38 protein-coding genes (2 of these 38 cut by a window edge) are annotated in these 57671 nt (G+C 55.4%); 18 read left to right on the top strand and 20 right to left on the bottom strand.

The window, feature by feature from the left end:
* The 9 genes from ABEA92_RS06385 to ABEA92_RS06345 all read right to left on the bottom strand — a co-directional run.
* Nucleotides 1-417, bottom strand: the start of a protein-coding gene (locus ABEA92_RS06385; protein ID WP_345682972.1) for a hypothetical protein. It extends 1371 nt beyond the left edge of the window; only the first 417 of its 1788 coding nucleotides appear in the window; its start codon is at nt 415-417; its stop codon lies off the left edge, out of view.
* Nucleotides 418-465: 48 nt separating this feature from the next.
* Entirely contained in the window at nt 466-3774 is a 3309-nt protein-coding gene (locus ABEA92_RS06380; protein ID WP_345682971.1) for a PVC-type heme-binding CxxCH protein, read from the bottom strand.
* A gap of 10 nt (nt 3775-3784) precedes the next feature.
* Nucleotides 3785-5209, bottom strand: coding sequence for a hypothetical protein (locus tag ABEA92_RS06375; RefSeq protein ID WP_345682970.1), 1425 nt, complete (start codon nt 5207-5209; stop codon nt 3785-3787).
* 408 nt (nt 5210-5617) lie between these two features.
* Complete coding sequence (locus tag ABEA92_RS06370) at nt 5618-7276, bottom strand: proprotein convertase P-domain-containing protein (protein WP_345682969.1); 1659 nt, start codon at nt 7274-7276, stop codon at nt 5618-5620.
* Between the two features lie 113 nt (nt 7277-7389).
* The gene (locus tag ABEA92_RS06365; RefSeq protein ID WP_345682968.1) at nt 7390-10086 is read right to left on the bottom strand and encodes a secretin N-terminal domain-containing protein; all 2697 of its coding nucleotides are present in this window, start codon (nt 10084-10086) and stop codon (nt 7390-7392) included.
* Between the two features lie 354 nt (nt 10087-10440).
* On the bottom strand, nt 10441-11064 hold the full coding sequence (locus ABEA92_RS06360; protein ID WP_345682967.1) for a 5-formyltetrahydrofolate cyclo-ligase: 624 nt from the start codon (nt 11062-11064) through the stop codon (nt 10441-10443).
* Between the two features lie 103 nt (nt 11065-11167).
* A complete protein-coding gene (locus ABEA92_RS06355; RefSeq protein WP_345682966.1) occupies nt 11168-12652 on the bottom strand; it encodes a rhamnulokinase in 1485 nt (494 codons plus the stop codon).
* A gap of 1318 nt (nt 12653-13970) precedes the next feature.
* A complete protein-coding gene (locus tag ABEA92_RS06350; protein ID WP_345682965.1) occupies nt 13971-15299 on the bottom strand; it encodes a hypothetical protein in 1329 nt (442 codons plus the stop codon).
* A gap of 241 nt (nt 15300-15540) precedes the next feature.
* On the bottom strand, nt 15541-15675 hold the full coding sequence (locus ABEA92_RS06345) for a hypothetical protein (RefSeq protein WP_345682964.1): 135 nt from the start codon (nt 15673-15675) through the stop codon (nt 15541-15543).
* Between the two features lie 113 nt (nt 15676-15788).
* On the opposite strand from ABEA92_RS06345, the gene alaS reads away from it, so the two are divergent.
* The gene (alaS, locus tag ABEA92_RS06340) at nt 15789-18614 is read left to right on the top strand and encodes an alanine--tRNA ligase (protein ID WP_345682963.1); all 2826 of its coding nucleotides are present in this window, start codon (nt 15789-15791) and stop codon (nt 18612-18614) included.
* A gap of 429 nt (nt 18615-19043) precedes the next feature.
* On the opposite strand, the gene ABEA92_RS06335 is transcribed toward alaS, so the two are convergent.
* Nucleotides 19044-19811 (bottom strand): 7-carboxy-7-deazaguanine synthase QueE, encoded by a 768-nt coding sequence (locus ABEA92_RS06335; RefSeq protein ID WP_345682962.1) that lies wholly within the window; start codon nt 19809-19811, stop codon nt 19044-19046.
* 1 nt (nt 19812) lies between these two features.
* On the opposite strand from ABEA92_RS06335, the gene queF reads away from it, so the two are divergent.
* The 10 genes from queF to ABEA92_RS06285 all read left to right on the top strand — a co-directional run bounded on the left by queF (nt 19813) and on the right by ABEA92_RS06285 (nt 35578).
* Nucleotides 19813-20184, top strand: a complete 372-nt coding sequence (queF, locus tag ABEA92_RS06330) for a preQ(1) synthase (protein ID WP_345682961.1) — start codon at nt 19813-19815, stop codon at nt 20182-20184.
* A gap of 76 nt (nt 20185-20260) precedes the next feature.
* Nucleotides 20261-21259 (top strand): sugar phosphate isomerase/epimerase family protein, encoded by a 999-nt coding sequence (locus tag ABEA92_RS06325; RefSeq protein WP_345682960.1) that lies wholly within the window; start codon nt 20261-20263, stop codon nt 21257-21259.
* Between the two features lie 1371 nt (nt 21260-22630).
* Nucleotides 22631-23899, top strand: a complete 1269-nt coding sequence (locus tag ABEA92_RS06320; RefSeq protein ID WP_345682959.1) for a tetratricopeptide repeat protein — start codon at nt 22631-22633, stop codon at nt 23897-23899.
* Between the two features lie 469 nt (nt 23900-24368).
* On the top strand, nt 24369-26126 hold the full coding sequence (locus ABEA92_RS06315; protein WP_345682958.1) for an AMP-binding protein: 1758 nt from the start codon (nt 24369-24371) through the stop codon (nt 26124-26126).
* 79 nt (nt 26127-26205) lie between these two features.
* On the top strand, nt 26206-27495 hold the full coding sequence (locus ABEA92_RS06310) for a thiolase family protein (protein ID WP_345682957.1): 1290 nt from the start codon (nt 26206-26208) through the stop codon (nt 27493-27495).
* Between the two features lies 1 nt (nt 27496).
* Entirely contained in the window at nt 27497-29713 is a 2217-nt protein-coding gene (locus ABEA92_RS06305; RefSeq protein WP_345682956.1) for a 3-hydroxyacyl-CoA dehydrogenase NAD-binding domain-containing protein, read from the top strand.
* A 62-nt stretch (nt 29714-29775) separates the two neighbouring features.
* A complete protein-coding gene (locus ABEA92_RS06300) occupies nt 29776-31761 on the top strand; it encodes an acyl-CoA dehydrogenase family protein (protein ID WP_345682955.1) in 1986 nt (661 codons plus the stop codon).
* A gap of 37 nt (nt 31762-31798) precedes the next feature.
* On the top strand, nt 31799-32761 hold the full coding sequence (locus ABEA92_RS06295; protein ID WP_345682954.1) for a patatin-like phospholipase family protein: 963 nt from the start codon (nt 31799-31801) through the stop codon (nt 32759-32761).
* A 219-nt stretch (nt 32762-32980) separates the two neighbouring features.
* Nucleotides 32981-33490, top strand: coding sequence for a hypothetical protein (locus tag ABEA92_RS06290; RefSeq protein ID WP_345682953.1), 510 nt, complete (start codon nt 32981-32983; stop codon nt 33488-33490).
* 213 nt (nt 33491-33703) lie between these two features.
* Nucleotides 33704-35578, top strand: coding sequence for a DEAD/DEAH box helicase (locus ABEA92_RS06285; RefSeq protein ID WP_345682952.1), 1875 nt, complete (start codon nt 33704-33706; stop codon nt 35576-35578).
* A 609-nt stretch (nt 35579-36187) separates the two neighbouring features.
* Here the strand turns inward: ABEA92_RS06285 and ABEA92_RS06280 are convergent.
* Nucleotides 36188-36640: an FKBP-type peptidyl-prolyl cis-trans isomerase gene (locus ABEA92_RS06280; protein WP_345682951.1), complete on the bottom strand. Its 453-nt coding sequence runs from the start codon at nt 36638-36640 to the stop codon at nt 36188-36190.
* 158 nt (nt 36641-36798) lie between these two features.
* Between ABEA92_RS06280 and ABEA92_RS06275 the strand changes: the two genes are divergently transcribed.
* The 4 genes from ABEA92_RS06275 to ABEA92_RS06260 are packed head-to-tail and all read left to right on the top strand — an operon-like array spanning nt 36799 to nt 40395.
* Nucleotides 36799-37716 carry an ABC transporter ATP-binding protein gene (locus ABEA92_RS06275; RefSeq protein ID WP_345682950.1) on the top strand — a complete coding sequence of 306 codons (918 nt, stop codon included), beginning with the start codon at nt 36799-36801 and terminating at the stop codon, nt 37714-37716.
* Entirely contained in the window at nt 37703-38695 is a 993-nt protein-coding gene (locus ABEA92_RS06270; RefSeq protein ID WP_345682949.1) for an ABC transporter permease subunit, read from the top strand. Before ABEA92_RS06275 ends, ABEA92_RS06270 begins: the two co-directional genes overlap by 14 nt.
* A 3-nt stretch (nt 38696-38698) precedes the next feature.
* Nucleotides 38699-39634: an ABC transporter ATP-binding protein gene (locus tag ABEA92_RS06265; protein ID WP_345682948.1), complete on the top strand. Its 936-nt coding sequence runs from the start codon at nt 38699-38701 to the stop codon at nt 39632-39634.
* On the top strand, nt 39631-40395 hold the full coding sequence (locus ABEA92_RS06260; protein WP_345682947.1) for a hypothetical protein: 765 nt from the start codon (nt 39631-39633) through the stop codon (nt 40393-40395). The genes ABEA92_RS06265 and ABEA92_RS06260 overlap by 4 nt, the downstream gene beginning before the upstream one ends.
* A 333-nt stretch (nt 40396-40728) precedes the next feature.
* On the opposite strand, the gene ABEA92_RS06255 is transcribed toward ABEA92_RS06260, so the two are convergent.
* The 4 genes from ABEA92_RS06255 to ABEA92_RS06240 form a co-directional block, all read right to left on the bottom strand.
* On the bottom strand, nt 40729-41349 hold the full coding sequence (locus ABEA92_RS06255; protein WP_345682946.1) for a hypothetical protein: 621 nt from the start codon (nt 41347-41349) through the stop codon (nt 40729-40731).
* A gap of 357 nt (nt 41350-41706) precedes the next feature.
* Entirely contained in the window at nt 41707-42078 is a 372-nt protein-coding gene (locus ABEA92_RS06250) for a response regulator transcription factor (RefSeq protein ID WP_345682945.1), read from the bottom strand.
* Nucleotides 42079-42493: 415 nt separating this feature from the next.
* The gene (locus ABEA92_RS06245; protein WP_345682944.1) at nt 42494-43120 is read right to left on the bottom strand and encodes a response regulator transcription factor; all 627 of its coding nucleotides are present in this window, start codon (nt 43118-43120) and stop codon (nt 42494-42496) included.
* Nucleotides 43117-46293 carry a two-component regulator propeller domain-containing protein gene (locus ABEA92_RS06240; protein WP_345682943.1) on the bottom strand — a complete coding sequence of 1059 codons (3177 nt, stop codon included), beginning with the start codon at nt 46291-46293 and terminating at the stop codon, nt 43117-43119. The genes ABEA92_RS06245 and ABEA92_RS06240 overlap by 4 nt, the downstream gene beginning before the upstream one ends.
* 654 nt (nt 46294-46947) lie before the next feature.
* On the opposite strand from ABEA92_RS06240, the gene ABEA92_RS06235 reads away from it, so the two are divergent.
* Nucleotides 46948-47364, top strand: coding sequence for a hypothetical protein (locus tag ABEA92_RS06235; RefSeq protein WP_345682942.1), 417 nt, complete (start codon nt 46948-46950; stop codon nt 47362-47364).
* 249 nt (nt 47365-47613) lie between these two features.
* On the top strand, nt 47614-49239 hold the full coding sequence (locus ABEA92_RS06230; RefSeq protein ID WP_345682941.1) for an arylsulfatase: 1626 nt from the start codon (nt 47614-47616) through the stop codon (nt 49237-49239).
* Nucleotides 49240-49372: 133 nt separating this feature from the next.
* Here ABEA92_RS06230 and ABEA92_RS06225 read toward each other — a convergent pair whose 3' ends face one another.
* The 5 genes from ABEA92_RS06225 to mnmL form a co-directional block, all read right to left on the bottom strand.
* Nucleotides 49373-50203, bottom strand: a complete 831-nt coding sequence (locus ABEA92_RS06225; protein ID WP_345682940.1) for a hypothetical protein — start codon at nt 50201-50203, stop codon at nt 49373-49375.
* A gap of 116 nt (nt 50204-50319) precedes the next feature.
* Entirely contained in the window at nt 50320-53412 is a 3093-nt protein-coding gene (locus tag ABEA92_RS06220; protein WP_345682939.1) for a valine--tRNA ligase, read from the bottom strand.
* Between the two features lie 13 nt (nt 53413-53425).
* Entirely contained in the window at nt 53426-55015 is a 1590-nt protein-coding gene (gene cimA / locus ABEA92_RS06215) for a citramalate synthase (RefSeq protein ID WP_345682938.1), read from the bottom strand.
* A 376-nt stretch (nt 55016-55391) separates the two neighbouring features.
* Entirely contained in the window at nt 55392-55769 is a 378-nt protein-coding gene (locus ABEA92_RS06210) for a hypothetical protein (RefSeq protein ID WP_345682937.1), read from the bottom strand.
* A 508-nt stretch (nt 55770-56277) separates the two neighbouring features.
* Entirely contained in the window at nt 56278-57387 is a 1110-nt protein-coding gene (mnmL, locus tag ABEA92_RS06205) for a tRNA modification radical SAM protein MnmL/YtqA (protein ID WP_345683201.1), read from the bottom strand.
* Nucleotides 57388-57596: 209 nt separating this feature from the next.
* Between mnmL and ABEA92_RS06200 the strand changes: the two genes are divergently transcribed.
* Nucleotides 57597-57671, top strand: the 5' end (the start) of a protein-coding gene (locus ABEA92_RS06200; protein WP_345682936.1) for an FHA domain-containing protein. The gene runs 381 nt beyond the window's last position; the window shows 75 of its 456 coding nt (coding positions 1-75); the start codon lies at nt 57597-57599; its stop codon lies off the right edge, out of view.

Here is a 57671-nt window from a genome sequence, read left to right as displayed (position 1 = left end):
ACTAAAATAAGTGATCGGTGATTCGATGTGAAAATCACCAACTCGCCCTAGATAGCTCATTGAATGAGTTCCCGAACCAAGCGTGACGCTCATTTGCATCTTGGTCGTTCCAAGCGGTTCGCCCTGGTCGCTGAGTCGCAGCTCGCTGTGAAACATCTGTCCATCCGCGATCTCCACACGATACCGATGACCACTCGCTTGGTGTTTAAATTCACCAGCGTCTGGTTCGAGCGTCACGTCGGTAAAACGTGCCGTTTTGCTATGCAGCGTTTGCAGGAAGCTGGCGTGTTGATTTTCGTGACAGGAAATGCACTGATCGGATCCGATGTACTTGACCGAATCGTCGGCGTGCAGCCACATCAAGCCGTGTTGCAGCAGAAAACATGAAACAATGGCGGCCAGTCGAAGTACGTTCATGGTCTAGTGTTCTGCCGAATCATGTGTTCGATTCCCCGAGCCCACACGTTATTTGGATTTCAGGGTCGACAGATAGGCTACCACGTCGCGAACCTCTTTGCGTGTCAAAACGTCGGTCATGTCAGGCATGATGGAAACCTCGTTTTTGGACACGTCTTCGATCTCGTCATTGCTAAGCCGGATCTCTTTGCCTTGGCTATCCGAGATAATGGTCTCGTCATCACCCTCGGATTTCACCAACCCCATCACAATCTGTCCCGAATCCATCAAAAACGATTGGGTCTGGTATTTCTTGTCGATGTCCTTGCTGGGGGCGATGACGCTTTGCAGCAGATAATCACGATCCTTGCTCGCCGCGATCCCAAGCAAATTGGGGCCGACATCGCTTCCTTCTTTTCCGACCTTATGACATCGGATGCACTGGGCGCCGAGATGGGTGTCGAAGATCACTTTTCCTCTGGCGGCATCGCCCCCGTCACGGCTGACCAAAAACGGTCGCGACTTTTCAGGCGTGTTCGCGAAACGTTGATTGATTGCCGCGTTGGCTTTGTCAAACGCGGCCTGAATCGCGGGAGATTTCGTTGCCCGTTGCTCGGCTGTTTCTAGCACATCCAAAATGATCTCGCCCGGCAATGTGTCGTTGGCGATTTGCTCAAGCATCTCAATCAATCGCTGTTCCGATGCTTCACCTCGCTGTTTGCTGAGTGCCGCGATCGCATACTGTTTGATCGCAAGTTTTTTGCTGTCGGAAACCAATCCCGTTAAAAAGGTATCGGCTTGATCGGCGTGATGTTTTGCATAGAAGTGGATGGCACTTAACTGCAGGCTCGTTTCACGATCTTGCATCGCGGCGGGCAGCACCTGACTGAGTGCTTCGGGGTCTTGTTTGTCCAGTGTTTTAAGCGAGGCGATGCGAAGCTGAACATCTTGGTCGGTCGTGCGAACAATCTCACTCAGCGACGCGGCGGACAACCGGCTGCCGGTTCGGGCAGCCGCGTCGATCGCTGCAGCTTGTAGTTTGGGGTTGTTCTCGCTTGCTAATTTCGACAGCGCGATACTCATACGCGGAGCGTCCACTTCGCGTGGCTGGGTTGCATTGCGTCGACGGCCATCGACTCGGTCGAGTGGATCAGGTTTCAGCCAAGATCCCAACATCTTGATCGCTTCGATTCGCAGCGGCACCGAGTGGGTTTCTTGGCTCGCGTATTGGACGACGGATTCAAATTGGTCACGGCCTCCTAGACGATAATTGGCATTGAGCAGCCGGCGGATGAACGATTCGCCATTGTGCTGCGCCGTGGGCAATGTAGCGGCGAGCACCTGTAATTGGTCGTCACTCGAAAAATCATCATGCAGCGCGCGAGCGGCTTCGGTAGCGACCTGTTCACTGGGGTCGCGAAGAAACGGTTCAAGTGAACGCGGTGATCCGTTACCACGAAGCGCCACGACGAGGTTTAGCCGGCCCACCATGGTGGCAGCGGCTTGGGCAGCGACGAGTTGTTCTGCGGTCGCACAGCTTCGCAGCGCTCGCGAGACCGCAAATCGCAGATAACGTTTCGACTCGGCAAGCGAGTTCGAGATCCGTAGCAGGGAGTCGACTGCATCGTCCGATGGATGCTTACTGAGCGCGATCATTGCCATAAAGCGAACGCGGTCACTGTCATCATCAAGCAATGGCAGGAAGATCCCGCCATCGACACCCTTGATATCGGTCAAGGTTCTTGCCGCTTGGGCTCGCATCTCCGGATCCTCGGATCGGAGCAGCGAGATCAAGGCGTGCGTGGCTGCGGATTCGCCACCGCGTGCAAGTTGTCCAAGTCCCCAGACTGCATGAACACGCGTCATTTCCGATTCCGACATCAACGCGCTGCTTAGTGTATCGGTGTCGTGCTGTTTGACTAATTCAAACTGAGCACCCATGCGAATGCGTTGATCATCGTGCCCAAGAAGTCGTCGGAGGTCTGCGGAGGGCAGCTTGGAAAAGCCCTTTTTGAGTTGTTGCGAGACCTCGCGGCGTATCTCGGTGAGATCCGAATCAGGAGCATCAATCTTCCAAACGGCCCCCGATTGATTCAGTGGATAACCGCCGCCCCAATCGACACCGTAAAGCGCCCCGTCGGGACCAAAGTTGATACCGACCAGCGGGATGCCACTGCCGATCGAGTGCTCGTTTTCCATCGTAAACGAAGCACCGTCCGGTTTAGCTTGAAACGCAAACTGGAATCCACCGGGAGCTCCGGTCAAGAAAAAGTAGTCGCGATAGGCAGACGAAAGGGCGGTTCCAGGATTGAAAGTGAACCCGGCCGGACCGTCGATGTAATTCTTTAACGTGGGCAGAATATAGGAGGGTTGTCCATCGAAATGAGGAACCCACAATCGTTCGTCCGTCCAAGGGTTAAAACCGCTGCCGCGGTACTGGTAATTGCACCGCCATCCGGCATCCATATCACGAACGATATAGACAAACCGTTCTTTTTCACTGGGTTGATCGGCATCGTTGTCGACGCCAAACAGGTTGCCGTATTGATCAAACGCCAACTCTTGGACGTTTCGCAAACCGTGCGCAAACACTTCGAAATTGCTGCCGTCCGGATCGCAGCGCATCACACCACCTTGATTGGGATAGTGAAATCGCTTGCCTTCGCGTGAGGTCAACGAGATTCCCTTGTCACCGATTGACCAATAAATCTTTCCATCGGGGCCGACGGTCAATCCGTGCATGTCATGACCGGCATAGGCGATATGGATCGCAAACCCCGATGCAATCGATTCGCGATGGTCGGCGACTAGGTCGTTATCGGTGTCTCGCAGTCGCCACAAATCGGGGGCAATCGTGGTGTACACATCGCCATTGAACCACAGCACGCCCGCGGCGATTCCGGTGACTTCGGTTTGAAAGTTCTCTGCGAACAACTTGAACGTATCGGCAATGCCATCGCCATCGCGATCACGCAGCGTATGGATCTTTTCACTGATGACGGTCAAGTCTCGCCAATCATGCGATCCATCACCGTTTAGATCGTCGACACGTTTGCGGTTTTTGTCTTGGTTTTGGTTCGGGGCCAATCGCTGATGATAAAAGTTGCGGCGGTCTTCGACGCTTTGAAACCCAACATCGTTCGTGATCCAGTCGCGGTTGTTGCGGATGTCAAGATCCTGAGCCTTTCGCCGCTGCGTTTGCGTTACATACGCCGTGCCTTCGTTGTCAAAACTGATCGCCACGGGGTCGGGCACATTGATCTTGCCGCTCCATTTGGTGTAACGCAGCGGCGTGGGGTTTTGCGGTGGTTCGGCGATTGCGAATGAGAACTCGCCAATAACAATCATCGCGGCGATCAAGCGAAGGTAAGGATGCATGATGGAAATCTTAAGGGTGCAAAGAATGGACGGATGATTGAGCCGGTTGCAGCGCCGGATCATCAAGATCGAGTCGATACAAGATTTGGTTGTAGTCGTAATACGGCGTGGGTTCGGCGTGATTGGCGAATTCGGCCGTATACGTCCCTTCGAATAACAGTGTCGAACCAGATTGCGGCGTCACGTTGGGATGTAATCGTGGATTATAAAACGTGTAGTTGTCGTGGGAAAGAATTTCGACGGCGGTGCCCCACGGTCCCATCGGCGAGTCGGCTTCGGCGTACCACAGCGTTCCAAAGGCGGACGGTTTACCAAACTTTTGCATGAAAACCGTGACCCAGCGTTTGCGAAACGCATTCCAGACGATCGAGCCAGAGTGAGGCACGATCTGAGTGTCATCATCGGCCGAGCGAAGTGTTTTTTGAGGCGTCAGCGTTTTCCAGTTCTCGTAGTCCTTCCAAGCTTCATAGTTGGCTTGGACTTGAATCCGAGGCAGCGGGTTGCCGAACAACAGCCAGCGTGTTCCTTCCGCATCGGTCCAGAACGCGGGATGGCCTTCCTCGGCAAGCGACGGTGGCGACCCGCCCTCGGATGCTTTCCAGACCGTTCGCACGATTTCAAATTCGGAGGTCGAATCATTCCACTCGCACAGCCCCGCTTCGTACGTTTGCAAATGTCCTTTGATCTTCCGATAGAATGCGACGAGATGCGGTTTGCCATCTTGGTCGCTCAGACTGACGTAGCCGGTTAACCAAGTGGGGCCATCACCGGGAAATGCAGCGACGCCTTTCGGTCGTCCGCGTGGATCGAGGAACAGATCGAATTTTGGTTTCAGCGGCGGTTGCAGGGAACGGAATGGGGTGGTCGAAGTCGTTCCGCTCGTCATCGCAAAGATGCCCAGCGGATACGATGCGATCCGCGTATCCCCCCAAGCCCAATACATTTTGCCGCGGTGAACGGCGTTTTGCACGGTGTCGCACCCGAAGATCGGGGCGTCGTGCCAATCGAGATGATCACCGAGTTTTTGGCTTTCGACAAACAAACCTGCGCCGGTCAGTCGTCCAACCCGTTTGGCGATCGCGGTGCGGTGGACCTTGACGGTCCGTGTTTCGCCGCGGCGGGGTGTCAGCCGAACGCCGCGGAAACCAAATCCATCCGCTGGGACTTCGTAACCGTGTCCGACCACGCTGAAATAGACTTCGCGATCCAGCAGCGACGGATCATCGATCGCAATCACTCCGGCATTGTCGCTGACAAAGCGGACATGATTGGTCGTTCTCAATTCGACCAACGGGACCGGCCATCCCGATTGGTCGTCGACGACGCGAATTCGACACGCGGTTTGTGCTACCGTTGCATCGTCTTGAGCCAAGCTGAATGACGCGACCGTGAATCCACTCAGAATGATCGGCAAGATACGCGTAAGGAAATTCAACTTGGATGCTTTTGAAAAATGTCTCGGCGCCGTTGCGATTGCAGCCAAACCGTTCGGCATGTTTTATTCAGTGAGCCGCGCACGCGTCAGCGACGGGACGGCTGATCTTGATTCGGTCCCTCGCTGACGCGTTTTGAAGTTGCGCGATTAGAGGTTCTTCGGGCCAACGGCCCAGCAATTTGCCTAGCCTGGCCCAACGGGCCAGGTTTTCGATGCAAAGAAACCTAAGGGCCAAAGGTCCGGCCATTTGCTAGCCGCCCTCATTAAGTCCTGGCAAACGGCCGGACCGTTGGCCCTACAATTCATTGGTTTTCTTAGTCCCAGCCCGTTGGGCTGGGCTAGGTAAACGTCCGGGGCTTTGCCCCTAAATACAAGAGCGTAACTTCAATACTTCACCCTTCAAATCGGCTATTGTCGCAGCTCGCCAACCCGCTGATATGCTTCGCCGGTCGCCTGAGCCGCAGCTGCGGGTGCTGTCACCGTCTCCATGTCGGATGCCGGTTCGTCCAACGTTTCGATTTCGCTTGTCGGATTTCTTGATTCGCCGGGGAAGTTTGGTTGTGGACGGACGGTCAATCCCCAGCCGTGTAGGATGCCAAAACGATCGCTCTGGGTTCCGCTAATGACCAATTGCCACGGACCCTGGACGCTTTTGCCATTGAACGCACTCAAACTGGGTTGGCGTTTGGCGAGCGCCTCGGGCTGGTAACTGCCTTCGAACGGAGGTCGTCCTTTGGTGATCGAATAGCGAGCTGAGTCGTCAAAAATGGTTTGGTCAAAGTGGTCGTCGTGCGCCCCGACGCCGCTGAACAACTCGATTCGCGTCCCATCCGGACCGATCAAGTAGGCATCCAGAAACGAGGTATAGGTGTGCGTGATCGACAACTGGACATCTAGATCCGCGATCAAGTAATTTTCGTCGATGTAGATTTCCGAGACGACGGTTTTTCGCGGCGGCAACGGTTCGACGCTATCGCTGCGGTAGCTACCGCCGACAAGCGATTTGGCCGCGATGGCTTCCGATGCGGTCAGCAGCCCGTCGCCGTTGGTGTCGTAGGACCGAAATTCTTCGATCAGTTCATCAGTCCACTCATCGGTGTACTCATCCATCGCGACTTGGTTGTCACGATTCAAGTCGCGTTCGTAGAACCATCCGGGCAATCCCGCGGTCAAGTCGCCTGCCTCGGCTTGCATTTCATTTAGGTAAACTTGCAGTTCGCTGCGTTGGATTTCGCCGTCGCGGTCCACATCCAAACGGCCAAACGGCACACCGAGGCGGACGGCTTCGTCGGCGCTGAGTCGGCCATCGCGATCCGAATCAAATCGCCCCAGCACCGTCGACGTCAAGTAATCGCGGCCGCCTGGACCGCGGCGATATCGGTCTCGTGAACTTGATTCCTCGCGACGCGACGACGACGTACCAACGCTGTTTCCAGTCCGCTCGGCTTTCTTGGTCAATTCGCTGGCGGCTCCGGACAGCATCCGGCGACGCGCGTAACGCTGGGCAAGTTCAAGCCGGCTAAGCTTGTTATCGTTGTTAAAATCCTCGGCAAAAGGATCGCGGTATCTCCATTCGGCTCGCTGCGCTTCGGCGCGATCAATGTATCCATCACGGTTGCGGTCCGATCGACGCAGCGTCCGCTCGGCGTCGTCAATATCCTCTTGCGTGTACGGGTATTTGACTTCGGGTAAACCGAACTCGGGAACAAGCGGTTGATCCGGTGCGGTTCCAAAGTCCATCGGATTGACGTAGTCGTCCACGTCGACTTCGCGTCGCGAGACACCGTTGTTCATCGCGTAATAGATCCTTGCCGCTTCTTGCCATTTCTCGACACTATAGGCACGCTCGAGCGACATCCGTCGTGCTTCAGCCACTCGTTCAAGGTAAGGGCGAGCCAAGGGAGTGATTTCGGACGGATCGATATCGCCGTCGGCGTCGGTGTCGAGTCGCTCGAGCGATTCACGCAATCCAGATTGCGCGGACGCCGTGTCGACGCCAACCATCATGCCCATGGCGAACATGACCGCAACCATCAAACATCGCGGAAAGTTTGGGTGAAGTTTCATCGGAATCGGCACAAGGATAGGAAATGGACGACGCGGTGATGGAAGCCGACGGGTGGGTAACGGCGATCGCAGGGGGGCGGGCGAGATCGCCGATGGTTCAGCAACGATTCGGTCTAGCGAGAACTTCGGCTGCGTGAGGAACTGCTGCGCGAATTGCCTTCGCCCAAAATGACTTGGTGCAACAGTTCGCCAAAGACTTCGCTGTTCATCGGCGTGATGACCTCGATCGTCTGTTCGCCACGGGCGTCAATCTGTTTGGCAAGTTTCTCGACTTCGTTAAACAGGTCGCGAGGCGCGGTGACAATCAGCGAATTGCTTGCCTCGTGAACGGCGACGGTCATTTTAGGTTCGAGGTCGCGTTCGGGCTTGCTGTCAGGCGTCTTCAATCCTTTCTTGGCAGCCGCCGCCTGCTTTGCTTCGGCGGCACGTTGTGCTGCTACCGATGCGGCGCTACCGCCGGCGTCCCCTTTGGATTTGTCGCTCATGATGCGTCCGGCGTACGCTTCGCGAATCGCCTCGGCAACCTCGGACGCTTTGGTATTGACCAACTCGATCACGTTCGAAGTCCCGTAGGTTTCGATCGACGTGATGCTTTGGTCCTTGTCGATGATCTTTAAATAGTCTTCGATGATGTCGATGTCGCTAGCGGTGCCTTGCGCGATCAAACGATTCAAACGCGAATCCGCAACGATCGTAATCGTGCCCGACATCATCGTGGTCGTGCCGTCGTTGGAAGTGACAAAGCTGCTTGCCAATCCGCCCGAGTATCCGCCCGAAACATAGCCGTTGACCAACGTGCCCGCTTGAGCCTCTTTGGCAGCGTCGCCTCCATCGAGCAGTTCGCCCAGCATTCGCAACGCATCGTCGGGTTTGGTGTGTTTTAGATAGAACACAATCGGAGTCACCGGCGGTGTATCGATGACCCCGGCAATGCTACGCAGGTGCGATTCGAATTCGTTGAGCGCTTCGGGATCGTCGGACTGCATCAACACACCCCGCGGAGTCAATTGGCAACGAATCGCGTTCGCTTGATTGGACGTCGTCGCAGTCAAAACACGAGCAGAGTGGGTTCGAGGCGAGCTGACCCGAGCATTGGCAGCAGGAGCCGACGCAAACGATTGCTCGTTCAACTCGGGCTGCGTCGTCCGCTCTTCGTGAGATTCCTCGTCGTGTAAAACTCGCTCGGTTTTGGTTTTCTCGTTTGGAGCGATTGCTGGGTACATGATGATCGGGTTCGATCGGCGCCAAAACTTGGTCGCGGTTTCGAGCAGCTGTTCCGCACGAGAGCCTCGCAGCGGAAACACGCGGGTTTGTTCGCTGTGAGTCACATCGCCGTTGACTTCGAGCCCCGAGACGATCTTTTTGATCTGATCGATTTGCGGTCGTTTGGCTCGCACAAACAAACGCATGTTGCCTGGGTCGGCGTCGATTTTCGGCGCGTCTGGATCGATGGTTTTCGGATCATCCAACGGATCGGGAAGGTCGAGCATTTGCTCAAGCAAGCTAATCGCGAAATAGGGATCAACGGTCTTCAGTTGAATGACTTCGAAGTCGGCTTCTGATGCTTGCAGCTGAGCCACGGTGGCTGCAATTTCGGTTTGCACCGCAGGCGATGCCAGAGCGACGACACTGCGAGCGGTTTCGTCGACCGACAGCCGGACTTGTTTTCCCGCCAGCAGCGTTTGCAGGACATTGTAGACCGTTTCCACATTTCCACCTTCGACCAGATGCGATTTCAGCACCATGTCGCCGGTTTCGGTGGTCATGCTGGCTTTGGGTTTATCGATCGCATTGACCAGCCCTTCGATCAATTTGACTTTGTCTTCCAAACCGGTCACGAACAGGTTTTTGCCTTCCAGGTCGGCAGAGATACTGACGTCAATTCCAATCATCTCGTCAGTTGCCAGACCCAAGTGAGGACGAGCGACCACCAAGATGTCTTCGGCTTCGACGTGCTCAAGCGAAAAACTCTTGACGACCGTTCCGTCTTTCATCGCATCGGCCGGTTCGAATGCGCTCAGCACCGCTTGGACGTTGCGTAACTTGGCTACCGTGTCGGTGATCATCAATTGATTGGTGCGAGACAAAATCGCAGGTGTCGACATCAACTTTAATGCCGACAACTCCTGAACGGCTTGTTCGGCATCAATGTCGCCGAGCGAGAACATACACTTGACGACGTGGTGTTCGTTGGCACTCGCAAGCTCTTCGACGCTGATCAACTTTGCCAACACATCGAGCTGCTGCAAACTTCGCGGGTCGCTCAAATTGATCACCGAAAGCAATTGGTCGCTACGGACCAACGTGAAGCCCTCGGACAATAAGAACAGATTGATGCGATCGATCGCTTGCTGATGTGTAAATACGGTCGGGTCGGTGTAGGTGAAACTGCCCGGCGGCAGGTCACCGAAATGCAAAGCCAACCCCGCTTCGTCGGCGATCCAGCGGATGACTTCACGCCAAGGCACCCCCTCGAACGAAAAACGGACCATGCCGTCGCCAAGCGGCGGATCGATCGTCTCGTTTATCTCGATCGCCGGTTCGGCAGAGGAGACTGGGGCGGTAATCGGTGCTGCGGCTGTTGCGCTCGAATCGGATGGGCCGGAATTGGATAAGCCCGCATCGGTTGAGGTTGCCGATCCAGACATTTCGGTTTCCTGGGGCAACGGTTCCTGCGTTGCAGATTCTTGGGCCGTCAATTCCTCGGCCACCAGCGGCGACAGCAACGCGGTCGATAGCAGCGGAACCGCCATTAGGGCCGCAGGCAACAACCGGATCCGTGAGCAACGTCGAGTCCGTGAGTGATTCATGGCAACTAATTTAAGTTGGAAGCAGACTGGCACCGGCGCCCATGGGCAGCAAGGTGATCCAGCGGCTGAGGGAGGGGGCGTCAAGGAAACGGGTGACGTTTCGAAGACGATCAAAGGCGGGAGTTGTGTGAAAGGCGTGGGATCGAGGTCATCGGAACGAACGAAGGGGGCTGTTCTTTCCCGCCTCAATCAGTGGCATCCTAGATGGAAAACCAGAAAAAGTCAATCAATTACAAACGTCGATAGTGCGAACGGCCCACCTGCAATGGGGGAGGGGGCTTGCTGTGGTCGGTGCTGCGCTGCGGTGGTTCTCGACATCGCAGAGGGTTTCGGACGTCGCAGACGGTTGTGGCATCACGCGGTGGCTTGCCGACCGAGGCCATTCCGGCCAATTCCGTCGTAGACGCGTTTCTCCGTCACCACCTTGTCCATAAATAGGTCATGACTCTGCATTGGAATCTCGTCAAACATCTGACACTCAAACGCCAACCCGACAAATGGGGTCTCGTTTTTGGCGTTTTTCAGCAGTTTGTCGTAGTAGCCTTTTCCGTGCCCGGTTCGCCCTCCGCGAGCGTCAAAGCCGACACCGGGAACCAGAATCAAATCGATTTGGGCAATGTCGACCTTTTTCGACTCGATGTTTCGCAGCGATTCACGGGGTTCAAAGATGTTGTAGCTGCCCACTTCGAGCTCATCCATTGATTCGAGCAGGAACAGCTTCAGGTTGCCGTCAACGCAATACGGGATCACGATGTCTTTGTCGCTCGCCACCGCGGCGGGCAAGGCGTGCCGTGTCCGTACCTCGTCTCGGATATCGACGTACCACATCACACATTGGGCGGCGGCGTATTGGTCCATTTGCATCACGCGGTCGGTGATCTGATGGCTGACCACGTTTTTATTGGCCAATGCCTTCCGAGCAGCGTGGGCCGCTGTGCGGATCTGTTGCTTCTTTTCCGCCAATGCGTCTTGGTTCATTTCCACAAATGCTAATCTCGGGAATAAAGGGGGACACGCTCAAAGAGCCATCGGGATCGTCAAGGTAGGCTCAGCACCGCAATGCCAGCACACGGCTGGTTCGCTACAGCGAATTAAATTTCTCTGCCGCGTCATCCCAGCCAGACGGATTTTGGGGATCGAATTGCTTGGTGCCGAAGCTGGTTCGGATCAATTCTCGAGCTTCGACGATCGATCCAAGACGCCCTGTCCCCATCATTTGGACCGCAATGTTGCCTGCGGCGGTCGCTTCGACAGGGCCCGCCACCACGACGAGATTGCAGGCGTCCGCGGTCATTTGGCAAAGCAATTCGTTTTGCGACCCACCGCCGACGATATGAATGACATCAATTCGATTGCCCACCAAGGTTTCCAGCATACCCAGGCACACGCGATAGCGAAGCGCCAGCCCCTCAAGGGCACCACGGTACAGCACCCCATTGCTTTCAGGCGTTTTTTGCCCCGTCCTCGCGGCATAGCTAACGATGGCGTCGACCATGTCGGTCGGGGCTACAAACGCCTCATCGTCGGGATTGATTAGCAGTTCAAATGGTTTCGCGGCCAATGCACGCTCGACCATCACGTCCCACGACTCGGCTGCCTCGCGACGCTCGAGCGATTTTCGGATCTGCTGGAAAATCCACAACCCTCCGATGTTCTTCAGCAGCCGCGTGCTGCCCTGAATGCCTCCTTCGTTGGTGAAGTTCAGCTTGGCACAGGTTTGGTTGATCTTTGGCCGATCCAGCTCGCAGCCCATTAGCGACCATGTGCCCGAGCTGATGTAGCACCAATTTGGTTTTTCGGATGCAAAGTCATTGACGGGCACGGCGATCACGGCCGACGCCGTGTCGTGCGTGGCCGGAACAATCACCGGGACGTTGTCGAGTCCGGTCAATGCGGCGACCGAAGGCTGGACAACCCCAAGGTTGCTGCCGGGCTCCAGCACGTCTTGGAACAGCTTGCCAGGTAATTGAAAGCGAGAAATCAGCTCGCTGGACCATTGGCGAGTACGGGGATCCAGCAATTGGGTGGTCGACGCGTTGGTCGCTTCAATGCTGCGTTTGCCGGACAACAACCAGTGAAAGAAATCGCCCATCATTAGAAAGCCGTCGGCGATCGGCAGCGAATGCTCGCCGGCTAATCGAGCCGCGACCAATTGGTACAGCGTATTGAGCTCCATGAATTGCAGTCCCGTCGCCTCGAAAATTTCTTGTCGTGGAACGATTTCCCAGGCACGCTGCATCATCCCTCGCGTGCGGGGGTCTCGGTAGTGACGTACCGGACCGGTCATCTGGTCTTGGTCGTCGACCAAGACGTAATCGACGCCCCAAGTATCGACACCGACCGAGGCGATATCGTCAAACTGCTGCGTCGCCTTGCGAAGTCCGGTTTGGATGTCGGCCCACAATCCGTGGACATTCCAATGCATCGATTGTTGGATCGTGACCGGATCGTTGGCAAACCGGTGGACTTCGGCCAGCTGCATCTGTTCATTTTGCAGTGACCCTGCGATCACGCGTCCGCTCGAAGCACCTAAATCGACAGCCAAATGGACCGGAACCGAACTCATCGTATGAAATTCCTCGTGTTAACGTCTGGGAATCGGGAAAGGACGCCGATGATAGCAGGATATTGGGCGACTGCCGCCCCTTGGTTACCGGACAGCGGTGTCCACTTCAGGGAACTGCTTCTGTGGGGCTACGAGGTATGGCGGTTGTGACGATGTCGATGACCGGGGGGCTTGCGATGTGGCCAATAGGAGGCCTGGCGATTTCCATTGGAGTGGAGTGGTTTTGTTCAGTGGGTTGAACACGGCAGGATTTCGGTCAGGGCGGTCGTTTTCTCGTAGTTGGACAATCGATTTGCAAGCGAAAAATAACCCGAATGGCGGTCCCAAAATGCAGCCTCAAAAATGCATTCGATTGACACAAACTTTTTTAACTGCCGCAAGCGGAACACTTTATGTCACAAGCGGCTGTTCCCTGAAAACGAATTTGAGAAAACTGTGGTTGACCCGCCACCTGCAAAACGTAATCTAACGGTGTCGCCACATCACTCATCCGCCATTTTTCAGAGGCGGAATCCAGGAAGATGTGTACGATCGTCAACTGACGCTAAGTCGTTGATTTGATTAGAGTTATCAAAGGGATCGTGAAGGCTGTCTGATGACAGCGTTACTCGTCCTGCTTACTATTGCGCTAGCAACGGATTGTGCATAAATTGCGTCTTCCGCGAGTTCGCCTCGCGTGGGGTTTACGCGGTCAGCTTGCGGCCACGGGCTGATACACGTCGATAAATCGTTTGGCATTTGTCGATCGATTCATCACGGACCTCACGGGCCGGGTACACGGAGTACCCGGCCGCGAACGCTCGCGAGATGCAATCTCTTTTTGAGCCAGCCACACAGATTTACCCTCCCTCTGGGAGGGTCGACCGCAGGAGGCGGTCGGGGAGGGTTGGTGACTTCTCGTTTGCACGATTTACTTCTAACACAGCGAACCCCACCCAGAGCCGGCTGCCGCCGACTCTGACCTCCCCAGAGGGGAGGTGAAACAAATTTACCCTCCCACTGGGAGGGTCGACCGCAGGGTGCGGTCGGGGAGGGCTGGTGACTTCTCGTTTGCACGATCTACTGCTAACACAGCGAACCCCACCCAGAGCCGGCTACTGCCGACTCTGACCTCCCCAGAGGGGAGGTAAAGTAGATTCACCCTCCCACTGGGAGGGTGGACCGCAGTAAGCGGTCGGGGAGGGTTGGTGACTTCTCGTTTGCACGATTCTATTGCTAACACAGCGAACCCCACCCAGAGCCGGCTACCGCCGACTCTGACCTCCCCAGAGGGGAGGTAAAGTAAAAACCCCACAATCGCCGCGGTGCCGAGGGGCGACTAGGGAATTTCGCTCGTCGTTTCGTTGGGAGATGCCGATTGCGATCCGCCAATCAATTCGCCGATCTTGCCGTCGCTGGCGGGGCTGACCCATTTCAGGTCGACGATGATCGCCTGTTCGTCTTCGCGGACAATTAGCGATGGCAATTCTTCTCGCAATTGCGCAGCCCAATCTTTCGCGGTCAACGTGCGGTGTTCAACACGGACTTGTCGCGATGGATACCGCCATCGGCCTTTGGGGGTGATGCGGGCGTCTTCGGCGGTCACTTGGCAGCTCTTGACCGCATCGCTTGCACTGAGCCGCATCGCCAGCCGTTCGGCTCGGGCTTTCAGATTCTCTTCGCCCGTTTGCAGCAGCGCGTCGATGGGTAGCTCACCGCTGGCCGATTTGCCCAACGTGCTGACCAACATCGCCTGCACCGCGCTGGTCGCTTCGAGCGACTTCCACACGGCAGACTCGATAATTGCGTCCACAATTTCTCGTTTGCCGATCATGATGCCGCATTCAGGGCCTCCGAACACACCGCCCCCTTCGACGATCACCAAGTCCGCGCCCGCTTCGATTGCCGCTTCGACGGACGCCAATTGGGCGTCCTTGGTTCGGCGGAGCGTGGCCACCGGCAGCACCACGACTTGCGTGACCGCGGATCGGTCCAACTGCAATGGCGTGGGAGGATCCGGCTTGGTTTCGTCGTCGGCCACGATCAGACAAAATGAATCAAATGCGTCAAAATCCGAGGCTTCGATCGAATCATTCGCTCCGACTTCCTGAACGATCGGAACGAGCGAGTTGAGTGCATCGACCAGCGAATCACCGCTACGCAGCCGGATTGCTTGGCTACGGTGAATCAGGATGTCCTCTTGGCTCATTCCGATGACAAGTGCCGTCAAAATGGCGTTGAAGTTAGCAGCGACGGCAATCTCGAGGTTTGTCGATGATTCGAGATGGCGGTGCAGTTCACGAGTCAGTCGCTGGTTTGCATGATGATCGCGGCGAACATCGCCGTGCAAACAGGCATAGGCCGCTTCGACCGCCTGTTCGGCCACCGGCACCCCCGTGCCCAGCGGCGTTACCAGTGTGCCCGATGCGTTGACCAGCGGAATCGCCACGGCGACTTGTTTTTGAGACCACCGCTGGACGTTTTTTTTGCCCGCCTCGGTCGCTCGCATCACCGCGTCCAAGCCGCGGGCCGCCGTTTGGGGGAGATCTTGAATGATCTCGGTCGCTTGAGTTTTTAGTTTTTCCAGCGTCTCTGGCTCACGTGCACGTCGAGCCACGTCGTTGAGTCCACGTCGCAGTAATTCAACGGTCCAGGGAGGGATTGCCATGAGATGATTCGTTTTTAGGTATGGGGAGAGGAGTGATTGTGTCTGGCAGCGATTCGATCGCTTGCGCCATTGGCTGTATCGATTTTAACTGGGATTCGATTCTAACCGATGATTCTTGGCTACAAATCGGGCCAATCGATCGAGTTGACTTGTTGACGGAGGCATGCTGGGACAGGTGACTTGGCTGAATCGACAGTGCGGTCGCGGTGCAGACTGCTGATTTCATTCGCCGTTTTGGCCATTACGGGATGTCGTGCCAATCGGTCGTGCTAATACAGATGTCTTCGATGGTGGGGGGCAGCCAAAAATGCCATGGCGAATTGCACTGGAAATCGGACGTGCCCTCTGCCGAAATGACTCGTTTCGATATGATCATTCAACACTCGCGTCCGAAGACGAGGCAATGTCGCGTCGGTTTGTTCACCGATTGGCGAATTTTCGGCCTCTTCGGACCAAGTCATTACCCAGCTTTGAACATAGACGAGCGATATGAAAACCGACGAGCTACGCGAAAAATACCTTGCTTTTTTCGAGTCAAAAGGATGTGTCCGCAAACCGAGCGACGTATTGGTTCCGACTTGGGATCCGTCCGTTTTGTTCACGCCGGCGGGGATGAATCAGTTCAAAGACCACTTTCTGGGCAAGGTCAAGCTCGATTTCACTCGGGCGACGACCTGTCAAAAGTGTTTGCGGACCGGCGACATTGATAATGTCGGACGGACCGCGTTTCACCACACCTTTTTTGAAATGCTGGGCAATTTCAGCTTCGGCGACTATTTCAAAGAAGACGCCATCCGTTGGGCTTGGGAATTTTTAACCGATAAAAAGTGGCTCGGGATTCCTGGCGAGCGTCTTAGCGTGACCGTTTACAAGGACGATGACGAAGCATTCCAGTTTTGGAACGAAAAAATTGGACTGCCGACCTCACGCATTTCCCGCATGGAAGAGGACGAAAATTTTTGGCCTGCCTCGGCACCCAGCGAAGGTCCCGATGGAGTGTGCGGTCCGTGTAGCGAAATTTATTACCACCTCGATGACGGTAGTGATGTCGAGATCTGGAACCTCGTCTTCACTCAATTCAATCGCGTCGGCGATCCACCAGACAATTTGAAGCCGCTGCCGAGCAAAAACATCGATACCGGAATGGGGCTCGAGCGGACCGCCAGCGTGTTGCAGGGCGTGCCGACGAACTTTCATATCGACAATCTGTTCCCGATCGTCCAAGCGGCGTCGGAGGTTTGCGGCGTCAAATACGAGTACGAAAGCGACAACGGCCGTCGACTTCGCCGCATCACCGACCATGCTCGCGCCTGTGCATTCGCGATCCACGAAAACGTTTACCCTGGCCCCAAAGACGCCAAGTACGTTGTCAAACGCTTGATTCGCCGTGCGGTCTTGGACGGCTATCAAATGGACCTTCGCGAACCCTTCCTCTACAAATTGGTCGACGCGGTCGCCGAGAGTGCCAAGGTTCCGTATCCCGAGTTGAGCGAAACCACCAAGCGGGTTGCTGATGTCATCGAAGCCGAAGAGAAAGCGTTCTTCGGTACCATCGACGGCGGCATGAAGCGAATCGGGCAACTGTTCGAGCAAATGCGAGAAGAGTCCGCCGTGATGGTTCCTGGTGAGGAAGCGGCGGAACTGAACACGACCTATGGCGTGCCTCCAGAGTTGTTGCAGACGCTTAGCGCCGAGCAAAACTTTACCTTCGATTGGGCGGGCTATCGCGATGCGATGCACGAGCATTCGATCAAGAGTGGTGCGGGACAAAAAGAATTGTTCCAAACGGGCCCCTTAGAAACGTTAAAGGAAGCGCTTCGCGAAACCCCGTTTCTTGGTTACGACGCCATCGAAGCAACGGCCGTCGTCAAAGGCATCATCACCGGGGTGGGCGGCAAAGAGGACGAAGGTCAATTGCTGAGCCATCTTGATCGCGCCAGTGACGCTGAACTGCGTTTGGTACTGAATCACTCGCCGTTTTATGGCGAATCGGGTGGTCAGGTCGGCGACGTCGGGGTGATCAAGTGCGAGAAGTTCGAATTCCAAGTGATCGATACTCAGCGTCATGCAGGGTTGATCGTTCACCATGGAAAATTGACCCGTGGTGAAATTCACGAAGGCGATGAATGTACCGCGATCGTCGATTCGGCTCAGCGTGAAGCGCTTTGTCGTGCTCACTCGGCCACCCACATCTTGCACTATGCACTGCACAAAAACGTGGGCGATCACGCTCAACAACAAGGCAGCAAGGTGGAAGCGGACCGTTTGCGTTTTGACTTTACCAACCAACACGCGATCGATGACGACGTGCTCGTTCAAATCGAAAGGGACGTGTGGAATCGAATTGATGCGGCCGAGCCAATTCAGTGGGAAACCGTCCCGCTTGCCGATGCTCGTGCGGCCGGCGCGATGATGCTGTTCGGCGAAAAGTATCCCGATCCCGTACGCATGGTTTCAATGGGCGAATTCAGCAAAGAACTTTGTGGCGGTACTCACCTTACCAACACGAAGCAGGTTCAAGCGTTCGAGTTGGTTGTCGAAGAGAGCGTGTCGGCAGGTACTCGCCGCATCGAAGCGTTAACAGGCGAGCGGGCCGAAGCTCACCGCGTGCAGACGCGTGAACTGCTAGAGCAAGTTGCCAAAACGCTTGGTTGTGATCCACAAGATGCGGTTGCGGGAACGAAGCAACTGTTTGCCGAAGTGCGTCAGCTGAAGAAGGAACTTTCGGCTGGCAAGCCAGTCGAGCATTCCGAAGCATTGGTTGTCAAAAAGGCGGAAACGCCGATCGATACCAACGACTACAATTCGATTCGTGCTGCGGTTCGTGATATCACACGCCAATTAAATGTTTCCAGTGACGATGTCGTGACTCGACTCGAAGCCTTGATGGCGGACCGCACCAGTTTGGCAAAGCAGCTTCGCGAAGTCACCGCTGGCGGAAAGTTGTCTGCGGATGATCTGATTTCGGGAGCGGAAAACGTCGGCGATTCGATGTTGATTGTCGCCGAGACGCCCGGTGCGAACCCGAATGTGATGCGTGGCTGGATCGATCAGATTCGCAAGAAAAGCGAAAAACCAACCGCGGTGCTGTTGGCGTCGGTTCAAGGCGACAAGGTATTGTTGGTCGGTGGCGTCAGTCGTGAATTGGTCGATCGTGGTGTGAAGGCAGGCGATTGGGTCGGAGCAGCGGCAAGCGTGGTGGGCGGCGGCGGCGGTGGTCGACCGGACATGGCTCAAGCCGGTGGCAAGGATCCTGAAAAGCTGCCCGAAGCACTCGAGCAAGCCAAAGTCTCGATGCGAAAATCGCTGAGCTAAGAAAAAGGGAAAATAGGTTTCCCTGACGCGTCATCGGCATTAAATCGTAGCGAAACTCGCCAAGAGTTTCGTTGGTCCCGTGAAACGCGTAAGGCGGAGCTCCCGACACGTGAGTTTTGAAGTTGCGCGCTTTTCGTTCTTCGGGCCAAAGGCCCAGCAATTTGCCTAGCCTGGCCCAACGGGCCAGGTTTTAGATGCAAAGAAACCTAAGGGCCAAAGGTCCGGCCATTTGCTAGCCGCCCTCATTAAGTCCCAGTAAACGGCCGGACCGTTGGCCCTTCAATTCATTGCTTTTCTTGGTCCCAGCCCGTTGGGCTGGGCTAGGTAAACGACCGGGGCTTTGCCCCTAAATACAAACGCGCAACATCAAAACGTACGCGTCGGGTTATGCTCCGCCTGAGCTGGACACGCTGAACCGTCGCCGCGTCACTACGTGCCGCGGCGGTTGCCGTACCAACGAATTTGCATGCGGTCGCAATACTGGAACCCTCGCTCGGCCGTCCAAGGCCGCAACCACGTCGCGGCTTGGTCAAGTTCCGCATTGCTGACGCCTTGCGGCATCACCCAAACCTTTTCCGCGGGAACGCCAAGCTGCGCGACAATTTCTTGTAGCTCTTCGAGATCTCGCGATCCATCGACGACGAATTTCACTTGGTAATCGGCCGATTGCTCGATCAACGTTTGCATCGTGGCGATCGGCATCCGCCGCTGCTCGTGCAGTTCACTCCACCGCGGATGTTCGCTGGCGTCTGGGGCACTGGTGCGAAATTTGGGGCTGATCGACATCAGATCGCAAGCAACGTCTCGAGCGATCGTGCCTGCCGTTTCGATCGTGATATGGTGGCCTCGTTCTCGCAGCATCTCGCACAACAACACCGATTCTTTGGGTAACAGTGGTTCGCCGCCGGTCAGCACCACGTGACGCACGCCCGAATCCTCGATGGCTTGGACGATGTCCGCAATCGACACCTGATCCCCTTCGGGACGCCACGATGCATACGGGGTATCGCAGAACCAGCAGCGCAGATTGCAGCCGCTGGTACGAACGAAAAAACTGTTGGTTCCGGTCAAGGCACCTTCGCCTTGGCGGCTGACAAAGGTCTCGGAAATGCGCAGCTTTGACGTTTCGGCCAAGGTCCCCCTGGTCGATTCCGGTGAAGCCTGCAAAAATCCTGAATTACGAAGTGGAGAAATCAAATTGAGCGACTCAAATCATTTTCGCGAGCTGTTGGAAGTTTTTGAAAACCCCAGCCCGACACGAAATTTTACGATCCAACACCATTGTCCCGAGTTTACTTCGGTTTGTCCCAAAACAGGGCAACCCGATTACGGAACGATCATCTTTACCTACGTGCCTGACACACTATGTGTCGAGCTGAAGAGTTTAAAGATGTATTTGCAGCGGTTTCGCAACGAAGGCATCTTCTACGAAGCCGTGACAAACCGAATCATGGACGACTTTCTCGCTGTCGTAAAGCCGCGGCAAGCGACGGTGGAAAGCCGCTGGACCCCCCGTGGTGGTTTGAACAGTAATATTATTGTTCAATACCCCGACGTTCCCCTCGGTTAATGCCTGCCTTTTGTGCCCGTCTGCTGGCGGGCGATCCTCTGCCCTCTTCCCTCCCGGAACCCCAAAAATCTCCATCATGACGACTCCGATTTTGCTAAGCGGATTTGCTGACGAAGCCGCCAACGAAAAGCTTGCCGTACAACAGTACTCGGCATTCGCCGCGCTCGGATTGAAATACTATTCAATTCGGTTCATCGATGCCGGCGAAGGGATCAAGAATGTCATGATGCTCAGCGATGCCGAGATCAATCATCTCGTCAAAATGCAGAGTGATTATGGATTGAAAGTCAGCAGCATCGGTTCGCCGATCGGCAAGGTGAAACTAAAGGATGTCGACGATGGCACGTCGAACAAATTTGTCCCGTTTGATCAATACATGAAAGAGGACGTGGCTCGCGCGTGTGATCGTGCCGAAGCGTTCGGAGCCAAGTTGATTCGTGGTTTTGCGTTCTATCATCCCAAAGGAACCAAGCCCGAAGAACACATTGACCAGGTCTCTGATCAACTCTCGCAAATTGCCGAAGCATGCGACAAGCGTGGTTTGACGTTTGGTTTGGAAGTCGAAGCCAACCTGGTCGGTCAAACCGGTCAATTGCTCGAAGCGATCGCAGCAAAAGTCAATCATCCTGCGATGCTGACGATTTTTGATGGTGCCAATATCGTCACTCAAGGCTTCACGCCGGATGAAACCTACGGTCAATACTTGGCGATGAAGCCAAGTTTGGGTTGGGTTCATATCAAGGATTACCACGATCCGTCGCCGACCGCGCGGATCGATCATGTCGACGAAGCAAGTCTCAGCAACTTTGTCCCCGCCGACCGTGGTGACAGTGGTCACGAAGCGATCTTGCGTGACATGAAGGACTTTTTGCCCGAGTTACACAAGCGAATGACCTCGCGTGGCGCCGACGGCGTCTTCATCGATCTCGAACCCCACGTCAAAGGTGGCGGCCAGTTTGGTGGCTTTAGCGGTCCCGACGGATTTGGTGTCGCGTTGCGAGGCCTCTGCCGTGTACTCGACTACGTCGGAATCCCCTACGGATTGCGAACGTTCGAAGACATCAAAGCATCGTAGTTTTGTTGACCGGATCGTCGATTTGGCACAAGCCGATTCACCCTCCCATGGTGCGGGAGGGTCGGCTGCGGTAGCGTCCGGGGAGGGTTGGTTGCGGCAAGCGTGCACGCTCAGTCCGCAACACTACGGGTCTCCACCCCGAGCTTGCGGTCAAGTCCATCGTCGCCCAGCTTTCCAAGCTGGCAGCGCTGCGGTGACCGTTCTATCGACATGGAACATGGTTTCGCGTTTCGACGATCAAACGTGACGCACGCTAACGGCTTGGAAAGCCGTGCGACAATCGTCGATTCACCCTCCCGTGTGCGGGAGGGTCGGCCGCGGTAGCGGCCGGGGAGGGTTGGTTGCGGTAAGCTTGCACGCTCAGTTCCCAACACAACGGGCCTCCACCCCGAGCTTGTGGTCAAGTCCATAGTCGCCCAGCTTTCCAAGCTGGCAGCGTTATGGTGAGCGTTCGATCGACTCGGAACATGGTTTCGCATTTCGACGATCAAACGTGACGCACGCTAACGGCTTGGAAAGCCGTGCGACAATAGCGGCCCACCCCGAGCTTGCGGTCGAGTCCATTGTCGCCCAGCTTTCCAAGCTGGCAGCGCTGCGGTAACCGTTCGATCGACGCGGAACGAGGTTTGGCGATTCGACGATTAAGCTTGATGCACGCTAACGGCTTGGAAAGCCGTGCGACAATGGCCCACGCAGAGTTTGCGGTCGAGTCCATAGTCGCCCAGCTTTCCAAGCTGGCAGCGTTACGGTGAGCGTTCGATCGACACGGAACGTGGTTTGGCGATTCGACGATTAAGCGTGACGCCGCTAACGGCTTGGAAAGCCGTGCGACAATGCCCCACCCAGAACCGGTGGTCGAGTCCATAGTCGCCCAGCTTTCCAAGCTGGCAGCGTTGCGGTGACCGTTCGATCGACCCGGAACGTGGGTTTCGCGTTTCGGCGATCAAACTTGATGCACGCTAACGGCTTGGAAAGCCGTGCGACAATGGCCCACGCAGAGCCTGCGGTCGAGTCCATAGTCGCCCAGCTTTCCAAGCTGGCAGCGTTGCGGTGAGCGTTCGATCGACATGGAACGTGGTTTGGCAATTCGACGATTAAGCGTGACGCACGCTAACGGCTTGGAAAGCCGTGCGACAATCGTCGATTCACCCTCCCGTGTGCGGGAGGGTCGGCCGCGGTAGTGGCCGGGGAGGGCTGATTGCGGTAAGCGTGCACGCTCCGATCCTCCTCAAAACAATTTTCGAGGAACTCAAACACGTTCGCCGAAACCGCATCGCTCGATTTGGGACCGCATTCACACGCATGCGGAAAAATCGCTTAGGATTGTGGACGGTTGCTGCTGGTCTTCGCTATCGCTGAGGAAGGACGTTGATGAATGCTTCCGCTTGGCAATCGGACGTGTTGCTTGCCCAGCAGTCGTTTGATCAGAATCGAATCGATGAAGCTCATGCGATCGCTACTGGCGTCTTGGCGGGACACCCCGCATGTGCCGAAGCGATCGAAGTCATCGGCCTAGTGCAGTCGCGTCGTCACCAAATCGACGAGGCCATTGAAACGCTCGAGCATGCACTGCGAATTCGTTGTGACTTGGTGCCAGCACACACCTATTTAGGACTGCTGTATCAAACGCGAGGCGAATCAGCGCGAGCGATCCAAGTTTTTGAACGAGGCTTGGTGCTCGACCCGGCAAATGATCGACTTCGCTTCAATCGAGCGCTTTCGCTATTAAAGATCGGCCGCTTCGAGGAAGGTTGGATCGAATACGAGTGGCGATGGAAGGCAGCGTCGGTACCAAGACCCGAGATTCCGTTGCCGCGGTGGGACGGATCGCCGCTAGATGGACGCTCGATCTTGATTCATTCGGAACAAGGATTCGGCGACACGTTGCAATTCATTCGCTTCCTGCCGCAGGTGCAGCGTCTTGGAGCGACCGTGTGGATGGCGGTGCAAAAGCCACTCAGTCGGTTGTTGGGCAATGTCGACGGAGTGGATCATTGGATGCCGGTGGACCAACCCGCGGCAATTGCATTTGATCTGTATTCGCCGCTACTGAGTTTGCCGGCGCTATTGCAACTGGATCGTCCCGAGAAATTCCGAGTCGCGACGCCTTACTTGCATCCCGAACCCGAGCGAGTGAAAGCGTGGCGAGATCGGATTGAAGGTTTGCCGGGTCTGAAGATTGGAATCGGATGGCAGGGGAGTCCGACGTTTCACGGCGACGTTTGGCGTTCCATTCCGCTTTCGTCCTTCGCCGCACTTGCCAGACTCGACAACGTCACGCTGGTGGGTCTGCAGAAACACGATGGCTTGAATCAGCTATCGGAGAACGACACGGCGGTTCCGCTGGTCCGTTTTGACGATCTCGATGCGGACGGTGCGTTTGTCGATACCATCGCGGTGATCCAGCATCTCGATCTCGTGGTGACCTCCGATACTGCGTTGGCGCACCTTGCCGGGGCCGCCGGGGTTCCGGTGTGGTGTTTGGTTTCAACCGCTTGTGATTGGCGGTGGAGGAGCGAATCGAGTGACACCGCGTGGTACGATTCGATGCGACTGTTTCGCCAGCCGAAATTGGGAGATTGGGAATCGGTCATCGACGATGTGGTGGCCGAACTTCAGCGATCAGCCATCCGCAGCTGATTCGCTTGCTCGCCACCCACAATGAGTACCCCTTGGAAGTGACAAATGCCGCCTCGTGAGAAACTTCACAAAGGGGCGAAAGTGCACTTTGCGAGATTGTGGCGGGGAAAAAGTTGCCTTTCGTGGTTCCGCAACGTAAGATCAATTTGTAAGCAACCTGAAGCGACTACGGCTCGGTTATCGGTTTCGGGGGTGCTTATCACGGCCGACCCTCTCGTGTTCGCGTCGACGGACAGGAGAGCGCATCCCTATACAATCCGGCCGCGAGTTCTTTTCATTTGAGTGATTATTGGCTGGCCCCGAGCCGACAGCCGCAACTGCGGTCGGCTTTGAGAGCGCCGTCAAACGCCCTTCTCTGGCCGACTTCGATCGGAGCGGTTTGACTCGTCCAAGCAAACGCCGAGCAAATTGCACTTAACTCACGGAGGATCGAGTTCGCCACAGCGGCTTCTATCAGGGAGATACAGCCATGGGCCACATGCTGCAAGGGAATCCAGGGTATCCCGAGCCTGAGGATCGGGTTCGCTCGATCAAGGCACGCTCAGATGCAAGTGTCCTTCGCATTGCCGAAGAATCTTTGTCCCACATCAATGAATCCGACGCGTCTTTGGAAATCCCCTGTGGGATAGAGCACTACCGCGGTGTCCCCGCATTTGGGTTGCTGCGGCATGCAGCGGATGTGATTCCCGATCGCACAGCGGTGGTCTATGGCAACATGACTTGGACTTACCAAGCGCTCAATCACGACGCGGTGCGGGCGGCGGCTCTGTTGCAGCACCTTGGAATCAAAAAAGGGGATCGCGTCGGCGTCCTGTTACCCAACGTGCCGGAGTTCATCATCGCGGTCAATGGCATTTGGCGTGCCGGCGGAATCGCGGTCGCGCTCAGCCCGTTGATGGTCGAAGAGGAGGTGGCCGAAATTGTTCGCCGCACCAAGTGCAAGGTGGTCATTACCTTGGACATGTTGGCGCAAATGTTAGTCGGTTGCGAATCCGAATTGACGAAGACCTTGTACGTTTCGATTCGCGAGCATCTACCATCGCTGAAACAACTCGGGTATCTGTGGGCACGTCATCAACGCACCGGTCAATGGTCGCTGCCTAGCAACGAATCGCATGCTTGGTTTTGGCAGGAGTTGAAGGAGTTGCGTCGAGAATGGAAGCCGGTGGAAATCAACACGTCATCGGATCCCGCTTACATCCTGCCAACCGGAGGTACCACAGGAACTCCCAAATCGGTCACGCTTAGTCACCAGAACATGGTTGCCAATGCGTGGCAGCAATTTGAATGGACCCATCGCTCGTTTGCGACCGAGACGATGATCGCGGTGTTGCCGTTTTTCCACAGCTATGGCGTTTCGGCGATCGTTCTCGGAGGGGCGGCGATGGGCGCAACGTTGGTGCTGCACCATCGCTTCAATGCGCGTCAAGTGATTCATTTGATCGAGACAAATCGGCCGACGGTGTTGCACGCGGTGCCTGCGATGTTGGTAGCGCTGAACGATCGCTTGCGCGAGTATCCTGCGGATTTGAGCTCGATTCGCTGGGTGATCTCCGGTGGCGCGCCCCTTGATGCGAATGTCGGCGAGACGTTTCGCGAACACAGCGGCGCCCTCGTCGTCGAAGGTTTCGGGTTGTCCGAGGCTTCGCCGGTAACGCATGTCGGCGATCTGTTTGCTGAACCCAAATATGGCACGATCGGATTGCCATTGCCCGAAACCGAGTGTCGTATCGTCGACCCCAATGGCGGAATCGAAGACTTGCGGGATGAACAGGTCGGAGAGCTGATCGTTCGCGGCCCGCAAGTCATGCTCGGTTATTGGGATGACCCCGCAGCGACGGCGACTACGATTCGCAACGGATGGCTCTACACCGGCGACTTGGCGGTCCGTCATCCCGATGGCTTGTACAGCATCGTGGGACGCAAAAAGGATTTGATCATCACGTCGGGATTCAACGTCTACCCGTCCGAAGTCGAGGCGGTGTTGCGCGACGCTCCTGGCGTTCGTGACGCGGCGGTCGTCGGGTTCGCCGATCCGCAGCGGGGTGAGGTGGTCAAGGCATTCGTGCGGATGCACGACAAAGCGGTTTGGGACGAAGCGATACTGCGAGAACATTGTCGCCGTCATCTATCGAAACACAAACAACCTCGCATCTACGAGCAATGCATCGAGGATTTGCCGAGAAACTTTTTGGGCAAGGTGGTGCGTCGCAAACTGCGAGAGTGAGCCGTCAAGCACGGTTTCAGCTGTAAATCGTGATTAGCGAAGTAAAAGCGGAGTTTTGAAAAGAAAAATAGGAGATTCAATGATGGAACCCATTGCCATTGTCTCAGGTGTACGCACCCCGTTTGCGAAAGCGTTTGGCAAACTGGCCGACGTGTCGGCGGTCGAGCTCGGACGGATTGTCGTGACCGAGGCGTTGCAGCGGTGCGAATTGACGCCCGATGCGGTCGACGAGGTCATCATTGGTAATGTCGCCGGTCCCGCCGACTCGGCCAACGTGGCGCGTGTCATCGCGTTGAAAAGCGGAGTGCCGGTGGACCGGATCGCGCATACCGTCAACCGCAACTGCGCATCGGGAATGGAATCGATTCTGCAAGGCTGCAGTATCCTCCGCAGCGGTCGCGCGAAAACGATTGTCGCCGGCGGTACCGAATCGATGTCTCAGATCCCGCTACTGTACAGTCGCAAGGCAACCGAGGCTTGGATGCGAGTGGCGCGAGCAAAAACGTTAACGCAGCGAATTGCAGCCTTTGCAGCTTTTCGTCCCAAACATTTCAAACCGGTTGCCGGCGTTGAATTGGGGCTGACCGACCCCGTATCGGGATTAAACATGGGCGAGACTGCTGAGGTGTTAGCCCATGATTTCGCGATCACGCGGGCTCAGCAAGACGAGTTCGCGTTAGCCAGCCATCACAAGGCGGCTGCGGCGCAAGAGAAATGTTTCCTGTCCGGTGAAATCGTCGAGGTTCCCCTGTCTCGCGGTAAACCGATGGACAAAGACAACTGCATTCGCCAGGGCCAAACGCTTGAGCAGTTGGCCAAACTGAAGCCGATTTTCAAACGCGATGGATCGGTGACCGCAGGCAATAGTTGCCCGCTGACCGACGGGGCTGCAGCGGTGGTGCTTTCGGCGATCAAAGACTTGGATCGTTTTTCACGGCCGCCGCTGGGGTACATCACCGCAGCCGCCATTGCCGGTTGTGATCCAAAACGAATGGGGCTTGGTCCGGTATATGCAACAGCAAAACTGTTGGAAGAAACCGGCATGTCGTTATCGGATTTTGAACTGATTGAAATCAACGAAGCCTTTGCAGCGCAGGTGATCGGGTGCGATCGTGCGATGCAATCGAAATCGTTTGCAGAAAAAGAACTTTCGCGTTCCACCGCGATCGGACAAATGAACCCTGACATCGTCAACATTCACGGCGGGGCGATTGCCTTGGGCCATCCCGTCGGGACGACTGGCACCCGATTGATCTTAACGATGCTTCGTGCCCTGCGGGCCTCGGGCAAACGCCGAGGCCTTGCGACACTTTGCGTCGGTGGAGGCCAAGGCGTTGCGATCGCTCTCGAAACCGAACTGGAGACCTAGTATGAGTACCGATTCTTACAAAGCATTTCGCGTCGTCAACGATGGGCGAGGTGTCACGACGGTGTCGCTCGATGTTCCCGAGCGTCCGCTGAACATTCTCGACGGCGTCGTCATGAGTGAACTCGAGGCGATTGTCCACGATTTGGAACATCGGGGTGATTGCGAGTTGGTTGTCTTTCGTAGCGGCAAGGAAAGCGGTTTCTTGGCGGGCGCCGACGTCAACGCCATCGTCAACATCGAATCGCCTGCACAAGCAACGCAGTTAATCGATTGCGGACAACAACTATTTGACCGAATCAGCTGGCTGCCGATGCCGACGCTTGCCGTCATCCATGGTCCTTGTTTAGGAGGCGGGCTGGAATGGGCGCTGGCGTGTGATTACCGCATCGCTCGCGATAACAGCAGTACCAAAATCGGTCTGCCTGAAATCAAATTAGGCTTGATTCCCGGTTGGGGTGGCACCCAGCGGTTGCCACGGGTGGTCGGATTGACCAACGCGCTGAGCATGATTTTGCAGGGCAAGCATTTGTCGGCTGGGGAGGCGGCCAAGATCGGGTTGATCGATCGGGCGATCGATCCCGAGGATTGGGAAAACGAAGTGGCGGAATTTATCTCCGACATTTTGGATGAAAATGTGGTTAGCCAAAGCGGACGCAAGCAACCAATGCTGCAAAAGTGGCTCGAGGCGACCGCGCTTGGACGCAAATTGATTTTTGCAGCGGCCGAGAAGAAGATCCGCTCCAAGGCAAAGCATTACCCGGCACTCAAATCAGCGATCAAAGCGGTGCGGTGCAGCTATGGATTGCGACCAGATGGGCTGATGGCCGAGCGGAACGAGTTTGTCGATTTGTTGGCCACCCCAACGTGTCGCAATCTGTTGCAGTTATTCTTTGCCCGAGAATCCGCACGCGATCTTCGCACATGGGCATCACCCACCACGGCGCTGCATCAGGAACCGATTCGCAAAGTCGGAGTGATCGGAGGCGGCGCGATGGGCGCCGGCATCGGACAATTGGCTGCCTGCAAAGGCTATGACGTCGTGATCAAAGAAATTGATGAGGGCGCAGCCCAAGCGGCACGCAAACGAGTCGTTTCGCTGGTCGATAAATTGGCCAAACATCGGAATCTGTCCGAACGAGATCGTGAGGCGATCCTAGACCGAGTTCATGTCACGACTAGCGACGAACCGATGGACGGTGCTGACTTGGTGGTCGAAGCGGTTGTCGAACGCGCGGAGGTCAAAGATGCGGTCTTTGCCGGGCTGGATAAAAGGTTGGCGGGCGATGCGATCTTGGCTTCCAATACCTCGTCGCTGTCGATTGAGCGAATGGCCGATGCGACGCAACGTGCCGATAAGGTTGCGGGGCTGCATTTCTTCAATCCGGTTCACAAGATGGAATTGGTCGAAGTGGTGCGAGCCAAGCAGACCAGCGACGAGACGATCGCCCGTTTGGTCAGCTTTGTTCGCGCGCTCGGGAAAACGCCGATTGTGACCGCCGACGCACCCGGATTCCTCGTCAATCGCGTGTTGTTTCCCTATTTGGGCGAAGCCGTGGTGATGGTTTCCGAAGGTCACGACGTCCACCGCATCGACAAACAGGTGCGAGCGTTTGGAATGCCGATGGGGCCGCTCGAATTATTGGACCAAGTCGGTATCGATGTCGCCTATCACGTAGCAAAATCGCTCGACAGTGTGCTGGTCGGTGTCAGTCCCGTGGTCGATCAATTGAAGCTGATGGTCAACGAAAACATGTTGGGCAAGAAAACCGATTGCGGTTTTTATCAATACAAGAAGGGGCGTCGCGACGGTGCCGCCGATTTTCCGCGGACCAATCCGCGATCCGGACATCGCACCGTCAAACGAATCCGCGAAGATCATTTCGTTTCCGATGGGTTGACGTCCGAGCAACGCCGGCTGATTTACCCGATGCTGGCCGAATCGATTCGTTGTAAACAAGCCAATATCGTCGAACAAGCGTGGGCGATCGATCTGGCGATGGTGCTGGGGACGGGGTTTGCACCGCACCGCGGTGGACCTCTGCACGTGGTCGACACGATTGGCGAGCACATCGTGCATGCCAATTTAGGCTACCTGCAATCGATCTATGGCGACCGTTTTGCCAGCCCGTTATTGCTCGAAGAGATGGCAGAACAACATCAGTTGTTTTTTACTGAATCCAACACCGAGGACAACGATCACGCGGTAACCAAAGGGTGATTCCGAGTCGCACGCGAAGGGGAAACACCGTAAACGACGTTGACCATGTTAGGAGCAATCCAATGAGCCTTGATATCCATCCTTCCGAACCGAGAAAACCCAATTCGTCGACCACGAATTCTGGATCTGCTAATCCCGACGCCGCGAATCCTGAGGCTGCCACGGCGGGCAAGGAATCGTTCGCCGAGGTGGCGCTTCGCCTAGGCGGCGCATCGGTCGACGAATCCAAACGAACCGGATTGATTGATACCGCCGATGATCAAGTCGAGGATTTGTTTGCGGCTCAATACAAAACCACCAACAGCCCGGTACATCGAGCGGTGTGGGATAAACAGGTGCCGACCGAATTGTTCGAGGTCGATGCGATGCCGCAAAACGAGACGGTGTCGCTGGTCGTCGAACAATCGCTGAAAATCGTTCGCAAGCATCGAGATGGTGGCACCTTGCTGGACGAAAAAGGAAAGATCACGGCCAAGGTGTTGGCTGAATTGGGATCGGTGGGCTATTGGGGGCTGTTGGTGTCGCCTGAGTTTGGCGGGTCGGGAGCCACGATGCGTCAGTTCGCCGAAATGATCACGCAAATGGCGACAATCGATCCGACGGTCGCCGGGTTGGCGTCGGTTCACGGCTGCATCGGCGCGGTCGATCCGGTACGGTCCTTTGGAACCGACGAGCAAAAACAACGGTTCCTACCCAAATTGGCTGACGGTCGGCGATTGTCCGCGTTTGCGTTGACCGAACCGGGGGCGGGTAGCGATTTGACCGCACTGCGTACCACCGCGGTGCTGGACGGCGATGACTACGTCGTCAATGGCGAGAAATTGTTCATCACCAATGCGATCCCCGGTCGGACGATTGGGTTGGTCTGCAAAATCGATGGCAAACCAAGTGTATTGGTTGTCGATCTGCCAGAGCAAGAAAACGAGCATTTTCAATTGAAACGCTATGGCATCTACGCCCTTCGCCGGGCCAACAACAATGGCTTGATCTTTCGAGATTTCCGCGTCCCCAAATCCAATTTGCTCGTGCCCTCGCGTGGCGACGGGTTGACGATTGCCTATCACGGATTGAATTTGGGCCGCGTTTCATTGTGTGCCAATGCCGCCGGTGCGATGCGGTGGATGCTCGCTGAGATGTTGCCTTGGGGGGCGTATCGTGAAACCTATGGTCAATCGATTGACCGTCGCGAATTGGTCCGTCGCCGGATTGGCCGGCTTGCTGGTTTGATAGTCGCCTGTGACGCGATGACCGCTTGGTGCGCCGATTTGCTTGATCAAGGTTATCGCGGCGAAATGGAATGCATCGTGGCCAAGATCTTTGGCAGTGAGTCGCAAAAGGAAGCAGCGATTGAATTGTTCATGAAAACGCATGGCGGCCGATCGTTTTTAGAAGGCCATTTGTTCGGCGATAACGTTCACGAGTTCTTGGCGCCGTGTATCTACGAAGGCGAAGGCGAAATGTTGGGCATGGCGTTTTTCAAATCGCTGGTGAAACACCATGGCAAGATCTTCTTTGAACCGATTGGCCGCACACTCAGCGAACTGGGGACTGCCCAACCGAATCCGCTAAACCCGCGGCACGCATGGGCCCTTCGTAAACCGCTTTCGAGTTATGCCAAATGGTGGCTAGGGCACCAAGTCTCGGCGGCACGTTGGTCACCGATCGCGTTGTCGGATCCAAAATTGGCGGAGCATACCAAATTTGCACAGCGCTATTTGTCTCAAAGCGGGATGCGAATCAGTACCACGATGCGGACGTTTCAATTGAAGTTGGCGGATCGTCAATGCCGCATGTCCACGTTGTCGCTGGACATCCAAAACGCGGTCGTGATGTTGGTCACTAGCCTGTATGCCAAGGCATCCAATGATCCGGTGACACGCGCTGCAGCCGACGCGGTGTGTCGCGAATTGCGATTAAGGATCACCGGTGGCAAAGCCAGTAACGCGGATTTCCGGCAAGTCACGCAGCTCGGCAGCCAGATTGCCAGCGAGGGGTGGAGCGAACTCGATGGAGTGACATCGGGGGAAATCATGATGCCGTACAAGTAAGCATGCGCAACATCAGGAGAGGTTAAGGAGCTGCACCATGAATTTAGTCGACCTGTTTGGTTTTCGCACACCATCAAGGTTGGGATCCCCCGAGCTGACATCCCCCGCGGTTGAACCGCGAAAACGCCAACGCCGCGCCGTCATCGCGTTGGGGGGAGGCGGAGCACGAGGGCTCGCCCATCTCGGAGCAATTCAGGTGGTCGGTGAGGCAGGAATTCAAACCGAGCGGTTTGTCGGAGTCAGTATCGGCGCGCTGGTCGGAGCTATGTGTGCTCTCGATTCAGAAATACGCCGCGTACAGGCTCAGACGATCGAATTTCTGTTCTCGCCGGCCTTTTCTCGTAACCAACACCTGTTGTTTGGATCCACCGGTTCGCGAATGGAGGATGCCGAATCGGGAGTGATGGCTTGGTACAACCGTGTTCGCTATCTGTATTCGGCTCACCGCCGGATCACGCGTGCGGCGACGCGAAGGTCGTTGATGCCCGAGGCAATTTTGTCAGACGGTATCGAAGCCCTGGTGCCCGATCTGCAGTTTTCGGATCTTCTGACGCCGCTTAGCATCGTGGCGGCGGACTTGCGAAGCGGCAATCGGATCGTCATCGAAAATGGGCCGCTGCGAAAAGCCATCCAAGCTTCGATGGCGATTCCGGGGATCTTTCCGCCCGTCGAATGGGATGGCATGCAATTGTGCGACATCGGAGTCGTCGATGCATTACCGTCGATGATCGCGAAAACGTATGCCAGCGATTTGACCATCGCGGTGGACGTCGGTCAGTCGCACTCGCACGTCGATGATTGCAGCACCGCACTTGATGTGATCATGCGGATGCAGGACATCGGCGAATGCATGACGCGTCGCGAGAAGGCTGAATTGGCCAACCTTGTCATTCGCCCCGAACTGCACGGGGTCGATTGGTTCGACTTTAGTCATCCCGAACGCATCATTGACGCGGGGCGTGAAGCGGCGCGACGACGAATCGCTGCCCTCGCGACTTAGCCCGGCATCGCTGTCGCGAACGTCACGGCATCGCTGTAGCGAACGTCCGGGCATCGCCGTGCTAAAACTCGCCAAGCGGTTCGACTTCTGTTGCAGTGAGCAACACGCTGCACCGCATGCTTGTTAGACTACGGTTCCGTATCGCTGCGATGACTTCTTTGCTGCTTGCTAGATTATACAACGGAAAAGTAGGCGGCTCTGATTGACGAGACACTTTGAATGACCGCGATCCCTCCGCACTCCAACGACAACCTGTTTGCACAGCCAACGTCCACTCCGTCACCGAGTCGTCCCAGCAGCGAGGATATCGATCAACTGCGATTGCTTTCGATCTTTCACTACGTTGTCGGTGGGGTCATCGCATTGATGTCGCTGTTTCCGATCATCCATCTGGCGTTTGGCATCGCGATCGTCACGGGAGTGCTCGATGACACGAATGCGAATGGGGGCCCCTCTCCCGCAATTTTCGGCTGGTTATTTATTTTATTCCCAGCCTTGATGATCGGCATTGGGATGGCGATGGCGTGCTGTGTGATCGTCGCTGGACGCAAACTCGGATCGCATCAAGGCTACACCTATTGTCTTGTGATCGCGGGAGTGGAGTGCATGTTCATGCCGTTTGGAACCGTATTGGGGGTGTTCACCATCCTCGTGCTGATACGTCCAAGCGTCAAAGCATTGTTTGGCTATTCGGCGCCAGCGATGCCGAACCAGGGCGGGCAAAGTTAGAAAAGCGAAAGATTTGCGTTAAACCGCAAGGGGGGATTCCTCAACCGTACAGCCGATGCAGTACGCACGATGGGAACGCAAAGGAGCGGATTTCAGAGCAAAATCGGCTGTGATTGGGTTGCTTTGAGTTGTGTAAAATAGGCGCTATGCTTACAGTCAAGAGGGCGCCAGAGCACTTTCGGCGCAGACATCTTACGATATGTGAAGCCCTTTATGAATCAGCTGGAAAGCAGCCCCGCCGAAGTGAAAAGCCCCACGTTTGCCGAATTGCCGCTCGCGGACAAAGTCCAAGAAGCGATTGTGAAGTCTGGATACGAAACTCCCTCGGAGATCCAAGCCGCTGTCATCCCCCATCTGCTCGATGGACGCGATGTGATCGGCCAAGCTCAAACGGGAACCGGAAAGACGGCCGCATTTGCGTTGCCCATCCTGTCGCGTATTGACCCAACCAAAAAAGAAGTCCAAGTCCTCGTGCTCGCGCCCACGCGTGAGTTGGCGATCCAAGTTGCCAAATCGTTCTCGACCTACGGATCGTGCATGGACGGTTTCTCGGTTTGTGCGATCTATGGCGGACAAGATTACGAACCTCAATTGCGAGCCCTTCGCCGCGGCGTGCAAGTCGTCGTCGGAACTCCCGGCCGCGTGATCGACCACATCAAACGCGGTTCGCTGCAAGTCGGCGTGTTGGACTGCTTGGTGCTCGATGAAGCCGACGAAATGCTCAACATGGGCTTCTTAGAAGACGTCCAATTTGTGTTGGACCAAACGCCTGAGTCGACTCAGATCGCCCTTTTCTCGGCGACCCTTCCCGATCCGATTCGCCGGATTGCTCAAAAGCACCTGAAGGATCCCGAAACCGTTCAAATCAAGCACAAGACGATGACGGGGGCAAACATCCGCCAACGTTGTCTGTACGTCACGCCTCGCGACAAGACCGAGTTGTTGATGCGGCTGCTCGAATCCGAAGACACCGATGGCGTCATCGTGTTCACCAAGACCAAGGAAGCGACCACGACGTTGGCCGACAAACTGGCTCGTTGGGGGCATACCGCCGCGGCGCTCAATGGCGACATGCCACAAGCGCTTCGTGAGCGAACCGTGGACAAACTGAAATCGGGTCATTTGGACATCATTGTCGCCACCGATGTCGCCGCACGTGGTTTGGATGTGCCGCGAATCAGTCACGTGATCAACTTTGATCCGCCGCACGACAGCGAGTCGTACGTGCACCGAATCGGCCGCACCGGGCGTGCAGGACGAAGTGGCGAAGCGATTATTTTGTTGTCGCACTCCCAACGAGGACGTCTGCGTTCGATCGAACGCGTCACGCGTCAATCGATCGAGATTGTCGATCCGCCATCGACTGCCGACATCAATCGCAAACGTGTTGATAATTTCAATCAACGCATTACGGAAACGATCGCAACTCGCGATATGACATTTTTCAAGCAGATGATCGCCGACTTTGCTGAGAAATCAGGGCAGCCGGTCGAAATGATCGCAGCCGCGCTGGCCGATATGGCGCAGAACGGTCGTCCGTTGTTGCTCAAAGACGTGCCGAAATCCAAGAAACCCCGTGACAACGGCTACGACGATTCGCGACCGTCAAAACGAGAACGGTTCAGTCGATCCGACGACGGACCACCACGGCGTGGCGGACGTCGCGTCGGCGGTGCGCCTCGCGACGGTATGCAGCGTTTCCGTGTTGATGTAGGACGTGCCGATGGCGTCAAGCCAGGCAACTTGGTTGGCGCGATTGCCAACGAAGCAGGCATCAACGGTGAATTCATCGGCCCGATCGATATCCAACACAACTACACCACCGTCGATCTGCCGGCGGGAATGCCTAACGATATCTTCCAAACACTTCGCAATACCTGGGTTGCCGGAAAACAGCTTAACATCAGCGTTGCGGATGAACGCAGCACGAATCGTTATGCCGATACCGACAGCGGCCGACCATCGGGTAAACGATTTGGATTGAAGGACAAGAAATTCAAATCGGGTGGAAAAGCGGGCAAGGCGAACATGGCTGGTAAAAAGCCAGGCAAGAAAAAGCCCTTTAAGAAACCGGCTCACGCCAAGTAGTCAAGCAAGACTTAGCAAGACGATCAACCGTTCAAAGGCACGCTCTCGGGCGTGCCTTTTTCATTGGCCCCTCCTCCCTAGCGACGCTCAGGCAAAACTCGCGGCAGGATGGTTGATCATATCGATATGTAAAAGCTTGCCGAAGCGGGTTGTAGCTACGCTCGCCAGAGCGTGGATGGATGCCGCGCAAATGCGAATCACCACCTTCTGGCGAAGGTAGCTACTAGAAGATGCTTCAGATCGCTCACACGTTGCGGCTCACCAAATTCAAAACTTGCCGAAGCGTGTTGTAGCTACGCTCGCCAGAGCGTGGATGGTTGCCGCGTAAACGTGAGTCACCACCTTCTGGCGAAGGTAGCTACTAGAAAATGCTTCAGATCGCTCACACGTTGCGGCTCACCAAATCCAAAACTTGCCGAAGCGTGTTGTAGCTACGCTCGCCAGAGCGTGGTTGGTTGCCGCGTAAGTGCGAATCACCACCTTCTGGCGAAGGTAGCTACTAGAAGATGTTTCAGTTCGCTCACGCGTCGCGGCTCACTAAATCCAACGATCGATCTACGGGGTCGAAGTCGCTCGAATTTCCCATCGATACTCGATCAAATCCGCTCGTTATTGAATCTCGTGAAGTTCCACTTTGAAATGCAGCGTTGCGTAGGGTGGGATGCTGCCGGGATTTCCCTGAGGTCCATAGCCAAGTTGGTATGGAATCTCCAGCTCGATCATTCCTCCTTCGCCGATCAACTGTAGCCCTTCGGTCCAACCCGGGACCACTTCGTTCAATCGGAACGTTGCCGGTTCGCGGCGAGCATACGAGCTGTCGAATTCGGTGCCATTGTCCAACCACCCGGTGTAATCGACCGTCACGCGGTCGGTCGCTGAGGGTTTCGGACCATCGCTTTTTCGTAGGATGCGATACTTCAATCCCGATTCCGTTTCAGTGAATTCGGTCGGTGCGTCTGCATCCACTTTGCTTAGCCCCACTTCAGCCTGGGGCGAACATCCGCTGAGGAAGACCAGCCCGAAAACCAATAGCATGGTGGGGATTGCAGAAAATAATTTCACTTGTTCGTTCCTTGATTGATCGAAACAGATGACGGGGTGCCGAACCACTGCGCCATTGGAACCGTTACAATACACGCTTGTTTGATTAGCCACTACGTGGGAGCGGAATTATTGACGCCGTCGTTCAAGTCGAAGGCATAACGAAATTATACCGGGGTGTGCCTGCGCTGCGAGACGTGTCGGTGACCGTGGCGCCGGGCATTACGGGGCTGTTGGGACCAAACGGGTCGGGCAAAAGCACGCTGATCAAGGCACTTTTGGGACTCGTGAAAACGCAATCCGGGTCGGGACACGTGCTCGGGTACCCGTGGCCTCGCGACGTGCGATCGATCCGTGACTCGGTGGGGTACCTACCCGAGGACGATTGTTACATCACCGGATTGGTCGGTGTCGAATCGGTGGCATTGATGGCTCGTTTATCGGGGCTGGCCGGTACCGAAGCGTTGCGGCGAGCTCACGAGATGATGGACTTCTGTGATTTTGGTGAAGAGCGGTATCGCGAGATCCAATCGTATTCGACCGGCATGCGTCAGAAACTAAAGTTTGCTCAGGCGTTAGTGCATGATCCGCCGCTGATGATTCTAGACGAACCGACGACCGGTTTGGATCCCGATCAACGAGCGTCGATGTTAAACCGAATTCGCACGTTGGCGCTGCGACACGGTAAATCGGTGATCTTGTCAACGCATATCTTGCCCGACGTCCGAGCGGTTTGTGACAACGTCGTCATCCTGGTGGGCGGCACCGTCCGCATCGTCGATTCGCTGGAAAACCTCAGCCGTCCAAGCTCGCCCACGCTACACGTCACGACGCTTGGCGATTCATCAGGGCTGGTCGCCAAGGCAACCGACGCGGGGTACCTTGTTTTGCACAGCGACGATGGTTCACTGCGAATCGAGGGGATCGAAGCGACTGAAACCGCTCAAGTTTGGAGGTGGGCCGCCGAGACACATACGTCGATTCGCCGAATGCAGCCCGCACTCAATTCGCTGGACAAGATCTTTATGGATGTAGCCAAGGGGCCTGCGACGCTGATAACGAATGAATCAACGGAGTCGCTGAATGCCGGTCAATGACCTTGGGTATCGCGGCTGGAACGGCTCGCGTGTTGCACGGATTTTGCGTCCTATCGTCGTGGCCCGCAGCGGCATCTCGCTGATATGGCGACGTAAATGGTTGCGAATGATGTTGGTGTTCGCATGGTTGCCCGTGTTGCTACCAGCGTTTGGCATCTTTGCATTTGAATATTCATCGACCAGTGTGGAGATGAAACAGTTCGTCTTTAGCATGTTGCGAGGGCCGCTTCAGCAACCGGAATTAGCCACGCTGGTGGTCTCGGATCCTGATTCGGCGAGGCACGAAGTTTGGACGACACTGATCTTGGCGTTCTTTCGCTACCCTCAACTGTTTGCGATGGTGTTGTTGATTGGCTTGATCGCGCCAATGTTGGTCTCGTACGATTTGCGAACCAAGGCCTACCTACTTTATTTCTCGCGACCACTTTCGCCGACCGAGTACATCATCGGAAAATCGGCCGTGATTTGGTTTTTGCTTTCGATGATCGTGACCGTCCCGGCATTCATGCTGTATTGCATCGGCGTGCTGTTGTCGCCCGATTTGTCGGTGGTTTCACAAACCTGGGATATCCCGCTGCGGATTATCGCAGCATCGGCGGTGTTGATGGTGCCAACGACCGCGCTTGCGGTGGGCTATTCGTCACTGACGAGTGAAAGCCGCTACGCCACCTTTGCTTGGTTCGCCACCTGGGCGATGGGGTTTGTGGCCTATCAAATTTTGACTTACTCCGTGATGGTTGGCCAGCGGCCCCCGCGATCGATGCGACGCGGACGGATCGATTACGAGGCGCTGGGGATCGATGTGGACCGTTGGCGGTTGTTGTCGCCGTACCACACGTTGGGCAAAGTCCAAGCGTGGGTGTTTGATTTGGATCCGACACCGGCCAGCGTCGTCCCGTCGATCATGGTGCTGGTCGGCATCACCATCATCGGGTTTTGGGTGGTTCGTCGTCGTTTGATCTCGAGGTTGAGTGTTTAAGCGATGATTGAACTCAACAACACGACCAAATTGTACGGGCATGTGATCGGAGTCAACGATTTGACACTCACGCTGCCGACCGGTGCGTATGGTTTGGTGGGACCAAACGGTTCCGGAAAAACCACGCTGATCAATTTGTTGATCGGCCATTTGCGACCGACGCTCGGGCGGGTGTCGGTGTTCGGACAGGATCCATTTCAACATCGCAGCTTGCTGTCGCGGATCGGGCTGTGCCCTGCCACGGACATTTTGTATCCGAATGTTTCGGCGAGAACTTGGGTAACGTACCTCGTTCGACTGCACGGTTTTTCTCGACGCGAGAGTCAATCGATGGCCGACGCTGCGTTGGAACTGGTAGGAATGTCCTCGGCAATGCATCGACCAATCGGGACCTATTCGCTGGGCATGCGACAACGCACGAAAATCGCTCAAGCGATCGCCCATCATCCCGAGTTGCTGATTTTGGACGAACCGTACAATGGATTGGACCCGGTTGGCCGCGACGAGATGACGACGCTGCTAAAACAGTGGACACGGCAAGGCAAGGGGCTGTTGTTTGCGAGTCATGTGTTACAGGAAATCGAATCGGTGACTTCGTCGTTCCTGTTAATCTTCGGAGGCCGTTTGCTGGCATCGGGGACCGCCGGTGAGATCGAATCGCTTTTGTCGGACACGCCCCAGGAAGTCCGCGTGATTGGGCGTGATGCACCGCAATTGATTCATCGTTTGGTCGACATGCCGTGGGTCAATTCGCTGCAGTTGACCGATCAACGCAGCGAGTTGCGAATCGCACTCCGCGATCCAAGTCAGTTTTATGAACGGCTGGCTGGCTGGATCGCCGAGGATGGGCTGCGAATCGATCAACTGCAGACGGCCGAGGGCAACTTGACCGCCTTGTTTGCGTCATTACTGAAGCATCACCGCGGAGAAACAGCGTGATAGCGACATTGCCACTCGACGTGATGCGATTCGAACTCGGCCGTTCGTTGACGATTGGCCGAATCGCAATGTGGTTTCTATTGGTTGCGTTTCCTGTGGCGTTGATCGCCACGTTGCGTTCGGTAGCGCCCATCGATCCGATCGAACCGTGGGGAATCACACTCTACTTTCTCGTCCCCGAAGTCGTCTGTTTATTGGGGCTGTTGTTGTGGGCGACACCTGCGATTAGCACCGAGATCGAAGGCCAAACGTGGATCTATCTAGCGATGCGGCGGTCGGGACGATCGATGGTACTATTGGGGAAATACTTGACCGCGGTGGCTTGGACATTGTCGGCCGCGATCACCGCGATCACGCTGTCGGTATTGATCATCGGACCGGCCGCCGGGTTCCAAATGTGGTGGGTGATGTGTGTGCTGGCGATTCTATCGTGCTTCGCTCATGCCGCCTTGTATGTTTTGATCGGTGTGATTTTCTACAAACGCACCATGGTCAGTGCGGTGTTCTACACGCTGGCGATCGAGTACGGAGTTTCGTTTGTGCCCGCGTTGATCAACAAGTTCACGATCAACTATCGACTGCGAGGATTATTAGCACAGTGGATGGGGTGGGAAGAAGCACGCAGCCGAGCCGAAAATGTGTTTGGCGCCGAACCAGCCGAAACGCACTTGCTGGTTTTGTTCGCCTTGACGATCACGCTGTTAGGGGTAGCGAGTTTTAAAGTCACGCGAACGGAATATCCCACGCAGCAAGAAGATTGACGTCAGCCCCAAGCGGTTCGGTGCCATCTGCAGCCCCGCTGCCATCTGGACTTGAATGGGGGCCCTGGCGTTCGATCGAACAGAAGAAACCTTGGGGTTGCGTTGATAATCTGTCTGCGCAAGTGTTGTTTCGATTCTTAGTCGCGATAGCGACGGCAGCGTTAAGTCCTACGCTATTTGCGTTGACGCTTATCCGATGGGGTTTTAAAGCGGAGCGGTGCGGGGCCTCGCGGGAAGATACCAGTTGCCCCTCGGAGGCCATTGCCCGCAACGTCCGCTGCCGTGGTCGTATGGCCACGGACAGCTGTGAAAACCGCACCAGGGCTGCATGGTCTATTTGACGGCGAAACTGCCTTCGTAGGCCAAACTCTTGATAAAGTGCTCAACACCAATGAACGTCACCGTTGGCATATGCTCGATACGATCTTTTTTGCCCAGTGTTTGCATCATCGAGTCACATGCCTTTTGAATCTGGCCATAGCTAGCGGACATCGAACCACTGTCGTCAGGCGTCCGGTCGTGGAAAAGACGATCTAGTGCTTGACGATCACTGGTGAAATCAGAATCACGCAACAAGCCAGGCCAATGAATCACATTGGTGGAACGATCAAACTGGGCATTGGAAAGTCGCCCTGGTTCCGCCGACTTTCCAAACGCTTCCAATTCCTGCTCCGTCGGTGGCGCCTCGCGATGAGCGGCGACGTATTGGTCACGTGCTTCACGATTGGCGTAGTAGCTGTTCACTGCATAATTATGGTTTTCCTGTACCAAATGTGCTGTTTCTGCATACGTATTGGCGGCTTGGGCAGTGTCTTCACGTTCTTCGCCGATCCCACTGGCTAACCCACCTGAGAAACCTCGTGACAGGTAGCCCGATCCATAGCCATAGTTGGTGCCATAACCGCGACCGCCGGGTGGGTGATAGTAATGATGATGAATCTCGGGCGAGTTCATCCGATTGCCCCTCTCTCCTTCCCTCGCCGGCCCACGTTCGAATGCGTTTGCATTTGGACGCTCGCGTAGATTGGGACGCTCTCCGGCATTTGGTCGCTCGCGTTGATTCGGCAGTTCATTGTTTGGTTCTTGGGCAAGAACCGTGGAGATTACTAAAATTCCACTTAGTGCCAAGGTCGGTGTAAGAACGTTCATAACTGTCCCCTTGATGCGTGATTTACGATTTCAACTCAACAATCCAGTTGTGGATACTCGCCACAGCGTGATCTTCGGTACGCGGGCGGCCTCCCTTTCTTGAAGTGTTTCAATCAATGATTGACTTTGATCATCAAAGTCCTGGAAATGCAAATGGTTCCATCATTCGCTATGACGGAACGACGTTTCAATGACATCGAGTAGCTGCTCGTTGTCGAGTGGTTTTTGCAAGAAGGCTAACGCGCCCATTGCAATCGCTTGAAGTCGCGTTGAATCATCTTCAAACGCGGTGACAAACACGATGGGGATGTGTTTGCCAAGGTCATGCAAATGCTGTTGTAGCTGCAATCCGCTAAGCCCCATCAGGTGGACATCCAGGATCAAGCAGTCAATTGGATCAACTGCGAATTCCAAGAAAGCTTCAGCGGATTCATACGCCAGCACAATGTATCCTGCGGATCTGCAGAGCCGGTCCAAAGCTCGACGCACCGATGCGTCATCATCCACAATCGAAATTCGGAGGGGCTCGTCCATGCGTGTATTTTTTTTCTAGCATGCGTACGTTTGTATCCAGGCCACCAGCGTGTTATTCGTCCTCTGATACTCACCATAGAGGGCAAGTGATGCAAGCGAAATTAGACTTTAGTGTTATTGGCTGCGGTTGCCCCTGTGTCCTCCATCTACGCTGTGTTCCCCATCTGCGCGTTGTCCCCCCCGTTTACTTTGGTGCGTCTAATGTCAACGAGTTTAGGGCGTGCACGCGGCGCAAGCCGTCCGGTTGCAGCGAGCAAAACGTTCGTCGTTTACCGGCGCACACGCGCCGCGCCGCTCCGCTATAAAAACCACCCGATTAGGACGAAAGCAGATGGCACTGGGTGTTTCACCCCCGCCTCTTGTTTTCCGCAGAGGATTGGCGTGCTCTCCGCGGCGTGCGATCACCCGCTTGCGATCAATCCTCAGCCGGTGCGATACCGGCGTGTTCGCAAAGCCGCACCAATTCCGCAACCGAATCGACTTCCGTTTTTACCATCGCGCGGCCCCGATGGACTTTGACGGTATTTTCGGTGATTCCCAACCGTCTGGCGATTTGCTTGTTCAACAGCCCACAAATCACGAGCATGATGACATCGTTTTCTCGTTTCGAAAGTGAACCGAATCGATCGCGGAATTCACGCCGTTGGACAAGCTCGGTTCGCTCGCGCGCGTTGCGATCAATCGCTTGTTGCACGGTATCGATCAGTTTCTGATCATCAACGGGTTTGGGCAGGAAATCGATCGCACCGGCCTGGATCGCTTGAACGGTCATCGGGATGTCGCCTTCGCCGGTAATGAAGACGATTGGCAGATCAAAATCGCTGGCCACTAACTGCTGCTGAAGCTGAATGCCACTGAGCCCGGGCATATAGACGTCCAAGATCAGACAACCTGCCTGATCCGGTCGCGGGTAGTGCAAGAATTCGTCTGCGTTTTCAAAGGTAAGGACTTGCAAATCAAGCGATTTAAACATTCGTGTCATCGCTTTACGGATCGATGCATCATCGTCAATCACGTACACCGTAGCGTTGGGGACGCTCATGACGCAATCTCCTGAGGCGTAGGCAAGGTAAATCGAAACGTCATTCCGTGATCACTATTTTTCTCGGCCCAGATCCGTCCGCCATGTGCTTGGATGATCGTACGATTGATGGCAAGCCCCATCCCGGTGCCATCAGGCTTGGTGGTGTAGAACGGTTCAAACAGTCGGTCGACTTGCCCCTCTGCGAATCCTTTCCCATGATCCTTGACCGCAAGTTCGACGGCATCGTCGCCGGCAGCGATGCTGATCGTCAGCCGATCGGAATCGGATGCAAGCGGGTCGATCGCTTGAGCCGCATTGATCAGCAAGTTAAGGATGACTTGCTGCAGCTCAATCGAATCCCCATAAATCGCCGGAAGATGATTTGCAAATTGGGTATCGATGACCAATCCTCGTCGACAAATCTCGGGTTCAACCAACCGAATTGCCTCACGTGCCACCTCGTCTAAGTGCAACAGGACGCAGGGACAGTGTTCCTTTTTCACCAGCGAACGCACCCGATCAATGATGTCGGCGGCGCGATTACCATCACTGGAGATATCGATCAAAGCCTCGCGGACTTCATTGACATCCGGTTGCTCGCGGTCAAGCAACCGCTGGGCCGTTTGCGCGTTGCTGACGATCGCGAAAAGAGGCTGTTTCACTTCGTGTGCAATCGATGTGGTCAGCTCTCCCATGCTAGCCGCGCGAGAGACGCGAGTTAGTTGCAGAAAATTCGTCCGAGACTCCTCTTCCGCTCGTTTGCGATCATTGATTTCACGACGCAACGCGACGTTGATTTTGTGTGTTGTCTGTATCCGATGTCGAACGTAACCGACCACCACGGCAATCGCCGCCATCAGAGTGGCGACTCGCACCCAGGTGATTTCCCACCAGCGAGGGATCACCCGCAATTCCACCGTCGCTCCTGCTTCGCTCCAAACGTCATATCCATTGTCCGCAGTGACACGAAAGACATATTCGCCTGGGGGCAATTCGGTATAGCTGGCGGACCGTTGCCTGCCTGCATCAAGCCATTGATCATCGAATCCGTCCAGCCGGTAGCGAAAAACCGCTTGCTTCGGGGCCGTAAACGTATTCGCGGTAAAATGAAAGTCGACGTGCCTTGATCCCGATCGTATCTCGAGCGCCTCGCAGGGAAGTTGTGATTCGCCGTTAACCTGAACCTCTTCAATGTGGACGATCGGAGCGAGCGGTTGCTGATAAGGGCCGTTCGCCGGTACGATCACCGTACCACCGGTGGTCACAAACCAGATGGTTCCGTCCTTGCGATGCACAACATTGGGACGGTAGTTGCGTTCGATGCGAGGTTGGTCTAATCCACTGCTAATTGGATGCACTCGAACCTGGATCCGTGTTTCGATACCAGAATCGATTTCGTCGAGTACCTGTACCGACACGGATGACAGACCATGAGGGCCGCCTAGCCACAAACACCCTCGCTTGTCCTCGGCAATCGCATGAATGGAATCCTCGTGCAACCCCTGGGCACTGGTCCAATTGGAAAAGCGACCCGCTGCATAGCGACACAATCCTCCGCCACTGGTCCCGATCCAAAGACAGCCTTGATCGCTCTCGCAGCATGCCGTGAAGTTGATCGTCGAAAGCTCGTCAAGCACAACGTCCCGGACGCGTTGAAGATTGCCGTCAATCCAGCGGTACAATCCACGATTGGATCCGATCCAAAGCTGTCCACTGGCATCTTCATGAATCCAGTTTACATCGGCATCCCTGAATTCCGTGATGCGAGTGAATGTGCCATCCTGCATTCGCTGCAAACCGCCTTCCCAAAAACCAATCCACACCACTCCGGTGTGATCCACGTAAACGTTGCGAATCCAATCTCGTCCCAATCCGTCCTCGGTTGTGAACGTGGTCCACCGATCATTCTCACGACAAACTAATCCCTTGTTCGTACCGATCCATAACCGACCCTCGGATCCAATCGCTAGTCCCGTTACCAAGTTTGTCGGCAGCCCGTGATCGGTGCCGTAATTTTCAAACACACCGCCGTCCAGACGATGCAGTCCCGTTTGACGATCTTTCGAGGCAGGATTGCCGCTACCAAACCAGAGGTCCCCCGCAGCGTCTTCGACGACGCATCGCATCATGACGCGTTGATCGAGTTTGAGCTTAGCAAGCTCCGGATTACGGAGGCTGCGAAGACCGCGTTGACCACCGCCAAACCAAAGAATTCCTTCACGGTCCTCGGCAAGACAAACGACCGGTCGATTTCCGATGGAAAGCTTCGTGGCCTTGTCGTGAACAAGACGGTAACATCCGGCGGCAAAAGTGCTGATCCATAACTGCTGGCTGCGGTCTTGATACAGCCGCAAGTAATTAGAGGCTTTCGGACCGAGCGTAGCAGCGTGGTCTTGAAATTTGCCGTTCTGATAACGGAACAAGGAGTGACCAAGTGTGCCAATCCACAGCCCACCCTGGTGATCTGAACAAAGTGCCGTGACCGAGTTGGCGGACGGCGAGTCCGGAAATCCGTCGGACTGCGTCAACCGGTAAAAGCGATCATCGTCACGGCGATACAGTCCAGGTTTTGGCTGAATCGTTGTCGCCGCCAGTCGGTCTGGTCGAGACTGCATCCAAATCGCCGCGCCCAGCCACAGCGTTCCGTTTTCATCCTCGCAAATGGCTCGCACGTTTAGTGGAGCATCGGGCCGACGTAGGCACTGGGTGCCGACGACGGTCCATGTTTCCGCCTCCGTCCCGATCCAAAGTGTGCCGTCACGATCCTCATATAAACACTGAATCGGATGTCCTAGCAACTCGTCAAAACGCTCGAACGCAGGCGTTTGACCAAGTCGGCAATGAATCAGCCCGCCACGCTCAGTGCCAATCCAGAAGGCCGAATCTCGACTGCGACAAAGCTTGCTGATTTGATTGGTGACAAATGCGGGTGTGTTGGCGCGGTTGAAAATCGTAAAATGCAAACCATCAAACCGTGCCAATCCGCGCACGGTGGCCAGCCACAGATAGCCATCGGACGTCTGAATGATGTCGACAACTTGGTCTGATGGTAGCCCGCTCTGCATGGTCCACTGACTAGACACGTACTGATCCAGCGACAGATCAGGATTGAGCTGAACTGTTTGTGATTGCGAAGACAGTTTTCGGTCCGCGGGGTGACCTTCGCAGCGGACGATTGCAACAGCATGCACTAGCAAGGCGGAAGCAATCCAGATTTTGGGATTCCTGATGAAGGGGACATCACCCCAGCGACGGTTCACAAAAGTTTCGCAATCTGGCCCGACACGTTTAACACGAAGAGCGCTCTACGGTGATCAGTTACCAGGAGAGGATCAAGAAAAGTGCTTGTGATGTCCTACGAAAGTGTAGGCGATCGTGAACAAAAAGGACTGGCTGTTCGAAGCATCCGTCCTAGTGCTTTTTTTATCCTAGCGCCGTAAGACATTTTGGCCAGGGGCAATTTCGACATCCGAAGCAACATTCCGATGTGATGGGGGAGTTGGGGACGGTGGACTGCCGCGAGAGGTTTCTTGCCACTGTACCCATGCGTCACACACTGTACCTGTCCGTCACATCACCGACGAACATACAAAGGGGGCGCTGCGGTGCGTGAAGCCAGCGAGCAGCCCCTTTCAAAACGTAGACGTACATCCCGATCAATCCTTTGCGGGGTCGTCTGTAATCGGCTTCGGGATACCGAACACGAGCTTAACTCCGTCGTCATTACTGCAGCAGGTGCAACGAAACGCAACGCGTAAGCAGGACGCTTCGCACCGCTTTTAACACGTCGCTGATAAATGGTAGGTTGTTGCTGGCGATCGATGGTGTTTACCGGAATTTTTTGGATGCCGATTCCTTTCGAGCGAGCGATGACGATCAATGGTCATCGCAGTGCGGTGCGGCATATTCGTATCGCTTGCGACTGCAAATGGAAATGGGATAATCATTCAACGAAAACGCGATGCGAGGGAATGTCGCAGATAACATCGACGGCGTTTCACCGGCTGGCGACCGCGACCACATCCGCTACATCCAAGGCCGACTTGCGGCGATCAATCAGCATCGCATTACCGCGGGCGTGGGCTTTTGGGAGGTGCTGCCAGGTGTCGATCATGATCTTCTCGCCGGGGCAAGTTCAAAAAATCGCAAACCTATTCGAAGTCAACGGCATTGTTGGAAGGCTATTGGGACGGCTTCGGTTTGACTTGGCGTTTTTGCTGCGGATCGCAAATCGCCGCATCGAGATTTTCACAGTGCTTTGAGGGATTTCACAGTGCTTTGAGAGAGAGGGCCACTCGATCCGTCGGCAATCCGTAGCGAGCTTGTCGGATCGAGTGACCGAGGTTGCATGGCCCAGGATTGGGGCAAGTTACACCAAGGTGTAATTGCCACTGGATTGAAGTCTCCGATATTGATGATATCGGGCTGGATGCACAAGCCAGGTCCTATCACACGGGAATGCCTTCCCCACGCCATTCCAGTAACCTTTTCTCAACGCAGTGAGTCCCGACATGCGGTACCTTCAAAAACTTCGCCTCTCGCTGTTCGCGATTGCGCTGATCGCAATTCCCGCAACCCTACACGCCCAAACCAAGCAGCCCAACATCATCATGATCATGGGCGATGACATCGGCTGGTTCAACATTGGCGCCTATCACCGTGGAATGATGTCGGGCAAGACACCGAACATCGATCGCTTGGCGCGTGAGGGGATGATGTTTACCGATTACTATGCCGAAGCAAGTTGCACCGCCGGTCGCGCCAATTTTATTACGGGCATGCTTCCCTATCGAACGGGAATGACCACGGTGGGGCAAGCAGGCTCGCCAATCGGTTTGCCTGCAGAAGCGCCAACGATCGCGACGGTGCTCAAAGACATGGGGTACACGACGGGCCAATTTGGCAAGAACCATTTAGGTGACTTAAACGAGTTCCTGCCCACCGTCCGCGGCTTCGATGAATTCTTTGGATACCTTTACCACCTTGATGCAATGTCCGATCCGTTTTGGCCTGGGTATCCAACAGATCTTCTTGACCAGATCGGACCACGCAATCTAGTTCATTCCTGGGCCAGCGACGTGGACGATCCAACCGTGCAACCTCGTTGGGGAAAAATCGGCAAACAAAAGATCGAGGATAAAGGTCCGTTGCCGCCACATCCCACCGACGGCATCGCGCATAACATGGAAGACATTGATGATCACATCCTTGAACTGACCACCAATTTCATGGAGAAAGCACAGCAGGATGACAAACCGTTCTTTGTTTGGTTGAATCCGACGCGGATGCACATCTTCACACATTTGAATGACAAATACAAAGCACTCGAGGGCCAAGACAATTACGGTTTGCAAGAAGCGGGTATGGCCCAGTTTGACGACATTGTCGGTGCGGTGATCAGCAAGTTGGAAGAGCTGGGGATTGCCGACAACACCATCATCGGCGTCACTACCGACAATGGCACCGAAGTTTTTACGTGGCCCGATGGCGGTAACACTCCTTTTAAGGGAACCAAAGGGATGACGACCGAAGGCGGCTTTCGTGCACCGATGATCCTACGATGGCCGAATCATGTTCCCGCCGGCAGTGTGCAAAATGGAATCACATCCGGCTTGGATTGGCTCCCCACATTGGCCGCTGCCGCCGGAAATCCGAATCTGTCAGAACAGCTAAAGCAAGGTAAAAAAATGGGCGACCGCACCTACAAAGTTCACCTGGATGGTTACAACCAATTGGACATGCTCACCAAGGGGGACGCCAGTCAAAGGGAAGAGGTTTGGTACTTTGGAGAATCGAGTTTGGGAGCGGTGCGAATCGGTGATTGGAAATATGTGTTCATCGAGCAACCCGAAGGTTGGCCGGGTGCCAAAAACAAATTGAACATGCCAATCATTCACAACCTGCGACGCGATCCGTTTGAACGCTATAGCGATCATAACTGGGGAGTAGGTTCGTCCGATTACATGATGTCATTCTATGCACGCGAATTTTGGCGTTTCATCTTTGTGCAAAAGAAGGTAGCGGAACTTGCCAAAACGGCCATCGAGTTTCCGCCGATGCAAAAGGGGGCATCATTTAATCTCAAGGCGGTCAAGGAACAGATCCAGGCAGCCGTGCAATCTCATCACGGTGGGTGACTTCATCATGGTGGGGGGGCAACCGCAACAGGTTCAAAGGCGACAACCAAGCGTGGTTCTTCGGATCGCAATCACCAGGGAAGCCATTGTTGGACTTGCAATGTCGCCCTCCCCTTGAAGCGTGGTTGCCTCGTTACAGTCCTGCAGAAATCGCTCCGGCGAGGAAACCGCCGGCAATCATGCCCATCACCACGGCGGTAATAAACAGCCGCCCGGTTTCTCGCCAATTTTTGATCACGAAGTAGAAGATGTAGAAAGGGACAAACATGGTCAGCAAACCTGTTTTGATGTCCTTTTTGAAGGCTTTGATGATCACGGCAAGCTGAGCACATTGCGAAATCACAATGCACGCCCCGAACCCGAGAACCAGGAACGTGGCGATTGGGTTGAACCCGCCCCCGTTGCCATCGACTTGACGCGAAACATTGATCGCGACCACCGCAATGCCCGTCGAGCTGACGATCAGGAACAATACCAATGCCAGCATCCACCACGGCATGCCGTTATTGCCAAGCAACCGATCTTGCGTGTCCTTGGCACGCGCCATCTCGGCAGCCGCTTTTTCAAGCGCAAGGGTGCCGTGCGAGACGTCGAGTCCTGGCGTTTGATGGCCCGCCAATTTCGATCCGGTTTGTTTGTTGTAGCCGCACTTGGTGCACAGGATCGCTTCGGCTTTCATCTCCGCGCGACATGCCGGACAGATTGCCGCGACTTGTTGGCTGAACCCTTCTTCGTCAAACAAGTCATCCAAACGATTGCCCATCGCCACCGGGGCCGCTGCCGCGGGGCGCCGCGCCGGTTGGGCCGGAGCTGCAGCTTGCTTGGGCTGGGCTGCGGCTTGCTTGGGTTTGGCCGCGGCGTTCCCTGCAGGTACCTTCAACACCGTTTGACAGCCTGGGCATTTGACCGCTTTGCCCGCAGCCGCATCGGGAATGTTCAGCACTTTGCCGCATTGGCAAGTCATTTTAATAGGCATCGTACATCGCCAATAAGGATAAAGTGTCCGACCACACAGCGGGCAAGAGTTTGCCGGCGTCCCGGCAAACCATCTTGAACCGCTTAGCGACGAAAGTTCAGCGTCTAACCAAGTTTACTCTTGAGTCGCAAAATGTCATTCTCAACCGATTCGAGTTGTCGCTTTAATTCGTCAAGCGACTCGCGTTCCTTCGCCACCACCTCAGCGGGGGCACGCGCGACAAAGTTTTCGTTGGAAAGTTTCTGCTCTTTTCCGCCAATCTGTTTGACCACCTGGTCTCGCAGTTTTTCCAATCGAGCCAACTCGGCTTTGAAATCGATGAACTGTTCCAAATCGACGTGCACCTCGATATCCAAACCGGTGATCGCCAACGGCGCATCGATCTCAAACGGCTTCGCATCGGGGCTCAACTGGACCACTTCCGCGCCGGCGAGTCCTTGGAAATAGGTTCGCATTGGTTCCAATAGCGATTGTGATGATTCGCTGCAGCGAATCGCGACCGGGACTGTATCACGTGGAGCAATGTTTTGGCTCGCTCGGATCCGGCGAATCGCGCCAACGACCTCTTGGAACTCGTTGAATTGCCGTTCGATGTTCTCGTCGTAGTGCGCCGATTCAGCCGTAGGCCACGCCGCGGTCATTACAAACCGCGGAGCCTCTGCGAGCGATGGAATGCCTCGCTTGGGCGCCGCTTCGTTCAAGTAGCCCCAAATCGATTCGGTCACAAACGGCATGATCGGGTGCAACAAACGCAGTAGCGTATCGAGTCCGTGAGCCATCACCGACTGGGTGACCCCGCGAAGCGAGTCGTCGGACAATCGCGGTTTGGCAATCTCGACATAGAAACTGCAGAATTCGTCCCAGGCAAAATCGTAAAGGATCCGCGAGGCTTCGGCAAAATGATAATGTTCGGTCGCTTCGGTCACTTGTTTGGTGACGGTGGACAATCGACTCAGCAACCAGCGGTCTTCCAGCGGCAGCGTTTTGACATCGATTTCTTGCGGCTCATAGCCTTCGAAATTCATCAACGCAAAACGGGCTGCGTTCCACAGTTTGTTGACGAAATTGCGAGCCGTTTCGAAACGTTCGCTGACCACGGCGGCACGCGGATGCGACTTGTCCTCTGTCGATTCAGCCCACTGGGTCGAGAACGTTTTCTTGCATTCCGGGCAATCCAATTTCGGCAGCGATCGATTCTTTTTGGTTTGGTCGATCAGTTTCTCGCAATGAGGACACTCGTACTGGACCGGCATCCGCACGTCTTGCGTTTCGGTCGCCAACCGCGCCAATCCGAACCGCAACGCATCGGGACCAAATTTTTCGATCACGTCGATCGGGTCGACGCCGTTCCCTTTGCTCTTGCTCATCGTTTCCCCCAATCCATCGAGGATCTTGGGGTGAATGAACACCTCGTCAAATGGGACCTTGCCGACGTTATTTAGCCCCATCAACACCATACGCGCGACCCACAACGTGATGATGTCACGCGATGTGATCAAAGTGCTGGTCGGATAAAAATACTCAAGTTCAGGCGTTTGTTCCGGCCATCCAAGCGTGCTGTGTGGCCACAGCGCCGACGAGAACCACGTGTCCAAAACATCGGGGTCACGGACGAGCCCCAATGCCTCGACTTTGGCTTCGAGTTTTGCATCATCGCTACGCAAACAAACGAACAGCGAGTGGCTGCCGTCTTCGTTTTCATCGATCCGATCAGCAATCTTGCCCGAGGCATATTCGGCAAACGCATGGATTTTTTCAGCCGCCGCCTTGGCATCCGCTTGGCTGATCCCGCCGAGCGACCAGATCGGAATTTGGTGACCCCACCACAATTGTCGGCTGACGGGCCAATCGCGTTTCTCGCTTAACCAATCGAGATAGCCTTTGCGATAACGCTCGGGGAAAATCTTGACTTGCTCGGTCGAAACAGCATCTATCGCGGATTGTGCCAATTCTTCCATCGCCACGAACCATTGGTCGGCCAAATACGGTTCGATCGGGGTCTTGCTGCGATCGCTCAGCGGCAATTCGATTTCACGGTCTTCGATCTCACCAAGCAGATCAAGGGCTTCGAGGTCCTCGACCACCTTGGCACGTGTTTTCTTGATGGACAAACCTTCATAAACGCCGGTCTCGGAGTTCATGGTTCCGTCGGCGTTTAGGATGTTGATCATCGCCAACCCAACCCGTTTGCCGACTTCATAGTCATTCGGGTCGTGCGCAGGCGTGATCTTGACGCAACCGGTTCCCATCTCGGGTTTGGCCCATTCGTCGGCCACGATTGGGATCTCGCGATTCATTAGCGGCAACATCACTTTGCGGCCATCCAACGCCATGTCACGCAGCTGGATCAACAGCGGCAGCATCGTTTGTCGACGCTCGGCCAACGATTTGATCTGCTTGTCAATTTCACTCTTTTCGCCCGCCGAAGCCGTTTCGCGTTTGGCTTTCAGCTCGGCATCAAGTTTGTCCATCGCGGCTTCGGGATCCGGATGGACCGCCACCGCGGTATCGCCAAGCATCGTTTCAGGCCGCGTGGTCGCGATTTCGATTCGCGACGGTTCGCCCGGTTTAGGATCGACGACCGGATAGAAAATGTGCCAAAAATGACCTTTCTCGGTCTTGTTGATCACTTCATCATCGCTGACGGCGGTTTGCAAATAGGTGTCCCAGTTGACCAGCCGTTTGCCGCGATAGATCCGTTTTTTGCTGAACAGGTCGAAAAAAGTAGCTCGCACCGCGGCGGCGCAGCGATCATCCAGCGTGAATCGAACTCGCTCCCAATCGCAGCTGCACCCCATCCGTTTGAGTTGGCCGAGGATCCGCTTTTCGTATTGTTCTTTCCAATCCCAGATCCGCTGGACCAACGCTTCGCGTCCGAGATCGTGACGCGTCTTGTTTTCCTGTTCCTTCAGCCGTTTTTCAACCACCGCTTGCGTCGCGATTCCCGCATGATCGGTGCCGGGCATCCACAGCGTTTCAAAACCTTGCATTCGCTTGGTGCGAATGACAATGTCTTGCAGCGTGTTGTTCAGTCCGTGTCCGAGATGCAGCGCCCCGGTCACGTTCGGTGGAGGGATCACGATCGTAAACGGTTTGCGATCAGGATTAGGTTCTGCGTGAGCGCATCGTGCGTCTTCCCAAGCGTTGGCAATGTCCGCTACCGCGTCCGAATGGTCAAATCGAGTCGGAATCGTCATGATTTTTCTAGCGTTACTTTTTTTCGGATTTGTGAAGTTTGTATTCGACGGCATCAACCAGCGCGCTCCAGCTTGCTTCGATGATGTTTTCGCTGACGCCAATGGTGCCCCATGATTCGTGCTCATCGCAGCTTTCGATGTTCACTCGGATCGATGCCTCGGTGCCACTGCTCGATTCGACCACGCGTACTTTGTAGTCGGTCAATCGCATCTCGGCGAGCATCGGGTATTCATCGGCAAGCGCCTTGCGAAGCGCGGCGTCCAAAGCGTTGATCGGTCCATGCCCTTCGGCGGCATCGAACCACAAGGTTTCGCCGACCTTGAGTTTGATGATTGCTTCGGCAAACACACTTCGCTGTTCGCTCTCGGTGCTTCGGTCGCCGGCGACCACTCGGTATTTGATCGTTTCAAAGTGGGGTGTGTAGGTCCCCGAAACGCGTTTGACTAGCAGGTCGAACGAGGCGCCTGCGTTTTCAAATTGGTAGCCTTGGTTCTCGAGACGAACGACTTCGGCCAAGATCTTGTCCATCAACTCGCGGTCGTCTTCCAAGTTGTGCTTGTTCGCCAACGCAGCGATGTTGCTGCGACCGGACAGCTCGCTCACTAAGATGCGACGTTCATTGCCGACCAAGGCGGGATCGATGTGCTCGTACGTCTTTGCGGCTTTGTTGATCGCGTGGACATGCATGCCCCCCTTGTGCGCGAATGCACTTTGCCCAACAAACGGTTGGTTGTTACGCCACTGCAGGTTGGCGGTTTCATAAACAAAACGACTCAGTTCGGTCAGCGGTTTTAGCGATCGTCCGCCCAACACGCTGTAGCCCTTCTTTTTGAGCGACAGATTTGACATCACCGTGATCAAGTCGACGTTGCCACAACGTTCACCGATGCCGTTGATCGTCCCTTGCACCTGAGTCGCGCCGGCATCGACCGCGGCGAGCGAATTGGCGACCGCCAGCTCGCAATCGTTGTGGCAATGGATACCGATTTGCACATCGTAATCCGCCAACGCCTCGATCGCCGCTGCGGTGACTTCGCGAATGCGTTCGGGCAACGTGCCGCCGTTGGTGTCACACAGACTCAACCAAGTGGCTCCGGCGGACGCCGCAGCCTTTAGCGTTTTGATCGCGTATTCAGGGTTGGCGTTGTAGCCGTCAAAGAAATGCTCGGCGTCGTAGATCAATTCCGCACTGCGCGCAAGAAATTCGCCGCTCTCGCCAATCATCGCCAAGTTTTCTTCGAGTGTAACGCGAAGCACCTCGGTGGCGTGATAGTCCCACGTTTTTCCGACCAAGGTGATGCAAGGGGTTTCGGCTTGCACTAGCGCTTTCATCCCGGGGTCGTCTTCGGCTTTCATCGATTTCCGCCGGGTCATTCCAAACGCACACACCTTGCTGTTGCCCAGGTTGCGTTTTTTGATCTCACGAAAGAACGCCACATCCTTCTCGTTCGACAGCGGGTAGCCTCCTTCGATAAAGTCGATGCCAATTTCGGCCAACCGCTCGGCAATATTTAGCTTGTCTTGAAGCGAGAAACTGACACCTTCGCCCTGAGAACCGTCTCGGAGCGTTGTGTCGTAGATCAAGATGGGTTTGGCGTTCATCGCGGTGGTGCTGGAGTTAGAAGGGAGCTGCGGGAGAGCAAAAGTCAGTTGAGGCAGATGAGTTGGAGATCAAAGTGGGGCTGAGATCGAGATCGGCAAAGGGGCAGGAGCGGTTGTCGCGGTTTCAGGTACGAAAAAACCCCCGAAGCTATGGGTGGCCTCGGGGGTAAATGTCAAAGTGGCATCTCGATTCGAGCCCTGCGCCGCAATGGATTGCGGCCAGTCCGATTCGTTCCCCGCGTTATGGCCGGCTATCAATGCCGACGACGCGGATAATCATGATTTGAATATGGGGGTGAATTGCCACGGAAATATCAGTTTCGAACAGGTTTTGAAGCACAGAGGATAGTTTTTTTGCGAACGTTGTCAATCGCCGCTATCCCGGGGTCAAACGGCGACGCCGCGTTTGGGTAAAGGAAATCAGGCTGACGATCAGAAAAATCGTACATAGCACCGTCATCGCAATGACCACTTGCATCGCCAATGAGTTCACTTGGATTCCACGGAGGACGCGGAATAGCGAGAAAAGAGCGTTGCTGCCCCCAGTCAGGGTGCCCAACAACGCGATGGTCGCCGCGATCTGCATCGCGTGTTTGCGGCGATGCGGGTTCAATCCAACCACGCCGCAAAACAGCATCGGAATGCCGAACATCATCGGACAAAATTGAGACGGCATCTTCTGCATCGTCATCATCAACGCCAACATCGTGACAGCGCAGAGCAACAGCCCAAATACGATCGCAATACGTGACATCTGTCGCCACTCCGCTCCTAGATTGTTGGCTGAGCTCCGCCGCTTCAGCTTCCGAAGGCAGAAATAGTATCGGCCGACGTTTGATTGGGCGAGGGGGGCTGTCGTCAGCCATGCAATTCGCCCATCCGAAACCAGTTCCACCGCATTGCTGATTCTACCGAATTTCCCAACGGCTTCGAAGGGTTTCCACGTTTTCACCGGCGACTGACCGGTTTAGAACGCCATCGCCGCCGTTATCCTAGCCGCCTGGGCGACGGTGACGGTTGGATGTGGACGAAGCCGAGGCTCGCGACAAAACAGCGAACGCGGCGAGGCATTTACCGGTAGCTACCTTCGCCAGAAGGTGGTGGCAATTATCGGTAGCTACCTTCGCCAGAAGGTGGGACGCGGTGTTCAGCGGCAACCATCCACTACAGATCCACGCTCTGGCGAGCGTCGCTACAGTGGCGAGCGTCGCTACAGGATGAAGGCTCACGAAATCAGCGGTCTTTCGCAGGAGAATCGGGGCCTATTGCTGCGTTCGCACCCCGTTTTTCTCGATCTTCAGCACCGGGAGTCGGCGTCCGAGATCAATTTGATTACGAATGGACTCGGGGGTCTCGTCGGCGGGCCGCGGACGCTCGGCGGGCGGGATCTCGGGAGCAACAAAATGGGATCCCTGACGGGTTCCCCGTCGCTTGAACTCTTGTTCGATCGCCAAACGGAGTGACGATTTTTCCAGGCACCATTTTGGTTCGATCAGGTAGTTTGACGGAGCATCACCGCTGACGCGTTCGACAATCACCTCGGCTGGAATCCGTTCCAAGAAATCGACCACCGTGTGGATGTATTCCTCACGCTGCATCAACACAATCTCACCGCTCTGCACTTGGTCGCCCAGGGGCGTGCCCAAAACGGCATACAGATTGTGAATTTTGACCGCGTCAAAGCCTAAGCGGCCGATTTCGGTCGCCGTTTCCATCATCATCGCATGAGTTTCGCCTGGAATTCCCAAAATCACGTGACTGCAGCATTCAAATCCGCGGCCACGGCTGCGGTCGATCGCATTGATCATGCTGGCGTGATCATGAGCCCGGTTCATCCAATCCAATCCAGCATCGTGGATCGTTTGCATCCCAAATTCGAGCGAGACATACGTTTCCCGAGCCAGTGTTTCCAGCAGTGCCAACACGCTCTCGGGCACACAATCCGGGCGGGTGCCAACCGCCAACCCGACCACGCGAGGGTCGATCGAAAGCGCCAATCGGAACACCTCTTCGAGCTGCTCGACCGGCGCGTAGGTGTTCGTTGCCGGCTGGAAATAGGCGATAAAGCCTGCGACTTTGTCGTACCGCTTGGTGACCGTCTCGATCCCGGTCGCCAATTGTTCACTGACCTGTTTCAGGCGGACTCGGCGAGACGGGCTGAACGACCGATTGTCACAAAAATTGCAACCACCGCGTGCTACCGCCCCGTCAACGTTGGGGCAGGTGAACCCCGCATCGATGCTGACGCGTTGAATTCGGCCTCCAAAACGACGACGCAACGAAGCGCCAAATGCGTTAAATGGCAGTTTTTCCGATTGCCATGCTAATCGTTCATTGAATTCGGAGTCGATCAATTTACAAACCGTTGCCATTCGTGAAAATTTGGTCAAAATGGGATTATTAATGTGAACGGGATTTCATTGCCCGTTTGGCGGGGGCGGTGATAACGACACCCGAATGTCGGTCGCCTGAAAGCCATGAACGTCATACGATAGGAATATCGAGTCGAAGCGATGGCGGATATCGCTTCGCTGGCTGCGGATTCCTCGTTTTTGTTTACTCGGACAGGAAGACACTGATCGTGGAATTTGACGACGAAATATCGAAACCTCAATTTGCTGGACCCTACGGACAACTTACCCCTTGTGGCGGGGGC

The organism is Novipirellula caenicola (assembly GCF_039545035.1).
Classification (GTDB): domain Bacteria; phylum Planctomycetota; class Planctomycetia; order Pirellulales; family Pirellulaceae; genus Novipirellula; species Novipirellula caenicola.
This window is presented reverse-complemented; position numbering and strand designations above follow the sequence as displayed.

What these genes read in the sequence shown, in the direction of transcription:
- ABEA92_RS06285 (WP_345682952.1), top strand. Translation starts at nt 33,704, where the DNA reads ATGAATCAGCTGGAAAGCAGCCCCGCCGAAGTGAAAAGCCCCACGTTT.
- ABEA92_RS06345 (WP_345682964.1), bottom strand. Translation starts at nt 15,675, where the DNA reads ATGATCATATCGAAACGAGTCATTTCGGCAGAGGGCACGTCCGATTTC.
- ABEA92_RS06235 (WP_345682942.1), top strand. Translation starts at nt 46,948, where the DNA reads ATGCCGATTCCTTTCGAGCGAGCGATGACGATCAATGGTCATCGCAGT.
- ABEA92_RS06305 (WP_345682956.1), top strand. Translation starts at nt 27,497, where the DNA reads ATGAGTACCGATTCTTACAAAGCATTTCGCGTCGTCAACGATGGGCGA.
- ABEA92_RS06355 (WP_345682966.1), bottom strand. Translation starts at nt 12,652, where the DNA reads ATGAGTTCGGTTCCGGTCCATTTGGCTGTCGATTTAGGTGCTTCGAGC.
- ABEA92_RS06245 (WP_345682944.1), bottom strand. Translation starts at nt 43,120, where the DNA reads ATGAGCGTCCCCAACGCTACGGTGTACGTGATTGACGATGATGCATCG.
- ABEA92_RS06295 (WP_345682954.1), top strand. Translation starts at nt 31,799, where the DNA reads ATGAATTTAGTCGACCTGTTTGGTTTTCGCACACCATCAAGGTTGGGA.
- ABEA92_RS06365 (WP_345682968.1), bottom strand. Translation starts at nt 10,086, where the DNA reads ATGAATCACTCACGGACTCGACGTTGCTCACGGATCCGGTTGTTGCCT.
- ABEA92_RS06310 (WP_345682957.1), top strand. Translation starts at nt 26,206, where the DNA reads ATGATGGAACCCATTGCCATTGTCTCAGGTGTACGCACCCCGTTTGCG.
- ABEA92_RS06220 (WP_345682939.1), bottom strand. Translation starts at nt 53,412, where the DNA reads ATGACGATTCCGACTCGATTTGACCATTCGGACGCGGTAGCGGACATT.
- ABEA92_RS06360 (WP_345682967.1), bottom strand. Translation starts at nt 11,064, where the DNA reads ATGAACCAAGACGCATTGGCGGAAAAGAAGCAACAGATCCGCACAGCG.
- ABEA92_RS06225 (WP_345682940.1), bottom strand. Translation starts at nt 50,203, where the DNA reads ATGACTTGCCAATGCGGCAAAGTGCTGAACATTCCCGATGCGGCTGCG.
- ABEA92_RS06325 (WP_345682960.1), top strand. Translation starts at nt 20,261, where the DNA reads ATGACGACTCCGATTTTGCTAAGCGGATTTGCTGACGAAGCCGCCAAC.
- ABEA92_RS06315 (WP_345682958.1), top strand. Translation starts at nt 24,369, where the DNA reads ATGGGCCACATGCTGCAAGGGAATCCAGGGTATCCCGAGCCTGAGGAT.
- ABEA92_RS06370 (WP_345682969.1), bottom strand. Translation starts at nt 7,276, where the DNA reads ATGAAACTTCACCCAAACTTTCCGCGATGTTTGATGGTTGCGGTCATG.
- ABEA92_RS06380 (WP_345682971.1), bottom strand. Translation starts at nt 3,774, where the DNA reads ATGCATCCTTACCTTCGCTTGATCGCCGCGATGATTGTTATTGGCGAG.
- ABEA92_RS06210 (WP_345682937.1), bottom strand. Translation starts at nt 55,769, where the DNA reads ATGTCACGTATTGCGATCGTATTTGGGCTGTTGCTCTGCGCTGTCACG.
- alaS (WP_345682963.1), top strand. Translation starts at nt 15,789, where the DNA reads ATGAAAACCGACGAGCTACGCGAAAAATACCTTGCTTTTTTCGAGTCA.
- mnmL (WP_345683201.1), bottom strand. Translation starts at nt 57,387, where the DNA reads ATGGCAACGGTTTGTAAATTGATCGACTCCGAATTCAATGAACGATTA.
- ABEA92_RS06290 (WP_345682953.1), top strand. Translation starts at nt 32,981, where the DNA reads ATGACCGCGATCCCTCCGCACTCCAACGACAACCTGTTTGCACAGCCA.
- ABEA92_RS06320 (WP_345682959.1), top strand. Translation starts at nt 22,631, where the DNA reads ATGAATGCTTCCGCTTGGCAATCGGACGTGTTGCTTGCCCAGCAGTCG.
- ABEA92_RS06350 (WP_345682965.1), bottom strand. Translation starts at nt 15,299, where the DNA reads ATGGCAATCCCTCCCTGGACCGTTGAATTACTGCGACGTGGACTCAAC.
- ABEA92_RS06270 (WP_345682949.1), top strand. Translation starts at nt 37,703, where the DNA reads ATGCCGGTCAATGACCTTGGGTATCGCGGCTGGAACGGCTCGCGTGTT.
- ABEA92_RS06300 (WP_345682955.1), top strand. Translation starts at nt 29,776, where the DNA reads ATGAGCCTTGATATCCATCCTTCCGAACCGAGAAAACCCAATTCGTCG.
- ABEA92_RS06230 (WP_345682941.1), top strand. Translation starts at nt 47,614, where the DNA reads ATGCGGTACCTTCAAAAACTTCGCCTCTCGCTGTTCGCGATTGCGCTG.
- ABEA92_RS06255 (WP_345682946.1), bottom strand. Translation starts at nt 41,349, where the DNA reads ATGAACTCGCCCGAGATTCATCATCATTACTATCACCCACCCGGCGGT.
- ABEA92_RS06250 (WP_345682945.1), bottom strand. Translation starts at nt 42,078, where the DNA reads ATGGACGAGCCCCTCCGAATTTCGATTGTGGATGATGACGCATCGGTG.
- cimA (WP_345682938.1), bottom strand. Translation starts at nt 55,015, where the DNA reads ATGAACGCCAAACCCATCTTGATCTACGACACAACGCTCCGAGACGGT.
- ABEA92_RS06265 (WP_345682948.1), top strand. Translation starts at nt 38,699, where the DNA reads ATGATTGAACTCAACAACACGACCAAATTGTACGGGCATGTGATCGGA.